Raw genomic sequence first — 55271 nt, forward strand, 5'->3', positions numbered from 1 at the left:
GTCGTTGGGGGCGTTGATGGTCAGCATGCTGGCCGGCAACGCAGCATTTGCCGTCAACGACAGCGTGGGCGGCCCGAAAGTCAATCAGCTCAATCTGCACGAGCCCGTCACCAGCATCGCGGCGCAGATCGAGTGGCTGCACTGGATGATGCTGGCCATCTGTTTGGTCATCTTCATCGCGGTGTTCGCGGTGATGTTCTATTCCATCTGGGCGCACCGGAAGTCGCGCGGCGCCAAGCCCGCGTCGTTCCACGAGAGCATAGGCGTCGAAGTCGCCTGGACCGTGATTCCGTTCCTGATCGTGATCGGCATGGCCCTGCCGGCCACCAAGACCGTGGTCGCGATGAAGGACACGTCCAATGCCGACCTGACGGTGAAGGCCACCGGCTACCAATGGAAATGGGGCTACGACTACCTGAACGGCGAAGGCGAGGGCATCTCCTTCCTGTCCAACCTGTCCACCCCGATGGAGCAGCGCAACGGTACCGAACCCAAGGGCGACAACTACCTGATCGAGGTCGACAATCCCCTGGTCGTGCCGGTCAACAAGAAGGTCCGCGTCATCACCACCGCCAACGACGTCATCCACGCGTGGATGGTGCCGGCCTTCGGCGTCAAGCAGGACGCGATCCCCGGATTCGTGCGCGACACCTGGTTCCGCGCCGAGAAAACCGGCGAATTCCGCGGCCAGTGCGCGGAACTGTGCGGCAAGGACCACGCCTTCATGCCCATCGTCGTGAAGGTCGTCTCCCAGGAGGACTATAGTAAGTGGGTCGAGGAGCAGAAGGCCAAGCTGGCCGCGCAAGCCGACGGTCCCAACAAGACCTGGACGGCCGACGAACTGAAGACCCGCGGCGAAAAGGTGTTCGCGTCCAATTGCGTGGCCTGTCACCAGGCCAACGGCAAGGGCGTGCCGGGCACCTTCCCCGCGCTGGATGCCGACCCGACCGTACTGGGCCCCAAGGACAAGCAGATCGAAACCGTGCTGAAGGGCCGTCCCGGCACCGCCATGGCCTCGTTCGCGCACCTGTCCGACGTCGAGATCGCCGCCGCCATCACCTATACCCGCAATGCCTGGAGCAACGCGGGCAAGGGCCAGGATCCCGTCGTGCAGCCCGCCGATGTGAAGTCGGCCCGCTAAGGACGAGCGGCCGCCCCGCGGGGGCGGCCTGCAGTACCGGTTCAGTTTTCACATATTGAGCGCCTTCGTCACGATAGCGAAGACAGCAGTACGGAGCAGCAAGGAGCCATCATGAGCAGCACCGCGATCGATCACGCCCACGGGCACGATCATGACGACCACGCCCACGGCCATCCGACTGGCTGGCGGCGCTGGCTGTTCGCCACGAACCACAAAGATATCGGTACGATGTACCTGATCTTTTCCTTCACGATGCTGATGGAAGGCGGACTGCTGGCGCTGCTGCTGCGCACCGAGCTGTTCGAGCCGGGCATCCAGTTCTTCCAGCCCGAGCTGTTCAACCAGTTCACCACCATGCACGGCCTGATCATGGTGTTCGGCGCGATCATGCCGGCCTTCGTGGGCTTCGCGAACTGGATGATCCCGCTGCAGATCGGCGCCTCGGACATGGCCTTTGCGCGGATGAACAACTTCAGCTTCTGGCTGCTGCCCGTCGCCGCCATCCTGCTGACGGTCTCGTTCTTCGTGCCGGGCGGCGCCACCGCCGCGGGCTGGACGCTGTACGCGCCGCTGTCGGTCCAGATGGGCCCCGGCATGGACTTCGCGATCTTCGCCGTGCACATCATGGGCGCCTCGTCCATCATGGGCGCGATCAACATCATCGTGACCATCCTGAACATGCGCGCGCCCGGCATGACGCTGATGAAGATGCCGCTGTTCTGCTGGACCTGGCTCATCACCGCCTACCTGCTGATCGCCGTGATGCCCGTGCTGGCCGGCGCCATCACCATGGTGCTGACCGACCGCCATTTCGGCACCTCGTTCTTCAACGCGGCCGGCGGCGGCGATCCGGTCATGTACCAGCACATCTTCTGGTTCTTCGGGCACCCCGAGGTCTACATCATGATCTTGCCGGCGTTCGGCATCGTGTCGGCCATCGTCCCGGTTTTCGCCCGCAAGCGCCTGTTCGGCTATGCCTCCATGGTGTACGCCACGGCCTCGATCGCCATCCTGTCGTTCATCGTGTGGGCCCACCACATGTTCACGACCGGCATGCCCGTCACCGGCCAGCTGTTCTTCATGTACGCGACCATGCTGATCGCGGTGCCCACCGGCGTGAAGATCTTCAACTGGCTGGCCACCATGTGGCGCGGCTCGATGACCTTCGAGACGCCGATGCTGTTCGCGATCGGCTTCATCTTCGTGTTCACGATGGGCGGCTTCACCGGCCTGATCCTGGCCGTCGCGCCCATCGACATCCAGGTGCAGGACACCTACTACGTGGTGGCGCACTTCCACTACGTGCTGGTGGCCGGTTCGCTGTTCGCGCTGTTCGGCGGCACCTACTACTGGCTGCCGAAGTGGACGGGCGTGATGTATGACGAGAAGCTCGGCAAGATCCACTTCTGGTCGTCGCTGATCTCGTTCAACGTCACCTTCTTCCCGATGCACTTCCTGGGCCTGGCCGGCATGCCCCGCCGCTATGCGGACTACGCCGCCCAGTTCACCGACTTCCACCAGATCGCCACCATCGGCGCCTTCTGGTTCGGCCTGTCGCAACTGCTGTTCCTGTACGTCGTGCTGAAGGCCTACCGGGGCCATGGCGAGCCCGCTCCCGCCAACCCCTGGGGCGCCGAGGACGGCGGCCTGGAGTGGACCCTTCCTTCGCCGGCGCCGTACCATTCGTTCGAAACGCCGCCTCAGGTCAAGTAGATGGTCACGTCCGAGCAGCGCCGCCGCAACCGGCGCACGGGCCTTGCACTCGCAGTTCTGGTCGCCGCGTTTTTCCTCGCGGTGATCCTGCGCAAGGTCTTCCTCGGCTGACCCGATACGTGTCGCAGGTGCCCGCATGACGCATCCCGACCCCAGGCAACCCGCCAAGCCCGCGTCCGACAACCGTCGGATGCTGGGCAAGCTGGCCGTCATCATCGCGATGATGTTCGGCTTCGGCTATGCGCTGGTTCCCATGTACCGCGCCATTTGCGAGGTGACGGGCATCAACGTGCTGACCAAGGTCGACGACGATGCCGCCGCCTTCGCGCGCAATACGCAGGTCGACACCAGCCGTACCGTCAAGATCGTGTTCGATGCGAACATCCACGGTCCATGGCGGTTCCGGCCGGTGCAGTCGTCCATGGACGTCAATCCGGGCGAGCTGGCGACCATCGTCTACGAGATCGCCAACCAGCAGGACCGCGAAATGGCGGGGCAGGCCATCCCCAGCTATGCGCCCATGGTGGCCGGCCAGTATTTCAAGAAGCTGGAGTGCTTCTGTTTTTCCCAGCAGGACCTGAAAGCGCGCGAGACGCGCCAGTTCCCGGTGGTGTTCGTGGTGGATCCCAAGCTGCCGAAGGATGTGCATACGATCACGCTGTCGTATACGTTCTTCGAGGTCGGCGGACGGTCGGCCGACGTGCGGCCCGCCGCCGGGTCCGGAGGCAAGAGTTGAGCGACGACCTGAAATCGGCCGCCGGCCGCAAGCTCAATTTCTTCCAGACCCTGGGCGCGGTGCTGTGGTCCTTCACGGGTTTGCGGCGCGGGGCGGACTACCGCAACGATGCCGCCAAGCTCAATCCGATCTACGTCATCATCGCCGGTGTCGTGATGGCGGTGGTGTTTGTGGTAGTGCTGCTGCTGATCGTCAGGACGGTCGTCGGCTAGAAGAACAAGGATGGCCGGGAAGGCCGTCTCCGAATCATGTGCGGTTTTGTGGAATTCGCGAAGGAGAGTTGAGATGAGTGCAAGTCACTCGGTTTCGGGCAAGGAGGCGCCGTACTATTTCGTGCCGGCTCCATCCATGCATCCCGCCACGGCCAGCCTGGCACTGCTGTTCTTCCTGCTGGGCATGGCCCTGTGGGTCAACAGCGTGAGCGTCGGCCCATGGTTCGTGCTGGCCGGCGTGCTCGGCTTCCTCTTCGTGCTCTACCGCTGGTTCGGCGATGCCATCGCCGAGTCCACCGGCGGGCTCTACAGCAAGCGTGTCGACGTTTCGTACCGCTGGAGCATGAGCTGGTTCATCTTCTCCGAGGTCATGTTCTTCGCCGCCTTCTTCGGCGCGCTGTTCTACGCCCGCGCGTTCACCACGCCCTGGCTGTCGGACCTCGACAACCGCATGGTGCTGTGGCCGGATTTCGCCGGCGCCTGGCCCAATACCGGCCCGGCCGGGACCATCGAGCCCTTCACCGCGATGGGGCCCTTCTGGATCCCCACCATCAACACCGCCCTGCTGCTGACCTCGGGCGTGACGCTGACGATCTCGCACCACGCGCTGCTGGCCAGCAACCGCGCGAAGGCCGCCTTCTGGCTGTTCGTCACCATCCTGCTGGGCGCGACCTTCATGGGCTTCCAGGCCTATGAGTATTTCCATGCGTACACCGAGCTGAACCTCAAGCTCACCTCGGGCGCCTTCGGCTCCACGTTCTACATGCTGACGGGCTTCCACGGCTTCCACGTCACCATGGGCGCCATCATGCTGGCGGTGATGCTGCGCCGCCTGATCCGGGGCGACTTCACGGCTACCCACCATTTCGGCTTCGAAGGCGCCGCCTGGTACTGGCACTTCGTCGACGTCGTGTGGCTGGGCTTGTACCTCTTCGTCTACTGGTTCTAGAAGGGAACCCCCCCCCCTACGCGCTGACGCGCGCCCCCCCAGGGGGGCGGCACTGGCGGACCGGCGGAGCCGGATCCGCTGTGCCCTGGTTCGGGGGGGGGGCGTGAGACGGAAGGGGGACATGTTCTCAGCGGCCTGCGACAGTTGGCCGCTTCCCGGGGTGTGTGGGGGCAGGCACACTAGCAGGCTGGGCCTTCCGGTGAGCCGGACAGGGGCCTGCCCTTCGGGGCCGCCGGGGCCGTCCAGATGCCGCGCCGCCTGGCGCGGGCCGGTCAACGCAGGCCGGTGCTCTGGATCCAGCCCATCCAATGGGCGAACAGCACGAACAGGAACAACAGCACCGACAGGCCGATCCGGGCCGTCAGCGCGTAGACCATACGCTTGCTATTGCCGGTGTCCCTCATCAGGTAGACCAGGGCGGAACCCAAGCTGTACAGAATGCCGACGAAGGCTATGCCTACTATGATGCGCATCGAATCTCTCCTCCAGCCCGCGATTATGGCAGTCCGCGCGGTGCCGTGCGCTTCTTCCGCTGCATGAAACGCTCGGCGCCCCATCCTGCCGGCATGCCGGCGCCGATCCCGCCGGCCGGCCGCAGGCATGCCGGCGGTGGGTCGGTCCCGCTGGCCCTGGTGCTGCTGGCCGCCACCGTGGCGGTCACGGTCGCGCTGGGCCGCTGGCAACTGGGGCGGGCTCACGAAAAAGCCGCCACCCTGGCCGCGCTGGAAGCGGGCCGCGGCTTGCCGCCCTTGGCCCTGGGGCCGGAGCGGACCGCCCAGGACCTGATCCCCTGGCGGTCGGCCCAGGCCTCCGGCCACTGGCTGGCCGACCGGACGGTGCTGCTGGACAACCGCATGGCGGACGGCCGGCCGGGTTTCTGGGTCGTGACGCCGCTGGCGTTCGACGACGAGGGCCGGCAGGCGGTGGCCGTACTGCGGGGCTGGCTGCCGCGTCCCGTGCCCGACGCCCCGGTCACCGTACGTACGCCGACCGGCCCGGTCACCGTGCGGGGCGAACTCGTCCCGCGCGTGCCGCGCCTGTTCGAACTGCCCGCGTTGAGCGGGCGCAAGCGCGACGAGTTGGCATCGAGCCTGCCCGGCTGGCCCGGCGCGCCGCCCCGGGTGCAGAACCTGGAGCTGGAGACCTACGCCAAGGCCGCGGGTGTGGCCCTGCTGCCCGCCGTGCTGGAGCAGACCGGCGAAGCGCCGGACGGGCTGGTCCGCGACTGGGCCGGTCCGCCTACCAATATAGACACGCACCGCGGTTATGCGTTGCAGTGGTTTTCGTTCGCGGCCATCGCCGCCATCGCCTTTGGAGTCATCCTTGTCCGAGTCCTCCGCCCGAAACGCTAGCGGCGCCGCCGTCCGGCCACGGCGCTCGCTGTTCGCCCTGTACGCGGTGCTGGCGATCTGCGCCGCGCCCGTGGTGGCGGCCGCGCTGGTCTATTTCCTGGAATGGCGTCCGGGCAGCGCCGGCACCAACTACGGCGACCTGGTCGAGCCGCAGCGCCCGGTTCCGCCGGCCGAGCAACTGCAATTGACGGACCTGGACGGCACGCCGTTCGACCTGCGCAGCCTGAACGGCAAGTGGGTCATGGTGGCCGCCCACGGCGGCGACTGCGGCGACGAGTGCGCCAAGAAGCTCTACATCATGCGCCAGACGCATGCCAGCACGGGCAAGAACGTGGGGCGCATCGAGCGCGTCTGGCTGATCCTGGACGACGAGCCCGTGCCGACCGTGGTCATCCGCGCCTACGAAGGCACCCACATGGTCCGCGCCCGGGCCGAGCAGGTGGGGCGCTTCCTCGCGCTGCCGCCCGGCGTCGACGCCACGCCCGCGGCGCTCGGCCAGCACATCTGGCTGGTCGACCCTCGCAACAACCTGATGCTGCGCTTCCCCGAGAATCCCGATCCCCTGCGCCTGCGCGAGGACATCGGCAAGCTGCTGCACGCGTCGCGCATCGGCTAGGGCGGGACCATGGACACGCAACGCCTCGAAGAGGGCACCACCCGGATCCGCGCCCGCTACGCCAGGCTGGTGGCGATCACGATGTTCCTGACCTTCGACCTGATCATGTTCGGCGCCTTCGTGCGGCTGACCGATTCCGGCCTGGGCTGCCCCGACTGGCCGGGTTGCTACGGCAATGCGTCCCCGATCGGGGCGCGGCATGACATCCACGCCGCCGCGACGGCCATGCCCGAAGGACCGGTTACACTATCCAAGGCCTGGATAGAGATGATCCACCGCTACGCGGGCACCCTGCTGGGCATGCTGATCATCGGCATCGTGTTCATGGCCTGGCGCCACCGCAAGGCGCTGGCACAGTCCCCCTGGCTGGCCACGGTGATCCTGCCGGCGGTCTGCCTGCAGGGGGCCTTCGGCGCCTGGACCGTCACCCATCAACTGATGCCGGCCGTGGTCACCGCCCACCTGCTGGGCGGGATCAGCCTGCTGGCGCTGCTGACCTGGCTGTCGGCCAGGCAGACCGTGCTGCCGGATATCGTGCCGGAAGCCGGACGTTGGCGGAAATACGTGGCGGTCGGCCTGGTGTTGCTGTATACGCAGCTGGCGCTGGGGGGCTGGGTCAGCACGAATTACGCGGCGCTGGCCTGCATGGATTTCCCGACCTGCCACGGCCAGTGGCTGCCGGACATGGACTTCGGCGGCGGCTATTCGATCGTGCGCGGGCTGGGCGAGCTGCCATCGGGCGAGATCATCTCGCAAAGCGCGCTGACCGCCATCCACTGGACGCATCGCAATTTCGCGTTCGTGGTCCTGATCTACCTGGGCGGATTGGCGCTCAGGTTGCGCCGATACGACGGCCTGCAGGGGCCGTCGCGGGCGCTGCTGGCCATGCTCGTGGTGCAACTGCTGACCGGGCTGACCAGCATTTTCCTGCAATGGCCTATAGTGATCGCCGTGCTGCATAACGGCGGGGCCGCCGTCCTGACCATCCTGTGCGTGACGCTGCTGGTCAGGCTGGGACGGGCCCGCCACGCGCCGGATGGCGGCGCGAGGGCCTACTGAAGTTCGGGAATCCTCATGGAAAGCATTACTGTGTCTACCGTCAGTCTGCGTCTTCGGCAATATTGGGTGCTGACCAAGCCTCGCGTCAGCCAGCTTGCCGTTTTCTGCGCGGTCATCGGCATGTTCCTCGCCACCCCCGCCGTGCCGCCGTGGCAGACCGTGATCGCGGCGACGATAGGCATCTGGCTGCTGGCGGCGGCCGCCTTCGCCATCAACTGCCTGATCGAGGAGCAGGTCGACGCGCGCATGGCCCGCACCGCGCACCGGCCCACCGCGCGGGGCGACATCGGCGCGCTGCAGATTATCGCCATGTCGGGCGTGGTCGGCGGCCTGGGCATGACCGTGCTCTACACCCTGGTCAATCCGCTGACCATGTGGCTGACCTTCGCGACCTTCGTCGGCTACGCCATCATCTATACCGTCATCCTGAAGCCCCGCACGCCGCAGAACATCGTGATCGGCGGCCTTTCCGGCGCCATGCCGCCGGCGCTGGGCTGGGCCGCCGTGGCCGACAGCGTCCCGGCCGAGGCGTGGCTGCTGGTACTGATCATCTTCATCTGGACGCCGCCGCATTTCTGGGCCCTGGCGCTGTACCGCACCAAGGACTACGAGAACGCCGGCCTGCCCATGCTGCCCGTCACGCACGGCCAGAAGCTCACGCGGCTGCACATCCTGCTGTATTCCGTGGCGCTGTTCGCCACCACGCTGCTGCCCTACGTGATCCGCATGAGCGGCCTGGTCTACCTGGCCAGCGCCGTGGCCCTGGGGCTGGTGTTCGTGGGCTATGCCTGGAAGCTCTACCGCAGCTACAGCGACGAGCTGGCGCGGCGCCTGTTTCGCTATTCGATCCTGTATCTGTCGCTGCTGTTCGCGGCCCTGCTGGTCGATCACTGGTTGTGAGGGACGTCCGCCCGTGTCCGGGCGGATTCTCCCTCCGTTTGTCGTCATTGAGGGTTAGTCATGGCCGAGTTTGCTGTTTCCCGCCGTTTCGTCCTGCGCGCCGGCGCTGCCGCCGTGGCGGCGGCGATGTTGGCGGCTTGCCAGAAGAAGCCTTCGTTCAACAGCACCGACGTGAGCGGATCGGATCTGGGAACGGATCTGTCCCTGACGGATTTCAACGGACAGCCGCGCACGCTGCAGGACTTCAAGGGCAAGGTCCTGGTGGTGTTCTTCGGCTTCGTGCAGTGTCCCGACGTGTGTCCGACCACGCTGGCCGAGTTCGTGCAGGTCAAGAGCAGCCTGGGCAAGGACGGCGACAAGGTCCAGGTCGCCTTCGTGACGGTGGATCCCGAGCGTGACACGCCCGAGATCCTGCGTGCGTACGTGACCCAGTTCGACCCCAGCTTCCTCGGGCTGCGCGGCGACGCCGATGCCACCGCCCGCGTGGCCAAGTCCTTCAAGGTGTTCTACGGCAAGGAGCCCGGTTCCTACACCATGGACCACACCGCCGGCGTCTACATCTACGACCCCGACGGCCACCTGCGCCTCTTCGCCCGCCACAATGCCGGCGTCGACGCCCTGGCCAGCGACATTCGCCAGCTGTTATAGCCCCCCTACGCGCTGACGCGCGCCCCCCAGGGGGCGAAACCGGCGGACTGGCAAAGCCAGATCCGCGGTTTCCTGGGTCTAGGGAAACTATCTTGGACTTAAGCACGGCTGCTACCGCTGGCAGCCAGCGACAGCACCGGTGCCGCACACTCCAAGAAACGGGTACTAGACCCAGGATGCGGTGGATCCGGCTCCGCCGGTCCACCCGCATCGCCCCCTTGAGGGGGCCCGCGTAAGCGGGTAGGGGGTGGGCTCCCCCTAAAAAAACGGGACACCGAAGGTGTCCCGTGGAATATCCGCCTCAAGTGGGGGGGAGGGAGGAGAAAAGCAGAGGCGGATGTATCGGCTGGTACCGGCAGACTGCGCCGGAAGAAACGTCGAGCGGGGGAAGCCCGACATTCCGACACGAGGGCGTTGCACCCAAAGCGTGTCCCACCTGATGGTTAGTCCACGCCCAGGCGGGGAAGTTCACCCGCCACCCGTGTTTCCACGTAAATTTCCGCCATTTCTGTAACTTCGTGTGACGGCTGTCGCGCCCAAATAAAAAGGGCGGATCCGGTGCTCCGGAATCCGCCCTCGGGCTCGTGTCGCCCTGGCCGCTGCCTGCGGGGTCAGGCGTACTCGGCCAGCGCTCCGCGCATCTTGGTCATGGCGCGGGCCTCGATCTGCCGGATGCGCTCGGCGGACACACCGAATTCGTCCGCGAGTTCCTGCAGGGTGGCGCCACCTTCGTCTTTCAGCCAGCGCGCCTCGATGATGCGGCGCGACCGCTCGTCCAGGCTATCCAGCGCTTGCAGCAGTCCGCTGCCGTGCAGTTCGTCGCGGCGGCGTTCCTCGAGGATGGCGCTGGGCTCGTGCTGGCCTTCGTCCGACAGGTAGGCGATAGGGGCGAAATCGTTTTCGCCGTCATCGGTGCCACGGCCTTCCAGGGCCATGTCCTGCCCGTACAGGCGCACTTCCATCTCGGTCACGTCCTGCGGCCGCACGTTCAGGCTGGCGGCGATTTCCTCGACCTGCTCCGGCGTCAGCGCATGCGAGTCCGGTTTCAGGCTGCGCAGGTTGAAGAACAGCTTGCGCTGGGCCTTGGTGGTCGCCACCTTGACCAGGCGCCAGTTCTTCAGGATGTACTCGTGGATCTCGGCCTTGACCCAATGGATGGCGAAGGAGACCAGCCGTACGCCGCGGTTGGGGTCGAAGCGCTTGACGGCCTTCATCAGGCCGACGTTGCCTTCCTGGATCAGGTCGGCGTGCGGCAATCCGTAGCCCAGGTATTGGCGGGCGATGGCCACCACCAGGCGCAGGTGCGACAGCACCAGTTCGCGGGCGGCGTTGAGGTCCTGCTTTTCCTGGTAGCGCAGGGCCAGGTCGTGTTCCTGCTCGGCCGTCAGCACCGGCAGGCGGTTGACGGCGCCGATATAGGCTTCGATCGTGCCAAGGGCGCCCGGGTTGGCGATGGCCAGGGCCAGCGCGCCCGGACCGCTTGTGGCGGGTGCGAGGACGTTGGACTGATTCGACGAACGTTTCATAAACGGCTTACCTCCATGTCTGAAGGTTAGCACTCTCGAACAAAGAGTGCTAATGGGTGTTTTTGATGGGTGCGATAAAGCGATTCGATCGCTGTGCAATGCAGCACGGCGAGCGGACCCGGTCGGGACGGCGCCGGAGGGGAGCCGATGGGGACCGGGCTTGGGCGGGCGATCAGGGTTTCATACTGCATAGACCATGAAATCGGCGTATCGTTCGCGGAAACCTGCATTTTCCGACCTTCTATATTGATGCGTCCCCAATAAACATGGCCCGCCTTCCCCGCCTGTACGCTCCGGATCTTCCCCATCTCGCCCAGGCCCGTTTCACGGTTCCCCTGTCGGCGGGGGGCGACGGCGGCGCCATGCTGGACCAGGTGGCCGCCTGGCTGGAGGCCGACGCCCGGCAGCACGGCGTGGCCGTTCATGGGTGGGCGCTTACTTTCGATCAACTGTTGCTGATGGCCACGCCCTCGGGCCCAGGCGGGATTTCGGCCGTGATCCAGTCCCTGGGACGCCGCCTGGCCGCCCGATTACATATAGGCAGGGTCTTTGCCGGCCGGTTCCGCTCCACGCTGGTCGAGCCGGGCGCCTGGGTGCTGCCCTGCCTGATCTGGCTCGAGACGGTCCCGCTGCGCCAGGGGCTGGCCGGCGATGCGGAACTGTGGCGCTGGTCCTCGGCCCCGGCGCACGTGGGGGCCGCGGCGGCGGGGCTGCTGCACGACCATGCCGACTATTGGGCCTGCGGCAATACGCCGTTCGACCGGCAGGCCAACTACCGCGCCAGAATGGCCGAGGGCGTGGCGCCCTCGGCGGCGCAGCGCATCGAACAGGCGCTATACGGCCAATGGGCCTTGGGTGGGCCGGCCTTCGTGCAGTCGCTCGAGGGCACCAGCAGCCGGCGCGCCGCGGCCAGCAAGCGGGGGAGGCCCCGGAAACAGCCGCGAGCAGAGGATGAAAACGCACGGTAATGGTGCGACCCCAATTTAATTTCCTCGATTTGTAGCCTGGATAATAATTGGGGACGTTCCCCTTTTTATTTTTCTTGCAGCCCCTGGTGCGCCGCAGTATCGTCGTTTTCCCCTGGCGCTGCTCCTGTGCGCGCCGGGTTCGGAATTCCCGATGTCCAGTACCCGGATTCGTGCCCGGCACGCGAGTCCTCCAGCGGAGCGCACCATGCCCCTATCCAGCCAGGATCACCTCTCGGCCCCGTTGTCCCGGACGGCCGTCATCGACGCTTCGCGCATCGGCCTGCCCGCGCCGCGCCAGCCGGACGCCCAGGGCCTGTACGACCCGTCCAACGAACACGACGCCTGTGGCGTGGGTTTCGTGGCCCACATCAAGGGCCAGAAAAGCCATTCCATCATCCAGCAGGGCCTGAAGATCCTCGAGAACATCGACCACCGCGGCGCGGTGGGCGCCGATCCCCTCATGGGCGATGGCGCCGGCATCCTGATCCAGATCCCCGATGCGCTGTACCGCGAGGAAATGGCCGCCCAGGGCGTGGTCCTGCCCGCTCCCGGGGAATACGGGGTGGCGATGGTGTTCCTGCCCCAGGAAATAGGGTCGCGGCTGGCCTGTGAGGCCGAGCTCGAGCGCGCCGTGCGCGCCGAGGGCCAGGTGGTGCTGGGCTGGCGCGACGTGCCCATCGACAAGGACATGCCGATGTCGCCCAACGTGAAGAGCATGGAACCGGTCATCCGGCAGCTCTTCATCGGCCGGGGCGGCGACGTCATGGTGCCCGACGCGCTCGAGCGCAAGCTGTATGTCATCCGCAAGATGGCCTCGCACGCCATCCAGAAGATGCACCTGAAGCACGGCAAGGAATACTTCGTGCCGTCCATCTCCAGCCGCACCGTGGTCTACAAGGGCCTGCTGCTGGCCGACCAGGTGGGCCGCTACTACCGCGACCTGGCCGACGCGCGCGCCGTCACGGCGCTGGCCCTGGTGCACCAGCGTTTCTCCACCAACACCTTCCCCGCCTGGCCGCTGGCCCACCCCTATCGCCTGATCGCCCACAACGGCGAGATCAACACGGTCAAGGGCAACTTCAACTGGCTGCGCGCCCGCGAAGGCGTGATGCAGTCGCCGGTGCTGGGCGAGGACCTGAAGAAGCTCTATCCCATCGTCTACGAAGGCCAGTCCGACACCGCCACGTTCGACAACTGCCTCGAACTGCTGGTCATGTCCGGCTATTCCATCTCGCACGCCATGATGATGATGATTCCCGAGGCCTGGGAACAGCATGCCGAGATGGACGAGGCGCGCCGTGCCTTCTATGAATACCATGCCGCGATGATGGAACCCTGGGACGGCCCGGCCGCCATCGCCTTCACCGACGGCCGCCAGATCGGCGCCACGCTGGACCGCAACGGCCTGCGCCCGGCGCGCTACATCGTCACCGACGACGACCTGGTCATCATGGCTTCGGAGTCGGGCGTGCTGCCGGTCCCGCAAAGCAAGATCGTCAAGAAGTGGCGCCTGCAGCCGGGCAAGATGTTCCTGATCGACCTGGAGCTCGGCCGCATCATCGACGACAAGGAACTGAAGGACCAGCTCGCCAACAGCAAGCCGTACCGCCAGTGGATCGAGCGCATCCGCATCAAGCTGGACACGCTGCCCGAACCCGTCCGCGAAGAGGTCGAGGAAGGCCGCTCGTCCGTGCCCATGCTCGACCGGCAGCAGGCCTTCGGCTGGACGCAGGAGGACTACAAGTTCATCCTGCGCCCCATGGCCGCGCTGGGCGAGGAAACCACGGGCTCGATGGGCAACGACGCGCCGCTGGCCGTGCTGTCCAACAAGAACAAGAGCCTCTACAACTACTTCCGCCAGCTGTTCGCGCAGGTCACCAACCCGCCCATCGACCCCATCCGCGAAAACATGGTGATGTCGCTGGTGTCGTTCATCGGGCCCAAGCCCAACGTGCTCGACATCAACAACGTGAACCCGCCGCTGCGCCTGGAAGTGGCGCAGCCGGTGCTGGACTTCGCCGACATGGCGCAGATCCGCCACATCGAGCGCGTCACGAACGGCAAGTTCAAGAGCTTCGAGCTGGACATCACCTATCCGGCCGCCTGGGGCAAGGAAGGCATCCAGGCCCGGGTCGCGGCGCTGTGCGCCCAGGCGGTGGATGCCGTCAAGAGCGGCTACAACATCCTGATCGTGTCCGACCGGCTGGTCGACGCGAACCGCGTGCCCATTCCCGCGCTGCTGGCCACCTCGGCCGTGCACCAGCATCTCATCCGCGCCGGCCTGCGCACCAGCACCGGCCTGGTGGTGGAAACCGGCTCGGCGCGCGAGGTGCATCATTTCGCGCTGCTGGGCGGCTACGGCGCCGAGGCGGTGCACCCCTACCTGGCGATGGAGGCGCTGGCCCACGAGCACGAGCACGACGCCAAGGTGCCCGTGGACAAGGCCATCTACAACTACGTCAAGGCCATCGGCAAGGGCCTGCAGAAGGTCATGTCCAAGATGGGCATCTCGACCTACATGTCGTACACCGGCGCCCAGATCTTCGAGGCCGTGGGCCTGAACCGTCCGCTGGTCGAGCAGTATTTCCCGGGCACCGCCAGCAACATCGAGGGCATCGGCATCTTCGAGGTGGCCGAGGAATCCCTGCGCATGCACAAGGCGGCCTTCGGCAATGACCCGCTGCTGGACGGCGCGCTGGACGAGGGTGGCGAATACGCCTTCCGGATCCGCGGCGAAGAGCACATGTGGACGCCGGACGCCATCGCCAAGCTGCAACATTCCACCCGTGCGGACAACTACCGCACCTACAAGGAATACGCGCAGATCATCAACGACCAGAGCAAGCGCCACATGACGCTGCGCGGCCTGTTCGAGTTCAAGTTCGACCCTGCCCACGCCATTCCGCTGGCCGAGGTCGAGCCGGCCAAGGAGATCGTCAAGCGCTTCGCGACCGGCGCGATGTCGCTGGGGTCGATCTCGACCGAGGCCCACTCGGTGCTGGCGATCGCGATGAACCGCATCGGCGGCAAGTCCAATACGGGCGAGGGCGGCGAGGACGAACTGCGCTATCGCGCCGAACTGCAGCACGGCAAGGCCGGCATCAAGGACGGCGACACCCTGGCGTCGGTGCTGGGCGCCGACCGCGTGGTGGCCGACGTGCCGCTGAAGGCCGGCGATTCGCTGCGTTCGCGCATCAAGCAGGTGGCCTCGGGACGCTTCGGCGTATCGGCCGAGTACCTGGCCAGCGCCGACCAGATCCAGATCAAGATGGCGCAGGGCGCCAAGCCCGGCGAGGGCGGCCAGCTGCCCGGCCACAAGGTGTCGGAATACATCGCCAAGCTGCGCTTCTCGGTGCCGGGCGTGGGCCTGATCTCGCCTCCGCCGCACCACGACATCTATTCCATCGAGGACCTGGCCCAGCTCATCCATGACCTGAAGAACGCCAATCCCCAGGCATCCATCTCGGTCAAGCTGGTGTCCGAGGTCGGTGTCGGCACGGTGGCCGCGGGCGTGGCCAAGGCCAAGTCCGACCACGTGGTGATCGCCGGCCACGACGGCGGCACCGGCGCTTCGCCCGTGTCGTCGATCAAGCATGCCGGCACGCCGTGGGAACTGGGCCTGGCCGAGACGCAGCAGACCCTGGTGCTGAACCACCTGCGCGGCCGTATCCGCGTGCAGGCCGACGGCCAGATGAAGACCGGCCGCGACGTCGTGATTGGCGCGTTGCTGGGCGCCGACGAATTCGGGTTCGCCACCGCGCCGCTGGTGGTCGAAGGCTGCATCATGATGCGCAAGTGCCACCTGAATACCTGCCCGGTGGGCGTGGCCACGCAGGATCCCGTCCTGCGCGCCAAGTTCCAGGGCAAGCCCGAGCACGTCGTCAACTTCTTCTTCTTCATCGCCGAGGAAGTGCGCGAAATCATGGCCCAGCTGGGCATACGCAAGTTCGACGACCTGATCGGCCGTTCCGACCTGCTCGACATGCGTGCCGGCATCGAACACTGGAAGGCGCGCGGCCTGGACTTCAGCCGCGTGTTCCACCAGCCGCGCGTGGCGGCCGACGTGGCCCGCCTGCACGTGGATGAACAGGACCACGGCCTGGCCAAGGCGCTGGACCACCAGTTGATCGAGCGTGCGCGTCCCGCCATCGAGCGTGGCGAGAAGGTCTCGTTCATCACGACGGTGCGCAACGTGAACCGCACCATCGGCGCCATGCTATCCGGCATGGTGGCGCGCAAGTACGGCTACGAGGGCCTGCCCGACGACACCATCCACATCCAGTGCAACGGCACCGCCGGCCAGAGCTTCGGTGCCTTCCTGGCCCATGGCGTGACGCTGGACCTGGTGGGCGACGGCAACGACTACGTCGGCAAGGGACTGTCCGGCGGCCGCATCATCGTGCGCTCGCCCAATGATTTCCGCGGCCATGGGCCCGAGCACATCATCGTCGGCAATACCGTGCTGTACGGCGCGCTGTCGGGCGAGGCCTACTTCAACGGCGTGGCGGGCGAGCGCTTCGCGGTGCGCAACTCGGGCGCCGCGGCGGTGGTGGAAGGCGTGGGCGACCACGGCTGCGAATACATGACCGGCGGCACCGTGGTGGTGCTGGGCGAGACCGGCCGCAACTTCGCCGCGGGCATGTCGGGCGGCGTGGCCTACGTCTACGACCCGGACGGCGCCTTCCGTCTGCGCGCCAACATGGCCATGGTCGAGCTCGAGGAAGTCGTTCCCGCGGCGGTCCAGGAGAAGGAAGGTTCGCAGCGCCTGTGGCACAGCATGGTGCGGGGCGGCGAGCGGGATACCGACGAGGCCATCCTGCGCCGCCTGGTCGAGAACCATTTCCGCTACACCGGCAGCTTCCGCGCCCGCGACATCATGGATGCCTGGGAGACCGCCCGCACCCGGTTCGTCAAGGTCATGCCGACGGAGTACCGGCGCGCGCTGGGCGAAATGTGGGATGCCCGGAATCCGCAGAAGCTGGCCGCCTAGGCACGCCCTGCCGCCGGGAGGCGGCGTGAACCGTAATGAAGAATCGGAGCCGGCGCGGCGCACGCGCCGGCTCCAAACAGGATAGTCAGGAAAGAGCCATGGGTAAGGTCACCGGATTTCTGGAATACCAGCGTCTGCAGGAAGCCGCGGAAGCGCCTGAGCAGCGCGTCAAGCACTGGAAGGAATTCGTCCTCCATCTGAACACCGAGCAGGCCAAGCAGCAGGGTGCCCGGTGCATGGACTGCGGCATTCCGTTCTGCACGAACGGCTGTCCGGTCAACAACATCATTCCCGACTGGAATGACCTGGTGTACAGGCAGAACTGGAAGCAGGCGCTGGCGGTGCTGCATTCCACCAACAATTTTCCCGAGTTCACCGGGCGCATCTGTCCGGCGCCCTGCGAGGCGGCGTGTACCCTCAATATCAACAGCGATGCCGTCGGCATCAAGTCGATCGAGCACGCCATCATCGACCACGGCTGGGAGCACGGCTGGGTGGTGCCGGCCTCGCCCAAGGCCAAGACGGGCAAGAAAGTCGCGGTGGTCGGCTCCGGCCCCGCGGGGCTGGCCTGCGCGCAGCAACTGGCGCGCGCCGGCCACGACGTGACCGTGTTCGAGAAAAGCGACCGCATCGGCGGGCTGCTGCGCTACGGCATCCCCGACTTCAAGCTGGAAAAGTGGCAGATCGACCGCCGCATGGCGCAGATGGAGCAGGAAGGCGTCGTGTTCCGTCCCTCGACGTTCGTGGGGCGGCCCGAGGACGCCAAGGCGCTGGGCATCTCCGCCACCGTGAAGACGCCGCAGGAACTGCAAGCCGAGTTCGACGCCATCGTCGTGTCGGGCGGGGCGGAAACCCCGCGCGACCTGCCGGTGCCGGGCCGCGAACTGCAGGGCGTGCATTTCGCGATGGATTTCCTGCGGCAGCAGAACAAGGTGGTGGCGGGCGACAAGCTCAAGGACCAGATCATGGCCACCGGCAAGCACGTCATCGTGATCGGCGGCGGCGACACGGGCTCGGACTGCGTGGGCACCAGCAACCGCCATGGCGCGGCGTCCGTCACCCAGTTCGAGGTCATGCCGCAGCCCCCGGTATCCGAGAACAAGGAACTGACCTGGCCGTACTGGCCGCTGAAGCTGCGCACCTCCTCGTCCCACGAAGAGGGCGTGGACCGCGACTGGGCGGTGTCGACCAAGGCCTTCAAGGGCAAGAACGGCAAGGTGACCTCGCTCGTGGCCTGCCGCGTCGAGTGGGTGCGCGGCGACAACGGTCAGATGAAGATGGTCGAGGTCGAGGGCTCCGAGTTCGAGTTGCCCGCCGACCTGGTGCTGTTCGCCATGGGGTTCGTGTCGCCCGTGCAGCAGGTGCTGGAAGCCTTCGGTGTCGAGCGCGATGCCCGGGGCAACGCGCGGGCCAATACCGACGACTACCGCACCAACGTCGACAAGGTCTTCGCGGCCGGCGACATGCGGCGCGGCCAGTCGCTGGTGGTCTGGGCCATCCGCGAAGGCCGCCAGTGCGCGGCCTCGGTCGATACCTTCCTGATGGGGGCGACCGAGCTGCCTCGCTGACATTAATCCGCGCTTAAAAGCGCGGTGGCATCATGCCCCGAGTCGTCCGGCCGGACCTCGGGGCGTTTTTCATGTGGATACACCGGCGAGCCGGGCGTTTGTTGTAAAAACGTAAACCGGCGCGGGGCGCCGTGGTTCATAATCTGCACTCTTCCATGGGCCATGCCGGGCTTCGGCGCGCCATGGACAGGACGAGCATGCGCCGCCGGCAAATCGCGGCGTATGCGCCGGGGGACAAAACCCGCTGCTGCCTAAGGGTTAGCACGGTGCCCAGGCGTGCTGCTGTTAGAATCCCCCGCTGGATTCCCCTCGAACCCACCGGTTTTTTGCAAGCAACGCCCATCTTTTCAACTCTTCTTGCCTCTACATGCCTGATTCGGCACGATCTACGCATTCCCCCACCGATGTGGCGCTAGCCTTCGACGGCCTGTCGGTGGGCTATGGCGACCGTGTCATCCTGCGGGACGTCGACATGCAGGTCCGTCGCGGGCAGGTGGTGGCCATCATGGGCGGCTCCGGGTCGGGCAAGACCACGCTGCTGCGCGCGGCCACGGGCCAGTTGCCGCCCCAGGCGGGCAGGGCGTTTGTGCTGGGCGAGGATATCGGGCAGTTGTCGGGCGACCGCCTGTTCGATCTGCGCAAGCGCATGGGCGTGCTGTTCCAGCAGGGGGCGCTGTTCACGGACCTGGACGTCTATGAGAACGTGGCGTTCCCGTTGCGCGAGCACACCTCCATGACCGAACAGCAAATCCTGGAACGGGTGTTGTCCAAGCTGGACGCCGTGGGCCTGAAGGCGGCCGCCTTCCTGCGGACCTCGGAAATCTCGGGCGGCATGGCGCGCCGGGTCGCGCTGGCGCGAGCCGTGGTGCTGGAACCCGAGCTGATCCTGTATGACGAACCGTTCGCCGGCCTGGACCCCATCTCCATGGGCGTGACCGCCCAGTTGATCCGGACCATGACCGACCGGCTGGGCTGCGCGTCGGTGCTGATCACGCACGACGTGCAGGAGTCCTTCCACATCACGGACCAGGTCTACCTGCTGGGGCGCGGGACCGTCGTCGCCGGCGGTACGCCGGCCGAACTGTCCGCGTCGCAGGATCCGTTCGTGCACCAGTTCCTCCACGGCGAGCCCGACGGCCCGGTGGCTTTCCAGTATCCCGAAACGCCTGCCTACCAGGCCTGGCTCGAGCGCCAGCGGAGGGTGCGCTGATGGCCCTGACCCGTTTCCTGATCTCGGTGGGCGCCGGCACGCGCGCATCGCTGGTCGGCCTGGGCACCTTTGCCCGGTTTTTCATCGAGTTGCTGTTCAAGAGCGGCACCGCGCTGCGCCGTCCGCGGCTGGTGGTGCAGCAGATCCACTTCATCGGCAACTATTCGCTGGTGATCATCGCCGTATCCGGCCTGTTCGTCGGCTTCGTGCTGGGGCTGCAGGGGTACTACACCCTGAACCGCTACGGTTCCGAGCAGGCGCTGGGCCTGCTGGTCGCGCTCAGCCTGGTGCGTGAGCTGGGCCCGGTCGTGACCGCGCTGCTGTTCGCCGGCCGAGCCGGCACCTCGCTGACCGCCGAAATCGGCCTGATGAAGGCGGGCGAGCAACTGTCGGCCATGGAGGTCATGGCCGTGGATCCCGTGCGCCGGGTGCTGGCGCCGCGCTTCTGGGGCGGCATCATCGCCATGCCGCTGCTGGCGGCGGTGTTTTCCGCGGTCGGTATCCTGGGCGGCTGGGGCGTGGGCGTGCTGCTCATCGGCGTGGATGACGGCGCCTTCTGGTCGCAAATGCAGAATGGCGTCGATGTCTGGAAGGACGTGGGCAACGGCGTGCTCAAGAGCATCGTCTTCGGGGTGGCGGTCACGCTGATCGCGCTCTACCAGGGCTATTACGCCAAGGCCACGCCCGAGGGCGTGTCGCGCGCGACCACGCGTACCGTCGTGGCCGGGTCGCTGGCGGTGCTGGGCCTGGACTTCCTGCTGACGGCCTGGATGTTCGGCAACTAAACAAGGCGCGGCGCCCGCCGGGCGGCCGTTGCAAGCAATTGGCTTAGGGACCCGCCGCGTGGGCGGGGTACCGGAGGAATACGAGATGTCGCGAGAAAAAGTCGATCTCTGGGTGGGAATATTCGTGCTGGTGGGCGCACTCGCCCTGGTCTTCCTGGCCTTGAAGGCAGGCAACCTGCTGAGCGTGCTGTCGGTGGGCAAGACCTATGCGGTGACGGCCAATTTCGACAACATCGGTGGGCTCAAGCCGCGCGCGGCGGTCAAGAGCGCCGGCGTGGTCGTGGGGCGGGTGTCCAGCATCGCGTTCGACGACAAGATGTTCCAGGGCGTGGTCACGCTGGACCTGGACGCGCGCTACCAGTTTCCCACCGATTCGTCCGCCAAGATCCTGACCTCGGGGCTGCTGGGCGAGCAGTACATCGGCATCGAACCGGGCGGCGACGACAAGAATTTCGCCCCCGGCGACAAGATCCGCTATACCCAGAGCGCGGTCGTGCTGGAGAACCTGATCAGCCAGTTCCTCTACAGCAAGGCTGCCGAGGGTGGTACCGGCAAGCCGGCGGAAGGCGGTTCCGCGGGCTCGGCAGAGCCCGCCGCGAAATGACGACGAGTGTATGAAGATGAATAAGAAAATCCTGGCATTGATGCTGGCGGCAGGGCTGGCGGGCTGTGCCACCGCCCCGGAAGGGCGGCCGGCCGACCCGCGGGATCCCCTGGAGGGATTCAACCGCAGCATGTACAAGTTCAACGACACGGTCGATCGCGCCGTGCTCAAGCCGGTGGCGCAGGGCTACGTGAACGTGGTGCCGTCGCCGGTGCGAAGCTGCGTGCGCAACATGTTCGCCAACGTGGGCGACGTGATGTCGGCCATCAACAGCTTCCTGCAGAACCGTGCGCCGGACGGCATCAACACCACCTTCCGCGTCCTGCTGAACACTACGATGGGCGTGTTCGGCTGCTTTGACCTCGCCACGCAGAACGGCCTGCCCCGCAACAAGGCCGATTTCGGGCAGACCCTGGGCGTCTGGGGCGTCGGCGCCGGCCCGTACCTGGTGCTGCCGCTGCTGGGGCCCAGCACCATCCGCGACGCGGGCGGCACGGCGGTCGATTTCCTGGCCGATCCGGTGGCCGTCGGCAATATCGACAACGTGCCCGTGCGCAACAGCGTCTACGGCCTGCGTGTCGTGAACGCGCGCGCCAACCTGCTCGAAGTGGGCAACCTGCTCGACCAGGTCGCCCTGGATCCCTACACCTTCACCCGCGATGCCTACCTGCAGCGGCGCGCCAGCCTGATCCGCGGCGCCAGCGGCGCGGAGGGGGCGTTGCCGGACTATTCTCTGCCCAACTACGACGACGATGACGATGCCGCGGCGCCCGCTCCGGCGTCGGGTGCACCGCAAAAGTAAGGATTTCCATGATTTCAAAAAACATGACGATGCCCGCGGCGGCCGCGCCCCGGATCCTGAACTGGCTGCTGGCGCTGGCCGCCGGCGTCATCCTGGCCATGGGCGCCATGCAGGCGGCCCGGGCGCAGGGCGCCGGTACGCCCGAGGCGCTGATCCAGCAGGTCACGGGCGAAGTGCTGGCCGCCATCAAGGCCGATCCGTCGGTGCAGTCCGGCAATCCGCAGCGCCTGCTGCAGCTGGTGGACCAGAAGATCCTGCCGTACGTCGACTTCGAAAAGACGACCCGGCTGGCCGCCGGCCGCTACTGGCGCCAGGCGACGCCCGAGCAGCAGAAGGCGCTGGTCAAGGAATTCCGCACTACCCTGGTGCGCACCTATAGCGGCGCGGTCTCGTCCGTGAAGCAGCAGACCGCGGTGGAACTGCGGCCCTCGCACTACCCGGCCGACGCCACCGACGTGGTGGTCAAGACCGTGATCAAGCAGCCGGCCGGCGATCCCATCCCCGTGGACTACCGCATGGAGAAGGCGGGCCAGGGCTGGAAGATCTACGACGTCAACGTGCTGGGCGTATGGCTGATCGAGAACTATCGCAACCAGTTCTCGCAGCAGATCGGCCAAAACGGCGTCGACGGCCTGATCAAGTCGCTGGCGGAGCGGAACGCTGCATTCAAATGACCCCCTACGCGCTGACGCGTGCCCCCAGGGGCGGCACTGGCGGACCGGCAAAGCCGGATCCGCGGTGCCCTGGGGTAGGCCGGGTAGTCAGCTCTTGCTGTTTCCGACCATCCTCTATAATGGGGAATTGCCCGGCGTTTGCCGGGATTTGCGCTTTTTAGGGGGCTGCGAGGCCCTCCCGGCGCGGTAGTGTTTTCTGATCAAGCCATGTCATCCGCCGTTCGCATCGAGCATGTTTCCAAGGTGTACCCCAGGCAGACCAGCCTGTGGCGGCGCGTGGGCGCTGGCCAGGCGGTGGATGGGTTCCAGGCGCTGAACGATGTCAGCCTGGACATCGCCCAGGGCGAATTCTTCGGGCTGCTGGGGCCGAACGGCGCGGGCAAGACCTCGCTGATCGCGATCCTGGCGGGCTTGTCGCGCGCGACCACGGGCCAGGTATCCATCTGCGGCTACGACGTCGTGTCCCAGTTCCGCGCCTCCCGCCGGGCACTGGGCGTGGTGCCGCAGGAGCTGGTGTTCGACCCGTTCTTCACGGTCCGCGAGACGCTGCGCATCCAGTCGGGCTATTTCGGGCTGCGCAACAATGACGACTGGATCGACGAGATCCTGGAAAACCTGGGCCTGACCTCCAAGGCCGACGACAACATGCGCGCGCTGTCGGGCGGCATGAAGCGGCGGGTGCTGGTGGCGCAGGCGCTGGTGCACCGGCCGCCCGTGATCGTGCTGGACGAGCCCACCGCCGGCGTGGACGTGGACCTGCGGCGTACGCTGTGGCAGTTCATCTCGCGCCTGAACCGCATGGGCCACACCATCCTGCTCACCACCCATTACCTGGAAGAGGCCGAGGAACTGTGCGGCCGCATCGCCATGCTCAAGGCCGGCCGCATCGTGGCATTGGATACCACGCGGGCGCTGCTGGCCAAGGTCGGCGGTTCGCGCCTGGTGCTGCACATGGGCGCATCGGGGTGGCCTGCGGGCAAGAGCCGCACCCTGGACGAGAAGCTGGTGCAGCGCCAGGACAACCGCGCGGTGCTGCGCCTGGACAACAGCACGGAACTGGAGTCCCTGCTGGCGCAGGTCCGCACGGCCGGCGGGATCATCGACGGCATCGAAGTGCTGCCCGCCGATCTCGAGGATGCTTTCCTGAACATCATGCACGGGGACTCCGCCTCGGCGTCGCTGGAGAAGGCGGCATGAGCGTCGTCGCACGGCCGCCCGAGAGCGGCGTTTCCACCACGGGTTCCGAGGCCGGCAAGCCGGCGGGCTTCGTCGGCCTGCAGCCCAACCTGAACGCGGGCTCCGGCTTCCTGACGTTGTTCTACAAGGAAATGCTGCGCTTCTGGAAGGTAGGATTCCAGACCGTGGGCGCGCCGGTGATGACGGCGGTGCTGTACCTGCTGATCTTCGCCCACGTGCTGGAAGGCCGCGTCACGGTGTATGGCACCGTGCCGTACACCGCCTTCCTGATCCCGGGGCTCATGATGATGAGCATGCTGCAGAACGCGTTCGCCAACTCCTCGTCGTCGCTGATGCAAAGCCGCGTCACGGGCAACCTGGTCTTCATGCTGCTGCCGCCGCTGACGCACTGGGAAGTGTTCTGGGCCTACGTGCTGGCCGCCATCGTGCGCGCCCTGTTCGTCGGGCTGGGAATCTACGCGGTGTCGCTGTTCTTCGCCGCGCCGCATTTCGCCGAACCGCTTTGGATGCTGGTGTTCGCGGTGCTGGGCAGCGGCATCATGGGCGTGCTGGGGCTGGTGGCCGGGATCTGGGCCGAGAAGTTCGACCAGATGGCGGCCTTCCAGAATTTCCTGATCATGCCGGCAACCTTCCTGTCCGGGGTATTCTATTCCGTGCACTCGCTGCCGCCGTTCTGGCAGGCGGTGTCGCACTGGAATCCGATCTTCTACACCATAGACGGCTTCCGCTACGGGTTTTTCGGGGTCTCCGACGTCACCCCCTGGCACAGCCTGGCGGTGGTCGCGGGGACGTTCCTGGTGGTGGCCGGGTTCGCGCTGCGCCTGTTGTCCACCGGCTACAAACTGCGTTACTGAAAGCATGACTCTTCCGACTCCGGAGCAGGTCCGGCAATACATCCTCGACGGACTGCCCTGTGAACATGTCGACGTGCAGGGCGATGGCCAGCACTTCGAGGCGGTCATCGTCAGCGCCGAATTCGCGGGCAAGCGCCCCATCGCGCGGCACCAACTGGTCTATGCCGCGCTGGGCGAACGCATGCGGGAAGAAATCCATGCCTTGTCGATGCGCACCCTCACTCCCCAGGAATTCAAGGCGGGCAATTAATGGATAAGCTGCAGATCACCGGCGGTCGCCCTCTGCGTGGCGAGGTCGAGGTGTCGGGGGCGAAGAACGCCGCGCTGCCTTGCCTGTGCGCGTCGCTGCTGACCGCCGATGCGGTCACGCTCGAGAACGTCCCCCAGCTCAACGACATCGGCACCACGCTGCGCCTGCTGCGCCAACTGGGCGTGAAGGCCGAGCGCGCCGGCCAGCCGGGCGACCGCGTCACGCTGGATGCCACCCGGGTCGAATCGCTGGAAGCGCCGTACGAGCTGGTCAAGACCATGCGCGCCTCGATCCTGGTGCTCGGGCCGCTGGTCGCGCGTTTCGGCGAGGCCCGGGTCAGCCTGCCCGGCGGCTGCGCCATCGGCCAGCGTCCCATCGACCAGCACATCAAGGGGCTGGCGGCGATGGGAGCCGAGATCAGCATCGAGCACGGCTTCGTCGTGGCCAGGGCCAAGCGCCTGAAGGGCGCCACCATCCGCACCGACATGATCACGGTGACCGGCACCGAAAACCTGATGATGGCGGCCGTGCTGGCCGAGGGGCTGACGGTGCTCGAGAACGCCGCGCGCGAGCCCGAGATCGTCGACCTGGCGGAACTGCTGATCAAGATGGGCGCCCGCATCAGCGGCCACGGCACGGACCGCATCGTCATCGAGGGCGTCTCGCGGTTGCACGGCACGACCCACCGGGTCATGCCGGACCGCATCGAAGCCGGCACCTTCCTGTGCGCGGTGGGCGCGGCGGGTGGCGAGATCGTGCTGCGCAACGCCGATCCGGCCAGCATGGGCGCCACGCTGGACAAGCTGGCCGAGGCCGGGCTGGCCATCGAGTGCGGTACCGACTGGGTGCAGGCGGGCATGAGTGGCCGGCCGCGCGCGGTGGGTTTCCGCACCCTGGAATATCCCGGCTTCGCGACCGACATGCAGGCCCAGCTGATGGCCCTGAATGCCATCGCAGAAGGAACCGCGGTCATCACCGAGACCATCTTCGAGAACCGCTACATGCACGTGCAGGAGTTGCGCCGGCTGGGAGCGGACATCGAGATCGACGGCCATACCGCCGTGGTCAAGGGCGTGGCCGGCCTGTCGGGCGCCACCGTCATGGCGACCGACCTGCGGGCCTCGGCCAGCCTGGTCATCGCGGGCCTGGTCGCCGACGGCCAGACCACGATAGACCGCATCTATCACCTGGACCGCGGCTACGAGCAGATGGAGCGCAAGCTGTTGCAGCTGGGCGCCGACATCCGCCGCGTGAGCGGATCCGGGGGGCAGGCACGATGAGCGCCTTCGCACCGGCCGATCCGAACACGCCCATCACCCTGGCGCTGTCCAAGGGCCGCATCTTCACCGAGACCATGCCCCTGCTGGCCGAGGCCGGCATCACGGTGGCCGAGGACCCGGAGAAGTCCCGCAAGCTGATCCTGCCGACCAGCGACCCCGGCGTGCGCATCATCATTGTGCGTGCCTCGGATGTCCCCACCTATGTCCAGTACGGCGCCGCCGACCTGGGGGTGGCCGGCAAGGACGTGCTGATCGAACATGCGGCCCAGCATCCGGGCGGCCTGTACCAGCCCGTGGACCTGCGCATCGGCAAGTGCCGGCTGTGCGTGGCCGTGCCCGAGGGTTTCGACTACGCCAGCGCGGTGCGCCAGGGCGCCCGCCTGCGCGTGGCGACCAAGTACGTGCAGGCCGCGCGCGAGCATTTCGCCGCGAAAGGAGTGCACGTCGACCTGATCAAGCTGTACGGGTCGATGGAGCTCGCGCCGCTGGTGGGGCTGGCCGACGTGATCGTCGACCTGGTATCCACCGGTGGGACATTGCGGGCCAACAACCTGGTCGCGGTCGAAGATATCATGGACATATCGTCTCGCCTGGTGGTCAACCAGGCGGCCCTGAAGACCCGGCGACACCGGTTGCAGCCTCTGATCGACGCCTTCGCGCGCGCCAGCCTGGCCATGCCGGCCTGATCTGGCGGCATCCGCGGGGCGCTCGCCGCGCGGCCGGCCCGCCGCGCCATGCAGAGGCTGCGTCGTCCATCGCTCCCGCGCCGCCGGCGCGGGGCAGGGCTGCCTTCCGGAAACCGATTTTGCAGAGCTAGCGTATGTCCCTCATCAACCGACTCGATACCCGTAGCGACGACTTCCGAGCCCGCCTGCACGCGCTGCTGGCCTTCGAAGCGTCCGAGGACGCGTCCATCGAACGCGCCGTGGCCGACATCCTGCTGGACGTCCGCACCCGTGGCGATGGCGCAGTGCTGGAATACACCCGCCGCTTCGACCGTGTACAGGCCGCGTCCATCCGCGAACTGGACATTCCCCGCGCCGACTGGATCGCGGCCCTGGAGGCGCTGCCGCGCGAGCAGCGCGCCGCCCTGGAGGCCGCCGCCGACCGCATCCGGGTCTACCACGAACGCCAGCGGGCCGAGACCTGGACCTACGCCGAGCCCGATGGCACCGTGCTGGGGCAGAAGGTCACCCCGCTCGACCGCGTGGGCCTGTACGTGCCCGGCGGCAAGGCGGCCTACCCGTCCTCGCTGCTGATGAACGCCATCCCGGCCAAGGTGGCCGGCGTGGGCGAGGTCGTCATGGTCACGCCCACGCCCGACGGCGTGCGCAATCCCATGGTGCTGGCCGCCGCCGCCATCGCCGGCGTCGACCGCGCGATCGCCATCGGCGGCGCCCAGGCGGTCGGCGCGCTGGCCTACGGCACGCCTTCCATCGTCCCGGTCGACAAGATCGTGGGCCCCGGCAATGCCTACGTCGCCGCCGCCAAGCGGCGCGTGTACGGCACGGTGGGCATAGACATGATCGCCGGCCCCAGCGAGATCCTGGTCATCTGCGACGGCGGGACGCCGGCCGACTGGATCGCCATGGATCTCTTCTCGCAGGCCGAGCACGACGAACTGGCCCAGGCCATCCTGCTGTGCCCCGACGCCGGCTACATCGCGCAGGTCGAGGCCGCCATCGCCCGGCTGCTGCCCACGATGCCGCGCGCGGACATCATCCGCACCAGCCTGGCCAACCGCGGCGCGCTGATCCTGGTGCGCGACCTGGAAGAAGCCTGCGCCATCGCCAACGACATCGCGCCCGAGCACCTGGAAATCTCCACCGCCGAGCCCGAGCGCTGGGCCGACCTGATCCGCCACGCCGGCGCGATCTTCATGGGCACCCACAGCTCGGAGTCGCTGGGCGACTACTGCGCCGGCCCCAACCACGTGCTGCCGACCTCGCGCACCGCGCGGTTCTCGTCGCCGCTGGGCGTGTACGATTTCCAGAAGCGATCCAGCCTGATCAAGGTCTCGGGCGCCGGCGCGCGGACCCTGGGGCGCGTCGCCGCCACCCTGGCCTATGGCGAAGGGCTGCAGGCGCACGCGCGCAGCGCCGAATACCGCCTGGACGACGGCAGCGCCTCGTGACGCCGCCGCCCATTCAACCCGACCATCCGGAAACGATCATGCGTACCGCCGAGATCACCCGCAACACCAACGAAACGCGCATCCGCGCGGTCGTCAACCTCGACGGCACCGGCAAGCAGAACCTGCAGACCGGCGTGCCGTTCCTGGACCACATGCTCGACCAGATCGTGCGCCATGGCCTGATCGACATCGACGTCGTGGCCGACGGCGACCTGCACATCGACGCGCACCACACGGTCGAGGACGTCGGCATCACGCTCGGCCAGGCCGTGGCCAAGGCGGTCGGCAACAAGGCCGGCATCCGCCGCTACGGCCATGCCTACGTGCCGCTGGACGAGGCGCTCTCGCGCGTGGTGGTGGATTTCTCGGGCCGCCCCGGCCTGGAGTTCCATGTTCCCTTCACGCGCGCGATGATCGGCCAGTTCGACGTCGACCTGACGCGCGAGTTCTTCCAGGGCTTCGTCAACCACGCCCTGGTGACGCTGCACATCGACAACCTGCGGGGTGTCAACGCCCACCATCAGTGCGAGACGGTGTTCAAGGCCTTCGGCCGGGCGCTGCGCATGGCGCTGGAAGTCGATCCGCGCGCCGGCGGCACCGTGCCCTCGACCAAGGGAGTCCTCTAGATGAGAACAGCCGCCACGCTCACTACGTTCGCTGCCCCCCGGGGCGGCGTGTCAGCCCCTTGGGGCGGCCCGGCGGAGCTGACATGACGCGCATAGCCATCGTCGACTACGGCATGGGCAACCTGCGCTCGGTCGCCCGGGCGCTGGAACACGTCGCGCCCGAGGCCGAGGTGCGCATCTGCAGCGATGCGGCTGGCGTGCGCGCGGCCGACCGGGTCGTGTTCCCGGGGCAGGGCGCCATGCCCGACTGCATGCGCTACCTCGAGGAAACCGGCCTGCGCGAGGCGGTGGTCGAGGCGTCCCGCAGCAAGCCCCTGCTGGGCGTGTGCGTGGGCGAGCAGATGCTGTTCCAGCGCAGCGAGGAAGGGCCGGCCGACGGCCTGGGCATCTTCGAAGGGCAGGTCGTGCGCTTCGCCGGCCCGGCCTTCCAGGGGCCCGAGCGGCTGAAGGTGCCCCACATGGGCTGGAACCGCGTGCGGCAGACCTTGTCCCATCCCCTGTGGGACGGCGTGGCCGACGACACCTATTTCTACTTCGTGCACAGCTACTATGTGGCCCCCGCCGATCTAGGGGTAATTGCCGGTCAATCCGATTACGGGGTCGCCTTTACCTGCGCGGTAGCCAGAGATAACATCTTCGCAACTCAGTTTCACCCTGAGAAAAGCGCAGGGGCGGGCCTGCGTATCTACCAGAATTTCGTGCGGTGGAACCCGTGAGTCCCGTTAGCCGACAAGGCCCCCTTTTTCCGTCCCGCAGCCCAGTTAGCGCCACTGATTCGAACGACATCCTGATTCGCCATGCTCCTCATTCCCGCGATTGATCTCAAAGACGGTCGTTGTGTCCGCCTGCGCCAGGGCGATCTCGACGATGCCACCGTGTTTTCCGAAGAGCCCGCCGCCATGGCCGCCCACTGGCTGGAGCAGGGCGCGCGCCGCCTCCACCTGGTGGACCTGAACGGCGCCGTGGCCGGAAAACCCAAGAACGAGGCCTCCATCAAGGCCATCCTCGACGCCGTGGGCGATGACATCCCGGTGCAGATCGGCGGCGGCATCCGCGACCTCGACACCATCGAGCGCTACCTGGACAACGGCATTTCCTACGTGATCATCGGCACCGCCGCGGTCAAGAACCCCGGGTTCCTGCATGACGCGTGCAGTGCCTTCCCCGGCCAGATCATCGTCGGCCTGGATGCCAAGGACGGCAAGGTGGCCACCGACGGCTGGAGCAAGCTGACCGGCCACGACGTGACCGACCTTGCCAAGAAGTTCGAGGACTACGGCTGCTCGTCCATCATCTACACCGACATCGGCCGCGACGGCATGCTGTCGGGCGTCAACGTCGAGGCCACGGTCAAGCTGGCCCAGCACGTGCGCATCCCGGTCATCGCCTCGGGCGGCATCGCCAACCTGACCGATATCGAGCAGCTCTGCGCCGTCGAGGACGAAGGCGTGGAAGGCGCCATCCTGGGCCGCAGCATCTACGAGGGCACGCTGGATTTCCAGGCGGCGCAGGCTCGTGCCGATGAACTAGGTACCCCCCCTACGCCCTGACGGGCGCCCCCCAGGGGGCGATGCGGGTGGACCGGCGGAGCCGGATCCACCGCATCCTGGAGGAACAACCGCGCTGATCCGCGGTGCCCAAGGTGGGCTGCGTTCTTGGGAATGGGCGTATCGTAGTGGTTGGGCGGAGGGATTCTGCGCCCGGCAACGTGTGTTTTTGGAATTCTGTGATGTTGACGCGTCGTATTATCCCTTGTCTGGACGTGACTGCTGGTCGCGTGGTCAAGGGAATCAATTTCGTGAATCTGGTCGATGCCGGGGATCCGGTGGAGATCGCGCGCCGGTATGACGACCAGGGCGCGGACGAGATCACGTTCCTGGACATCACGGCGTCGAGCGATCAGCGCGACATCATCCTGTCCGTGATCGAACAGGTCGCCTCGCAGGTGTTCATTCCGTTGACCGTGGGCGGCGGCGTGCGGCAGGTGGCGGATGTGCGCCGGCTGTTGAACGCGGGCGCCGACAAGGTGGGCATCAATACCTCGGCCGTGACCAACCCCGACCTGGTGCGCGAGGCCTCCAGCCGCTACGGCGCCCAGTGCATCGTGGTCGCCATCGACGCCAAGCGGGTGTCGGGCGAGGGCGAGGCGCCGCGCTGGGAAGTCTTCACGCATGGCGGGCGCAACGCCACCGGGCTGGATGCCGTGCAATGGGCGCGCAAGATGGCCGAGTACGGCGCGGGCGAAATCCTGCTGACCAGCATGGACCGCGACGGCACCCGGTCGGGCTTCGACCTCGCGCTGACGCGCGCGGTGTCCGACGCCGTGGCCATTCCCGTCATCGCCTCCGGCGGTGTCGGTTCGCTCAAGGACCTGGCGGACGGCATCACCGAGGGCCATGCCGATGCGGTGCTGGCCGCCAGTATCTTCCACTACGGGCAACACACGGTGCAGGAGGCCAAGCGCTTCATGGCCGACCGCGGCATACGCATGAGGCTGGACGACTGATGGATACCGCACCCCGGACTCTCTCCACCGACCAGGAAGCCTGGCTGGACGCCATCGTCTACGACGACAACGGCCTGGTGCCCGGCATCGCGCAGGACGCCACGACCGACAAGGTCATCATGTTCGCCTTCCTGAACCGCGAATCGCTGCGCGAGACGCTGCGCACCGGCAACGCCACCTACTGGTCGCGCTCGCGCAACCGTCTCTGGCGCAAGGGCGAGGAATCGGGCCACGTCCAGCGCGTGCGCGAGATCCGGCTCGACTGCGACGGCGACGTGGTGCTGCTGCGGGTCGAACAGGTGGGCGGGATCGCCTGCCATACCGGCCGCGAGCGCTGCTTCTACCGCCGCCTGGAAACCGAGGGCGGCGCGCACTGGGTCGAGACCGACCCGGTGCTGAAGGACCCGGAGAGCATCTACAAATGAACGATTTCCTGGTGCAACTGGCCGACACCATCGCCAGCCGCCGGCCAGACCGGGGCGGCTCGCCCGAGACCTCCTACGTGGCCCGCCTGCTCAGCAAGGGGCCCGACGGCATCCTCAAGAAGATCGGCGAGGAAGCCACCGAGACCGTGATGGCGGCCAAGGACGGCGTGCCGGAAAAGATCATTTACGAGACAGCCGATCTCTGGTTTCATTGCCTCGTCATGCTGGAGTATTACGGTTTGCGTCCCGAACAGGTCGTCGCCGAGCTCGCGCGGCGCGAAGGCCTGTCGGGTTTGGATGAAAAAGCCGCCCGAGCCGGCAATGCCCCGAAACAATGAGATGAGCGACAACTGTATTTTCTGCAAGATCGCGCGTGGGGAAATCCCCTCGCGCAAGGTCTACGAAGACGACGAGATCTTCGCCTTCCACGACATCAATCCCATCGCGCCGGTACACTTCCTGGTCATTCCCAAGCGGCACGTTCCATCGCTGCAGGACGTGGCCGCGAGCGACGTGCCGCTGTTGGGTAGAATGCAGGTTCTGATTCCCCGCCTGGCGCTCGAACAGGGCTGCCGCCCCGGCCCGGAAGGGGGATTCCGTCTGATGGCCAACAACGGCGCGGACGGTGGACAGGAAGTGCCGCACCTGCACTACCACGTGATAGGCGGTCCCCGCCCCTGGAAGCGCGACTGAGCCGGGCGATTTCCGCCTCTATTGACTGGACGATTTTCCGCCGCAAGGCGTGGAGCATGTAATGGGTAGCTTTAGCATTTGGCACTGGCTGGTTGTCCTGGTGATCGTGGTTCTGATCTTCGGCACCAAGAAACTGAAGAACCTCGGGCAAGACCTGGGCGGCGCCGTGAAGGGATTCAAGGAAGGGATGAAGGAAGGCGGCGACGCCGCGGCCTCCAACCCGGAAACCACGTCCGCCGACCCCAAGCGCGTCTCCGCCGACACCATCGACGTGGAAGCCAAAGAAAAAGAACGGACCTGACAGGGGTTTCCCCTCCAGATCCATCATCAACACGAAGGCGCCCCGCGCCAAGATAACCGACCCACTCCAGGGCACCGCGGATCCGGCTCTGCCGGTCCGCCAGTGCCGCCCCCTTGAGGGGGCGCCCGTCAGGGCGTAGGGGGTGTTCCCATAGGCGCTGAATGTTCGACGTCAGCTTTACCGAGCTTCTCACCATAGGCGTGGTGGCGCTCATCGTCATCGGGCCCGAGCGGCTGCCCAAGGTGGCGCGTACCATCGGCCACCTGCTGGGCCGGGCGCAGCGCTACGTCAACGACGTCAAGAGCGACATCCGCCGCGAGATGGAGCTCGAGGAATTGCGCAACCTGCGCAAGGAAATGGAAGACGCGGCCCGTTCGCTCGAGACCACGGTCAAGACCAACGTCGAGGAACTGCACAAGGGGCTCAACGAGGTCCAGCAGACCGTCGAGGGGGCCGCCCGCGACGTGAAGGATGCGGCGACGGGGACACAGGAGCCGGCCGCCCCCGCCGAGGCGTCCGCGCTCGACGCGCCGGCCGCCCAAGCTGCTCCGGCGGTCGAGGCGCCCTTCACGGGACCGGCCGCCGGGCCCGCCGCTCCGGCGGCCTCGTCCGCGCAGCCGGAGGGGGCCGAACCGGCCGCCGCCCAGGAAGCGCCGTCCGAGCAGGACCTCGCGCAGGGCTCGCTGTTTCCGCCGGACCTGTTGCCGTCGTCCGCCGATCAACCCGCCGCCGGCCAGCCGGCCGAGGCTTCGACGGTACGTGAAAGAACGTGACTGACAAAGACGTATCGCAGGAAGACAGCTTCATCTCCCACCTGGTGGAGCTGCGCGACCGCTTGCTGAAGGCCATCATCGCGGTCGTGGCCGTCTTCATCGTGCTGTTCCTTTATCCCGGCGCCTCGGCGATCTACGACGTGCTGGCCCAGCCCATGCTGGCGACCCTGCCGCCCGGCACGCGCATGATCGCCACCGGCGTCATCACGCCCTTCATGGTGCCGGTCAAGGTCACGCTGCTGGCGTCCTTCGTGCTCGCGCTGCCCTTCGTGCTGTACCAGGCCTGGGCCTTCGTCGCGCCGGGCCTCTACCAGCACGAGAAGAGGCTGGCCCTGCCGCTGATCGTGTCCAGCACCGTGCTGTTCCTGTCCGGCATGGCCTTCTGCTATTTCGTGGTCTTCAAGACCGTTTTCCACTTCATCGCCACCTTCGCGCCGCAGTCGATCACGCCGGCGCCTGACATCGAGGCCTACCTGAACTTCGTCATGACGATGTTCCTGGCCTTCGGCCTGACCTTCGAGGTGCCGGTGGCGGTGGTGCTGCTGGTCAAGACCGGGGTGACCACGGTGGCCAAGCTGTCCGCGGCGCGCGGCTACGTCGTCGTCGGCGCGTTCGTGCTGGCGGCCGTCGTCACGCCGCCGGATGTTGTCAGCCAGTTCTTGTTGGCGGTACCTTTATGCGTGCTCTACGAACTGGGCCTGGTGGCGGCCCGCTTCGTCAAGAGCCGGGAATCGGATTCGACCGCCATCGAGAAAGTCTGAACCCGCCGTGCCCCGGTGCCGCCCGCGCGGCCGGGGCGGGGGTTCGGTTCCAGAACAAGCACAATGGGGACCTTCATGTTTTCCTTGAACAAACTGGCCCTGGCCGTGGGCCTTGGCGTTTTCGCCGCCGCCGCGCAGGCCGACATCACCGTGGGCGTCAACGTCTCGGCCACGGGCCCGGCCGCCTCGCTCGGCATTCCCGAGAAGAACACCTTCGCCCTGATGCCCAAGACCATCGCGGGCCAGAAGGTCAACTACATCGTGCTGGACGACGCCAGCGACACCACGACGGCGGTCAAGAACGCCCGCCGTTTCGTGACCGAGGACAAGGTCGACGTGATGGTCGGTTCGACCATCACGCCGAACTCGCTGGCAATGGTCGACGTTGCCGCCGAAACCGGTACCCCGGTGGTGTCCATGGCCGCCTCGGCCGTCATCGTCGAACCCCAGGACGTCAAGAAGCGCTGGGCCTTCAAGACGCCCCAGAACGATGCCGAGATGGCCAAGGCCATCGTCGAGCACATGCAGGGCCAGAAGATCAAGTCGGTGGCCTTCATCGGCTTCGCGGACGCCTACGGCGAGGGCTGGTACCAGGAATTCTCGAAGGCGGCCCAGGCCGCCGGCATCAAGGTGCTGACCAACGAGCGCTATAACCGTACCGATACGTCGGTGACCGGCCAGGTGCTGAAGATGATCGCCGCCAAGCCCGACGCCGTGCTGATCGCCGGTGCCGGCACCCCTGCCGCGCTGCCCCAGAAGACGCTGAAGGAGCGCGGCTACCGCGGCACGTACTACCAGACCCACGGCGTGGCCAACAACGACTTCCTGCGCGTGGGCGGCAAGGACATCGAAGGCACCTTCCTGCCCGCGGGTCCGGTGCTGGTGTCGGCCCAGTTGCCGGCGGACAATCCGGTCAAGGCCTCGGCCACCGAGTACGTGCAGAAGTACGAGGCGACCTACGGCAAGGGCTCGGTGTCCACCTTCGGCGCCCACGCCTGGGATGCCGGCAAGCTGATCGAGGCGGCCGTCCCCGTCGCCCTGAAGAAGGCGCAGCCGGGCACGCCGGAGTTCCGCGCGGCCCTGCGCGACGCGCTGGAGAACGTCAAGAACGTGGCGGGCGCGCACGGGGTATTCAACATGAGCCCCACGGACCACGTCGGCCTGGACAACCGTTCCCGCGTCATGGTCGTGATCGAAAACGGTGGCTGGAAGCTGATCAAGTAATTTTCTGGTGGACCAGGGCGGATCTCCGGCCCTGCCGGAGCTGACATGGATTTACAGATCGCCCTTTTCCTGATCCAGGACGGTGTCGTCAACGGCGCCATCTATGCGTTGCTGGGGATGGCGCTGGTGCTGGCCTTCACGGTCACGCGCGTGATCTTCATTCCCCAGGGCGAGTTCGTCGCCTGGGGGGCCCTGACCCTGGCGGGCTTGCAGGCCGGCCAGTTGCCGGGAACGGTCTGGCTGCTGGCCATGGGCGGGTGCGCCGTCATGCTGGTGGAGCTGTGGACCGCGTGGCGGCGCCAGGACTGGCGTGCCGTTCCGCGGGCCGCCGGCTGGAACCTGCTCTATCCCGCATTGATCTTCGCCGCCGCGCGTTTCGTCGATTTCCAGCAAATGCCGCTGGCCGTGCAGATCCTGTTCGCGCTGCTGGTGGTGGTGCCGATGGGCCCCATGGTCTGGCGCCTGGCCTTCCAGCCGGTGGCCGAGAGCAGCGTCCTGGTGCTGCTGATCGTCTCGGTGGCGGTGCACGTGGCCATGGTGGGGCTGGGGCTGCTGTTCTTCGGCGCCGAAGGAGCGCGCACTTCGCCGTTCACCGATGGCGGCATCGAGCTGGGTGGCATTCCGGTCTCGGCCCAGACGCTGTGGGTGATCGGTTCGTCGATCGCCCTCATCCTGGCGCTGACCGTGCTGTTCGGCCGGACGCTGTATGGCAAGGCCCTGCGCGCCACGGCGGTGAACCGGGTCGGCGCCCGCCTGATGGGCATTCCGACCAGCCTGGCCGGCAAGCTCTGCTTCACGCTGTGCGCCTTGATCGGAGCGTTCTCGGGCATCCTCATCGCGCCCATCACGACCATCTACTACGACACCGGCTTTTTGATCGGCTTGAAGGGCTTCGTCGCCGCCATCATCGCCGGCCTCGCCAGCTATCCGCTGGCCGCCGCCGGCGCGGTGCTGGTGGGCCTGCTGGAGGCCTTTTCGTCGTTCGCGGCCAGCGCCTACAAGGAAGTCATCGTGTTCACGCTGATCATCCCGGTGCTGATCTGGCGCTCGCTCGCCTCGCGTCACGTGGAGGAAGAATGATGCGGCTGCGCCCCATCTGGTTCGTCGGCGCCGGCCTTGTCCTGCTCGTCGCCGCCGTGTTCGGGATGTCCGAGTTCACCGTCACGCTGCTGAACTACATCGGCTTGTACGCGCTGGTGGCGCTGGGGCTGGTGCTGCTGACCGGCGTGGGCGGGGTGACTTCTTTCGGCCAGGCGGCCTTCGTCGGCCTGGGCGCCTACACCAGTGCCTGGCTATCCATCGCCACGCTGCCGCCAGCCTTCGCGTGGCTGGGCGGCTCGCCCTGGTTGGGGTTGCTGGCCGGCCTGGTGGTCACCGCGGTGGCCGCGTGGGTGCTGGGCGCGATCGCGCTGCGCCTGTCCGGGCACTATCTGCCGCTGGGCACCATCGCCTGGGGGCTGAGCCTGTACTTCCTGTTCGGGACGCTGGATTTTCTGGGGGGCCATACCGGGCTGTCCGGCCTGCCGCCCATTTCGATCCTCGGGCTGGACCTGTCCAAGGGCCGGCACCTGTTCTGGCTGATCTGGGCGATCCTGCTGCTGGCCATGCTGCTGGTCAGCAACCTGCTCGATTCGCGCGAGGGACGGGCCATCCGGGCGTTGAAGGGCGGCATGGTGATGGCCGAGTCGATGGGGGTGAACACCGCCCGCTCGCGCATCGCGATCTTCATGATCGCGGCCCTGCTGGCATGCGTCTCGGGCTGGCTGTATGCGCACATGCAGCGCTTCGTGAATCCCACGCCTTTCGGCCTGCATATCGGCATCGAATACCTGTTCATGGCCGTCATCGGCGGAGCAGGGCAGGTGTGGGGCGCGCTGGTCGGCGCCGGCCTGGTCACCATGCTCAAGCAATGGCTGCAGGACCTGCTGCCCGGCCTCCTGGGCGCCTCGGGCAATTTCGAGAGCATCGTCTTCGGCATCCTGCTCGTGGTCGCCTTGCAGCGCGCGCCGGACGGGCTCTGGCCCGTGATCGTCCGCCTGGCCCGGCGTTGCCTGCCGCTGGCCGAGGCGCGCCGCGCCGTGGACGAGGGGGCGCCGCGGCTGGCCCGGCGCGCGCAGCCGGCGCACGGCGAGGTCGTGCTGGAAGCCCGGGGTCTGACCAAGCGGTTCGGCGGGCTGGTGGCCAACAACGACATCAGTTTCACCGTTCCGGCCGGCGGGGTGCTGGCCCTGATCGGCCCCAACGGCGCCGGCAAGAGCACCATGTTCAACCTGCTGTCCGGCGTGGACGACCCTTCCTCGGGGAAGGTGGTTTTCCGCGGACGGGACGTGACCGGCCGGCCCTCGCGCGAGATCGCCGCGCTGGGCATGGGCCGCACGTTCCAGCACGTGCGCCTGCTGCCGCAGATGACCGTGATCGAGAACATCGCGCTGGGCGCCCACTTGCGGGAGCGTCCGGGCCTGCTGTCGGGCCTGGTGCTGGGCGGCCTGCACCTGGAACGCCGCGAGGAGGCGCGCCTGTTGGCCGAGGCGGCGCGGCAGGCCCGGCGCGTGGGGCTGGGCGACGCCCTGCACGTGGCGGCCGGTTCGTTGCCGCTGGGCAAGCAGCGCATGCTGGAGATCGCCCGCGCGCTGTGCGCCGATCCCTGCCTGCTGTTGCTGGACGAGCCGGCGGCCGGCCTGCGCTACCTCGAGAAGCAGGCCCTGTCCGACACCCTGAAGGCGCTGCGCTCCGAAGGCATGGCCATCCTGCTGGTCGAGCACGACATGGATTTCGTCATGGGCCTGGCCGACCGCGTGGTGGTGATGGAGTTCGGAGAGAAGATCGCCGAGGGCTTGCCCGAGGACGTGCAGCGCGATCCGCGCGTGCTGGAAGCGTATCTGGGAGGTGTGGAATGACGGGGTCGGCGGCAATGGCCGCGCCGCTGCTCGAGGTCTCGGGCCTGTCGGTGTCCTACGGCAAGGTCGAGGCGCTGCATGGCATAGACCTGGCGGTGCCGGCGGGCACCATCGTGACGGTGATCGGCCCCAACGGCGCGGGCAAGACCACCTTGCTGTCGGCCATCATGGGACTGCTGCCGGCGCGTGGTGCCATCAGCCTGGAGGGCCGTCCACAGCGCCGCGTGGACATCGAGCAGATGGTCGCCGCCGGCCTGAACCTCGTGCCCGAGAAACGCGAACTGTTCGGCGAGATGAGCGTCGAGGACAATCTGCTGCTGGGCGCTTTCCAGCGCTATCGCTCGGGCCATCGCGACCAGGCCGCGTCGATGGAGGAAGTCTACGGGCTCTTCCCCCGGCTCAAGGAACGCCGCCGCCAGCTGGCTGCCACCCTGTCCGGCGGCGAGCGCCAGATGCTGGCCCTGGGGCGCGCCCTCATGGCCAAGCCCCGCCTGCTGCTGCTGGACGAGCCATCGCTGGGGCTCGCGCCGCGCATCGTCAAGGAAATCTTCCTCATCATCGCCGAACTGCGGCGCCGCGGCGTGGCCATCCTGCTGGTCGAGCAGAACGCGCGCGCGGCCTTGCAGACGGCCGACTACGCCTATGTGCTGGAGACCGGCCAGGTGGTGCTGGCCGGCCCGGCCCGCGAGCTGGCGGACGATCCGCGCGTGGTCGAGAGCTACCTGGGCCTGGGCCGCAAGTAGGTCCGGGCCGGCGTCAGGGTTGCTGGGCCTCGCGCCTGGGCTTGGGCCGCGTGCCGATGGTCACGCTGGCTTCCATTTCCTGTCCGCCACGGACGATCTTGATGGACACCTTCTCGCCCGGCGGCAACTGGGCGATGGCGTTCAGCATCGTGGTGGTGTCCAGGATGGCCTTGCCCGCGACCGATACCACGATGTCGCCCGTGCGTATGCCGGCCTTGGCCGCCGGCCCGCCGCGCACCACGCCGGCGATGATGACGCCTTCCTTGCGCGACAGCTTGAAGGCGTCGGCCAGCTCGGCCGTCAGGTCCTGCGGCTCGACGCCGATGTAGCCCCGCGTGACCGTGCCGGTCGTGATCAGTTGCTCCATCACCTGGCGCGCCGTGCTGACCGGGATCGCGAAGCCTATGCCCAGCGAGCCGCCCGAGCGGGAATAGATGGCGGTGTTGATGCCGACCAGGTTGCCCTGGGCGTCGATCAGCGCGCCCCCGGAATTGCCGGGGTTGATGGCGGCGTCGGTCTGGATGAAGTTCTCGAAGGTGTTGATGCCCAGGTGGGTGCGGCCCAGCGCCGAGACGATGCCCATGGTCGTGGTCTGGCCCACGCCGAACGGGTTGCCGATGGCCAGCACCACGTCGCCCACCTGGAGATCCTCGGCCCGGCCGAAGGTGACCGAGGGCAGGTTGGGCAGCGCCAGCTTCAGTACCGCCAGGTCGGTCTCGGGATCGGACCCGACCAGGGTGGCCTTGCCCTTGCGGCCATCGGCCAGCGCCACTTCGATCTCGTCCGCCGCCTCGATCACATGGTTGTTGGTCAGGATGTAGCCTTCCGGGCTGACGATGACGCCCGATCCCAGGCTGGAGACCGGTTCGGGGTTGGTGTCGGGTTCGCCGAAGAAACGCCGGAATACCGGATCGTCGGAGAACGGATAGGCAGGCTGCTGGGGCGTGTCCTTGCTGGTGAAGATGTTCACCACGGCCGGCGCCGCCTTGTGGGTGGCCGCCGCATAGGACGCGGTCGCGCCGCCTTCGCCGGTCGGCGAGGGCGAGGCCTCGAAGAACGGGACGACGATGGCGTTATTGCTGCCCGGGCCCCCGCGGCGTGGCAGCCATTCGGGGCGCAGGGTGGCGACGATGAATAAAATGGCCAGACAGACGGTGGTGGTCTGGGCAAAGATCAGCCATAGTCGGCGCATGTGCAAAATACTTTTCCCTAGCTTAGGAGATTGACAATGATCGCAGGCGAGCGGGCCTCAGCGCAAACCCATGCACCAGCGGGGGGCGCGGGCGGCGTCAGCGCCGAGGAACTCGCGTCCTGGCTGGCCGCCGAACTGCAGGTCGCCCGCTTCCGCGACTACTGTCCGAACGGATTGCAGGTCGAGGGACGGCCCGTGGTCCGGCATATTATCGCCGCCGTCACCGCATCCGAGGCCGCCATTCGGCATGCCATCGCCGCCGGGGCGGACGGCCTGCTGGTCCACCACGGCTGGTTCTGGAAGAACGAGGACCCCCGCGTGCGGGGCACCCGCCGCACCCGCCTGTCGCTGGTCCTGGGCCATGACCTGAACCTGTTCGCCTACCACCTGCCCCTGGATGCCCACCCCCGGTGGGGCAACAACGCACAACTGGCCGAGGTGCTGGGCCTGGCCCCCCACTTCGTGGAGGGCGTGCCCCAGACCGCCGGCCATGACGGCCTGATCTGGCTGGGCCAGGCCCCCGGCCTGGCCACGGTGGGCGACCTGGCGGCCCGCATCGCGCAGCGCCTGCAGCGCGAACCCATGCTGATCGGCGACCCCTCCCGTCCCGCGGGCCGCATCGCCTGGTGCACCGGCGCGGCCCAGGGCATGCTCCAGGACGCCATCGACGCCGGCGCCCAGACCTACATCACCGGCGAGATCTCCGAACCCACCGTCCACCTCGCCCGCGAAACCGGCACCGCCTTCCTGGCCGCCGGCCACCACGCCACCGAACGCTACGGCGTCCAGGCCCTGGGCCGCGCCATCGCCGACCGCTTCGGCATCCGGGTGGATTTCATCGACATCGACAACCCGGTCTGAGGGGAAGCCCACCCCCTACCCGCTGACGCGGGCCCCCTAAAGGGGGCGAAACTGGCGGACTGGCAAAGCCAGCTCCGCGGTTTCCTGGGTCTAGGGAAACGATCTTGGGCTGAATCACCGATGCTATCGCTGGCAGCCAGCGATAGCATCGGTGCCGCAACCCAAGAATTGGGTACTAGACCCAGGATGCGGTGGATCCGGCTCCGCCGGTCCACCCGCATCGCCCCCTGGGGGGCGCCCGCAGGGCGTAGGGGGGGGGCCTACCTCTTCAGCAGGTCGCGGATTTCGCGCAACAGTTCGACGTCTTCCGGGGTCGGCGCGGGCGCCGGCGGCGGGGCTTCCTTGGTGAAGCGGGCCTGGGCGCGGTTCATGGCCTTGACCATCCAGAAGATGACGAAGGCCAGCAGCACGAAGTTGATCAGAATAGTCAGGAAATTGCCCCACCCGAGCAGGGTGGCGCCGGCCTTGCTGAGGGCGTCGTAGGTCTGCGGGCCGGTGTAGTCGGCCGGCGCCCGGAGTACGATGAACTTGTTGCTGAAATCGACGTTGCCGCCCAGGATGACGTTGACGATCGGCATGACGATGTCTTTGACCAGGGAGTCGACGATCTTGCCGAACGCCGCGCCGATGATCACACCGACCGCGAGGTCGACGACGTTGCCGCGCATCGCGAAATCGCGGAACTCCTTCATGATGCTCATGGACCACCTCCCGTTTGTTGTTGCGCGAGAGTATCTCTCATTTTTCTGCGTGGCGGTGAGCTCGGCCGTAACAGTGCGATGGCGAATGTGCTACGAAGTCTGTCGGGCCCTGTAGGCATTGCGTTATACTCGAAGGTTACTATAAGGCGCCGGTCCGCCAAGAGCGCCAATCTGCTTTCAAGTGCTAAGAGAAGAAGTAATCTTGAGGGTCAATCAATGAGTCAGGACAAAGTGGTAGACGCCGACCGCCGTTTCTGGGTCGGCACCACCTGTGCTGTCGGGGGAGTCGCGGCCGTAGGAGTGGCCGTTCCTTTCGTCAGCACGTTCGCCCCGTCCGAACGGGCGAAGGCGGCGGGTGCTCCGGTGGAAGTCGAAATTGGAGACATGCAGCCCGGTGAAATGCGCACCGTCGAGTGGCGCGGCAAGCCGGTCTGGATCATCCGCCGGACGCCCGAGCAGCTTGCCACGCTGAAGGAAGTCGACGCCCAGCTCGCCGACCCCAACTCCGAGCGCAACCCGAACGAAATCACGCCCGAGTACGCGCGCAACGAGTACCGCTCGATCAAGCCCGAGTACCTCGTCGCCGTCGGCATCTGCCCGCACCTCGGGTGCTCGCCCACCGCCCGGTTCGCCACCGGGCCCCAGCCCAACCTGCCGGCCGATTGGCACGGCGGCTTCCTGTGCCCCTGCCATGGGTCGACCTTCGACATGGCCGGACGGGTGTACAAGAACAAGCCGTCGCCCGACAACCTGACGATTCCTCCCTACGAGTTCGTGTCCGATACCAAGATCGTGGTCGGTGTCGACAAGAACAACAAGGCCTGAGCGTCAGTCATTCGCAGCGGGGGAGGCGATAACCGCGTCCTCCTGTCAAACGTAGCCATAGAAACACGTCGGCGTTGCGGCACCAAGCAGCGCAGCGCCGAACCCGCCGAGCAAAAGGAGCAGCAGCCATGGCTGGCGAGAAGAATGTCGAGACCACTGGCCTTCTGGGCTGGATCGACGCCCGCTTTCCGCTCACCTCGACCTGGAAAGCGCACCTGTCCGAGTACTACGCACCGAAGAACTTCAATTTCTGGTATTTCTTCGGCTCGCTGGCGCTCCTGGTGCTGGTCATCCAGATCGTGACCGGGATTTTCCTGGTCATGCACTACAAGCCCGACGCCGAACGCGCGTTCCAGTCGGTCGAATACATCATGCGGGAAGTGCCGTGGGGCTGGCTCGTCCGGTACATGCACTCCACCGGCGCCTCGATGTTCTTCGTCGTGGTGTACCTGCACATGCTGCGCGGGCTGTTCTACGGCTCGTACCGCAAGCCGCGCGAGCTGGTCTGGATCTTCGGCGTGGCGATCTTCCTGTGCCTGATGGCCGAGGCCTTCATGGGCTACCTGCTGCCCTGGGGCCAGATGTCCTACTGGGGCGCCCAGGTGATCGTGAACCTGTTCTCGGCCATCCCGTTCGTCGGTCCTGACCTGGCGATCCTGATCCGCGGCGACTACGTCGTCTCCGACGCGACCCTGAACCGCTTCTTCTCGTTCCACGTCATCGCCGTGCCCCTGGTGCTGCTGGGCCTGGTCGTGGCGCACGTCATCGCGCTGCACGAAGTCGGCTCCAACAACCCCGACGGCGTCGAGATCAAGGCCAAGAAGGACGCCAACGGCGTTCCGCTCGACGGCATCCCGTTCCATCCCTACTACTCCGTGCACGACCTGTTCGGTGTGGCGATCTTCCTGATGATCTTCAGCGCGATCGTCTTCTTCGCGCCGGAGATGGGCGGCTACTTCCTCGAGTACAACAACTTCATCCCGGCCGATCCGCTCAAGACCCCGCCGCACATCGCGCCGGTCTGGTACTTCACGCCGTTCTACTCGATGCTGCGTGCCTGCACCGACGACTTCACCTGGGTGCTGGCGTTCGCCGCGGTCGCGGCGGCGGTGTGGTTCCTGCTCAAGAGCCGCGTCAGCGGCGTCGCCAAGATCGCCATCGTCGTGGTGCTGCTGGCCATCGCCGTCCTGCTGCGCGTCTGGGACGCCAAGTTCTGGGGCGTGCTGACGATGGGCGGCGCGGTGGTCATCCTGTTCTTCCTGCCCTGGCTCGATCATTCGCCCGTGAAGTCCATCCGCTACCGTCCCGGTTGGCACAAGTGGATCTACGGCATCTTCATCGTCAACTTCCTGGTGCTGGGCTACCTGGGCACGCAGCCGCCCAACGACGTCTTCAACCTCATCTCGCAGATCGGCACGGTCCTCTACCTCGGCTTCTTCCTGTTGATGCCGTTCTGGAGCCGGCTCGGCACGTTCAAGCCTGTGCCCGAACGTGTCACTTTCTCCGCCCACTGAGGATGTTCACCGGGCCGGCGGCGGTTGCGCCGGCCCGACAGACTAACGGATATCACGATGAAGAAGCTGCTCGGTCTACTGATTCTGATGCTTGCCTGCACTGGGGTGCAGGCAGCCGAAGGCGGGTATCACCTCGAGAAGGCGCCCTCGCGCCTGAACGACCTGCCGGCCCTGCAAAACGGGGCCAAACTGTTCGTCAACTATTGCCTGAACTGTCATGCCGCCTCGTCGATGCGGTACAATCGGCTCAAGGACATCGGCCTGACCGACGAACAGATCAAGGACAACCTCCTGTTCACGGACGGCAAAGTCGGCGACATGATGACCGTTGCCATGAGCGCCAAAGAGGCGAAGGAATGGTTCGGCGCCGCGCCTCCCGACCTGTCGGTCATTGCCCGGGCGAAATCCGTCAACGCGGGACCGTCGGGCGCCGATTACCTCTACACCTACCTGCGTACGTTCTACCGCGACGATACCCGGCCCACGGGCTGGAACAACCTGGTCTTTCCCAACGTGGGCATGCCTCATGTCCTGTGGGAACGCCAGGGTCCGCGCGAACTCACCACCGTCGCCATGCACCGGGGCGAAGGCGAGCACGGCTGGGAGCGTGTCACGACGACCTACGACGTGAATGGCGCTGCCACCGTCAAGCATGAGCCGGTTGCCGACTACCATGGCCACGAAACGATGGAAACGCGTTTCACGGCCAAGGATGCGGCCCGGGTGCAAGCGTACGACAACGACGTGGCCGATCTGGTCGCGTTCATGTCGTGGATGGCCGAGCCCGTGCAGCAGCATCGCGTGCGGCTGGGGGTGTGGGTGCTGATTTTCCTGGCTTTCTTCACGGTCATCACCTGGCGCCTGAACGCCGTGTACTGGAAGGACGTCAAGTAGTTCTCGAACTACCTGTCCGGGGCCAGCATCCTCTTGGATGACTGGCCCTTTAACGTTTTTACATCCCCTCTCGGAGGCCCCGCCATGATGGTGCTTTACTCCGGAACCACGTGTCCGTTTTCCCAACGCTGCCGTTTCGTGTTGTTCGAAAAGGGCATGGATTTCGAAATCCGCGACGTCGACCTCTACAACAAGCCCGAGGACATCGCCGTCATGAACCCGTACGGCCAGGTGCCCATCCTGGTCGAGCGCGATCTGGTGCTGTACGAGTCGAACATCATCAACGAGTACATCGACGAGCGCTTCCCGCATCCGCAGCTGATGCCCGCCGATCCGGTGATGCGCGCTCGCGCGCGGCTGTTCCTGTTCAACTTCGAGAAAGAACTGTTCGTGCACGTCGGCACGCTGGAAGCCCGGGAAAGCCGCGCCGACGAGAAGGCGCTCGAACAGGCGCGCCAGCAGATCCGCGACCGGCTTTCGCAGCTCGCGCCGATCTTCCTGAAAAACAAGTTTATGCTTGGCGAAGAGTTCTCGATGCTGGACGTGGCGATCGCGCCGCTGCTCTGGCGCCTGGACCACTATGGCATCGAGCTGCCGAAGAACGCCGCCCCCCTGCAGAAGTATGCCGAGCGCATCTTCTCGCGGCCGGCGTACATCGAGGCGCTGACGCCGTCCGAAAAGGTCATGCGCCGCTGATGCGCAGCGCACGGATCATCCGCCGGCCCCGCGCGGCGGCCCTTGCTGTCCGGGCCGTGCGCGAGCCGCGGCATGCCGCGCGAGGGATGCAACCATGAGCGAAATCTCCACCAAGCCTTACCTGATCCGCGCGCTGCACGAGTGGTGCACCGACAACGGCTACACGCCGCACCTGGCGGTGACCGTCGACGAGCGGGTAGTGGTGCCCCGCGAGCACGTCAAGAACGGCGAGATCGTCCTGAACGTCGGCAGGCTGGCCACCCACAAGCTGCAACTGGGCAACGAGTTCATCGAGTTCCAGGCGCGCTTTGGCGGCGTGGCGCGCCAGATTTCCGTCCCGGTGGATGCGGTCACGGCCATCTACGCCCGCGAGACCGGACATGGCATGGCCTTCGAGGCGGGACCGCCCGCAGGCACGGGCGCCGCGCCCGACAGTCCGGTCGTCGACGACGCCGCTGCCGCCGAGCCCCAGGAGAACGTGTCGGGCAGCCGTCCGCAACTGTCCGCCGTACCGGCGGGCGAGACGCCTCCGGCCCCGTCCGACGAAGGGCCGGACGATACGGATCCCGCGCCCTCGGGCGGCCCCGATCGTGGCCGGCCGAAGCTGACCGTCATCAAGTAAGTCCTCTCCGAGCCGGCGGGGCAACTGCCCCGCCCGCGCTTTCACGCGACGCATAACGAAACTCGGAAACATTCGTTAGCGGCCGCGGCGGCCGTCGTTATTCTGGCTCTCTTTCGCGAGACGAATGACGATGAACGCATTGCTCAAACCGCTGCATCGGCCCGCGGACACCGAGCTGCACCAACCCCGCATCCTCGCCCCCGAGCTGTATCGCTACGACGAGGCGCGCCTGGGCGAAATCCGCATCCAGCCGTATTCCCCCATCGTGGGGGGACTGGTCCAGGGGTTCCGCTTCCAGCCCGAGGTCCGGACACCGGACGAAGTCCAGGCCTTCCTTTACCGCGCCCTGCTGGAGTACGGCTTCCTGTCGTTCGAGCCGGGATCGGTCGCGGCCGGCGACTTCGAGCCGTTCGCCGCCTTGTTCGGCTCGCCCCGGTTCGCCGGCAACCCCCAGGCGCCGCGCGTGGGCGGCGAGGCCAACGCCATCGATTCGGCGCGCAAGAAGACGCGCACCAACTATATCTGGCACATCGACCAGGCCTATCGCGAGCGTCCGCAGAAGTTCACGGCCCTGTACGCCGTGCAGGCGCCCCGGCACGGCGGCGGGACGCTGTTCTCGAACGCCACGGCGGCCTACCAACTGCTCGATCCACGCTTCGCGGCCTATCTGGACACGTTGACCATCCTGCACAACGCCGACCAGATGGGGCTGGTGTCCATGTCCTACGGCGATCCGGAGCGGCTGGCCCAGGCGCGGCTCGACACGCCACCGCTGGAGGTGCCGCTGGTGCGGGTGCATCCGGAAACCGGCGCGCGCCAGCTTTTCGCCTGCGAACTCTATGCGCAGCGGGTGCTGGGCGTGCCTCGGCTGGTCAGCGACCATCTGCTGGGCATCGTGTTCGAGTTCATCAAGTCGCCCGAAGTCTGCACCGAGTACCGCTGGGAGACCGGCGCCGCGCTGATCTGGGATAACCGTATCGTCCAGCATCGGGGCATCTTCAACTACGCGGGACAAGACCGCGTGCTGCATCGCGCGGTGCTGGACTGATAGTCATGAAAAACCTGAAAGAGCTGTTCCGCAAGGTCGGCACCGCGCTGGCCGTGGGGCTGGCGGTGAACGCCACGGTATCCTTCGCCCAGGCGGCCGAGCCGCTGCCTAGGCTGGCGGTCACGGTGTTCTCGCCGCCTTCGCAAAGCATATGGATACCGGTGCTGATCCAGAAGCTGGGGCTGGACCGCAAGCACGGGTTCGAACTGACCGTCACGCCCAAGCCTTCCAACGTGGCCTATACCGATTTCGCCACGGGCCGGGATCCGGTCTGCTTCTGCGCCGCGATCGCCGCGGTCAGCCGCTTCAAGCAGCAGGGCGCCGATTTCACGTTGCTGTGGAACATCTTCAATTTCGAGTCGGACATCGTCATCCGCGATCCCGCGATCACGGACATCAAGCAGCTCCAGGGCAAGGTGGTGCAGACCGACACCATCACGGGAAGCTGGGCGCTGTCGAAGTGGTTCCTGCAGGCCCGGGGCGTGGACCTGGGCAAGGTCACGATCAAGTCCTCGAGCGCGCGCGGCGCCGCGGGACTGGCCGAGCTGCAACTGGGGCGCATCGACGCCCTGCTGGTCAATCCCACCGAGGGCGCCGCCGCGGTCGCGCAGGGCAAGGGGGCGTTGCATGCGCTGCCGGTGTTCGACAAGGCCGTCTGGCAAAAGGCCTCGGGCACGGATTTCGTGCCGTCCATCACGCTGGGCGTGGCGTCGCCATGGATCGCCCAGGCGCCCAACCAGGCGCTGATCCGCAAGTTCTACGCGGCCAACCGCGAAGCGGCGGCGTTCATCCGGCAAAAACCGGCCGAGGCCGCCCGTCTGGTGTCCAAGGACGCGCAGGTCGAGGTGGACGCATTGCAAGGCGTGCTGGAACGTTATCGCGACCTGACCCGCATCGAGCCCCTGCGCCGCCACATCAAGACCGTGGCACTGCTGACCCAGAAGCTGTTGCCCGAAGGGGGCCAGTTGCCGCGCCCGCTGACCGACGCGGAACTCGATTCGCTGGTGTCCGCCTTCGACGTGGAAGGAAGGAATGAGTAGCCTGGCGGACCCTCGCGTAGCGGCACGCAGGCGCGGCGCGCGGCCGGCCGCCTGGCCGGCCGTGCCGTGGGAAGGCGCGCTGGCCATTGCCTTGATGCTGGGGGCGTGGGAATGGGCGTCGCATCGTTCGACCCCCATGTTCTTCCCCTCGCTGGCACAGATAGCGGCCACCGGCGGCGATCTGCTGGCCTCGCCCGAAGGCTGGTCCGCCATCGCCATCACCTACGGACGTATCTGGGCGTACCTGCTGGCATCGTTCCTGGTGTCGTCCCTGCTGGGCGCGGCCGTGGCCGGCAACGTCCACGTCGAGCGCTTCCTGGTGCCGCTGGTCGAGCTCAAGCAGGGCATTCCGTCCCTGTGCTGGGTCATCTTCGCCATCCTCTGGTTCCGCGATGCCGAGGCGCGCATCGCCTTCGTGGTAGTCACCTCGGCGCTGCCCGCGTTCTTCTACCAGGCCCGCGACGCCCTGCGCGGCATCCCGCGCGACTGGGTGGACCTCGTGCAATCCATGCGGCCCACGCCCTGGCAGCGGGCGCGCATCCTGTGGTGGCCGGCGGTCCTGCCGTCGCTGCTGACGGTGTGGCGGATCAACATCGGCAATGCCACCCGCGTCACCATCATGGCCGAGCTGCTGGGCGGCATCACCGGCATCGGCCACCAGTTGCGCGTGTCGCAGGAGATGTTCCGCATGGACCAGACCATCGTCTGGACGGCCGTGCTGGTGGCCTTCGTCATCCTGAGCAATCAGGTGCTGAGCGGCCTCGAACGCCGCTTCCTGTCGTATCGCGGCCATGACGGAGTACGCAGCCATGCCTGACGCCATTGCATTCACCCAGGTCGAGAAGCGGTTCGGCAAGGGCCGCGCGCCGGCCATCGCCGACCTGAGTTTTTCCGTGTCCGCCGGCGAACACGTCTGCATCGTCGGCCGCACCGGCTGCGGCAAATCGACGGCGGTCAACCTGATCCTGGGCCTGGCGGAAGCTTCGGCCGGCCGGGTGCGAGTGCTGGGCGTCGATCCCCTGCGCGACTTCAACCGCCTGCGCGGCCGGATAGGCTGCGTCTTCCAGACCGATCGCCTGCTGCCTTGGCGCTCGGCGCTCGACAACGTGCTGGTGCCGCTGGAGATCCTGCGCGCCCGCTCGTCCGGCACCGAGGCGCAGGCCGTCGAACTGCTGCACAAGGTCGGCCTGGCCGGCCACGAACAGGCCTATCCCCAGCAACTGTCGGGCGGCATGCGCCAGCGGGTGGCGCTGGCGCGGGCGCTGATCACCCAGCCCGAGGTCATGATCGCCGACGAGGCCTTCGGCGCGCTGGACGAGGTGACCGCCGCCGCGTTGCGCGGCGACTTCCAGCGCATCGCGAAGGCGCGTGGCCAGACCGTCCTGCAGATCACGCATTCGCTGGACGAGGCGTTGTCCATGGCCGACCGCGTGCTGGTCTTCGACCGGCCCGGGCGGGTGGTGGGCGAGTTCCCGCGCGCGCAATGGGAAACGCCGGCCCAGCGGCAGGTGGTCCGGCAGGCGCTGCGGACACTGATCGCCGGCGAGGCGGAAATTGAAGCGGATGCCGGCACGGCCGGTGTGCGCCGGGCGGCCTGATGCCTCCAGCAGCCACCGCGGCGGCCGCGCCGCCCGAGCGCCTGTCGCCGCAGACCCGGCGCACCGCATGGATCGTCTCGTCCATTTTCTTCGTCGAACAGCTCGACGCGACCAGCGTGGCCTCGGCGCTGCCCGCGATGGCGGCGGACCTGAACTCGGACACGGTCACGCTCAGCGCCACCATTACCGCCTACCTGCTGGGGCTGACCATCCTGATTCCGCTGAGCGGCAGGCTGGCAGAACGTCACGGCGACAAGCGGGTGTTCGCCGGCGCGATCTGGCTGTTCCTGGCCAGCTCCATCGCCTGCGGCTTCGCGCCCAACGCCCTCGTCCTGATCGTGCTGCGCTTCGTGCAGGGCATGGCGGGCGCCCTGATGGCGCCGGTGGGCCGGCTGATCGTGCTGCGCACCGCCGCCAAGCACGAACTGGTCGAGGCGATGGCGCTGGTGATCCTGCTGGCCATGATCGCGCCGATGGTCGGCCCGTTCCTGGGCGGCCTCCTGACGACCTATGTGGGATGGCGCTGGATCTTCTGGATCAACGTGCCGCTGTGCCTGGGCGCGCTATGGCTGGTCCGGCGCTTCCTGCCCGCCACCGAAGGCCGGGGCCAGGGCGCTTTCGACCTGCGCGGCACGCTGCTGAGCGGCATCGGCTTCGCCTGCCTGATGTGGGGACTGATGGCGCTGGCTGAGGCCCGGGTCCGGACCGGGCCGGCCGTGGCGGCGCTGGCGGCCGGCGCACTGCTGGTGGCAGCCTATGTGCGGCATGCGCGGCGCACGGCCGAACCCGTGCTGGCCTTGGATCTGCTGACATTGCGCAGCTTTCGTGACGCGATGGCGGGCGGTTCGGTGTTTCGCATCGCCGTGGGTGGCGTGCCCTTCCTGCTGCCCGTGACCTTGCAGCAGCGCGACGGCTACAGCCCGCTCGAGGCGGGGCTGTTCGTGCTGGTCCCGGCCGTGGGAGGCTTCGCGATGAAGTTCTTCAGCGGCAAGATCCTGCGCCGGACCGGATACCGCAAGGGGTTGTTCCTGCATGGCGCGCTGGCGGCCGGCTGCCTGGCGGCGGCGGGATGGGTGCCGCCGCGCGAGGCCATGGTCGTGTACGCGGCCACGCTGTTCGGCTTTGGCTGGGCGCGCTCGTTGCAGATGAACGCCTACGGCACGCTGGCCTATGCCGACGTGGCGCGGCCCCGGCTGGCCGCCGCCACCAGCTTCTTCCTGGCCATCCAGAACCTGACCGTGGCCATGGGCGTGGCCGCGGCCGCGCTGCTGCTCCAGGGCGGGGCCGCGGCCGGCACGGGCGATGCCGCCTATTCCTGGGTCTACCTCGTCCTGGGCGCCGTCGCCCTGGCCAGTGCGGCCATGACGCTCGCGATGCCGCCGTCGGCCGGCCGGGACCTTCTGCAAGCCAAACGCTGATCCTTCACAAGGAATCCCCATGAGCACCGTTCTTCCCGCTTCCGATACGCTTTCCCCCTTCATCTCCGCTGAAACCCTGGCGGCGGCCCTGGCCTCGGGAAACGTGGCCGTGGTCTACGTCGCCCCCGATGCGGGCCCGCCGCCGGCCGAGCCGGTGCCGGGTTCCATCGAGACCGCGCTGCCGACGCACTACGCCGAGCCTGGCGATCCCGCCCGCGGCCGCCTGCCGCTGCCCGCGCCCGAAGCGGTCCGTCGCTGGACGGCCGAGGCCGGCCTGGACCCGGACGGCGACATCGTCGTCTATGACGCCGCCAATGGCTCGGCTGCCGCGCGCGCATGGTGGGTGCTGACCTGGGCCGGCCTGCCTCGCGTCCGCATCCTGGATGGCCGCCTGGGGGCATGGGCCGCCCGAGGCGCAGGCGCGGCGCCGCTTGCCGCGCCGGCTGCCGCGCCTGAACTGCCTTCCATCGATACGGACGTCATCGCCGCGGATCTCCCGGCATATCGCCTGTTCGATGCACGTACCGCGGCGGCCTATGCCGGCGACGGCAGGCAGCCGTCCCACTTGCCGGGCGCGGTCAGCAGTCCCGCCGGCATCTGGCAGGATGCGAACGGCCGCCTGCTGCCTTTCGCCCAGCGCGAGGCCCTGGCGCGCAAGCTCGGCCTGTTCGACGACGACGAGCGGCCGGTGGTGGCCTATTGCGGATCGGGCGTGGCGGCCGCGTACTGGATCGCCGCCGTGCAGGATCTGGGAGTGAAGGCGGCGCTGTACGCGGGCTCGTGGAGCGCCTGGTCCAGCGACCCGGCGCGTGTCGCGGCGGCCGCCCCGGCGTGACGGACATCGATTTCCATTACAATCCCGCCTTCTGCCGGTGTAGCTCAGTTGGTAGAGCAGCTCACTTGTAATGAGAAGGTCGAGGGTTCGATTCCTTTCACCGGCACCAGTGCCTTGTCATTTCCCCGGATAGGACAGCGTCCTGACAAGGCCGATTTGACATCTAGCGCTATCCGGTCCATAGTCCGCCAGCCACGACCTTCAAGAGTCGTAATCCAGTTCAGTCAAAGTCCACGATAGCGGTCTTCGTCGTTCCAATTTCTTCCTTGAGTGTCGTGAGTTGACGGGAAATCCGTTTTTTTTATCACCAAGGAAATGACATGGAACAAACAGGCATCGTCAAGTGGTTCAACTCCGAGAAGGGCTTCGGTTTCATCGTGCCGGACGCGGGAGGCAAGGATCTGTTCGCGCACTTTTCGGAAATCCAGGGCAGCGGCCACCGCTCCCTGGAAGAGAACCAGCGCGTGAGCTTCATCGCCGGCCAGGGCGCCAAGGGCCCGGCGGCGACCAAGATCAAGGTGCTTTGAGCTTGCGCAAGCAGGCTGGCTGAAAGCCGACAGCTCCCCAGGGAGCTGTTTTCATTTGGACGGCCGTGGCCGTCATTTTTTCCGGGGATTGGGGCCGGGGTTGGCAGGGCGGCCCGCGATATGGCGGAACGTGATGCGGCCCTTGGTCATGTCGTAGGGGGACATCTCGAGCGTGACGTCGTCGCCCGCAAGTACGCGGATGTTGAATTTACGCATCTTTCCGCCGGAATACGCGGTGATTTCGAAGCCGTTTTCCAGCGTGACCCGGAACCGTGAGTCAGGCAGGACCTCGTTGACCACGCCACGCATTTCGATCAAATCTTCCTTGGGCAAACTGCTCGCTCCTAAATGGGTCTGGCGAAAAAGCCCGTGACCCGGGTGGGCCATGTTGCACTGTTTGCCGCAATTGGGCAACCGCCGCGATCCGGGCAGACCGCCGGGATCCCTGGCGGTATCATGAAGGGCAAACCCCGGATCACCGGGCGGGACGCCGCATTTCCCCCTTGGCATCCCCGACAAGCGCGACGCAAGAGACTCGATGACACGCACCGCACCGGCCTGGCTGATGCCAGTAGTGGCCATTTGCATTCTACAGACCATTTCGTCGTTCCTGACCCGCCTCATTCCCATCATCGCGCCGGCCATGTCCGCGGAGTTCGGCTGGAGCGGCAGTTCCATCGGTTATCTGACCGCCAGCAACTCGATGGGCGGACTGGCCATCCTGCTCGCGGGCTCCGCGCTGCTCAAGCAGGTCGGCGGCATGCGCACCCTGCAACTGACGTTGTCGCTGGGGGCGGTTTGCCTGGCGTTCCTGCTGTATCCCAGCCTGGGCGTGGCGCTGGCCGCGTGCTTTGCCATGGGCCTGAGCAATGGCGCCGCCAACCCGGCCGGCAGCGAGGTCCTGCAAAGATTCTCCCCGCCGGGCAAGCGCAACTTGATGTTCTCGATCAAGCAGGCCGGCGTGCCGCTGGGCGGCGTGATGGCGGGGCTGCTCGTGCCTGCCGTGGTGGCGCTGGCGGGCTGGCGCATCGCCCTGTTGGCCTGTGCGGTGGTCGTGTTGCTGCCCATTGTGCTGACCTGGCGGCTGAGCGCGGGGCTGGACGAGGTCCCCGAGCGGACGGGGCGCGCCTTTCCGATGCCGACGTGGCGGTCGCTGCGTACCCTGGGCGTGCCCCTGGCATCGCTGATGCACAACCGCGGCCTGCTGAAGATCTCCGTCGTGGGCAGCCTGTTCGCCGTGTCCCAGAGCTGCTGGTTCACGTTCACCGTGGTCTATCTGGTCGATGGGCTGGGTTATTCCCTGGGGCGGGCCGGCATGGTGTTCGCGGTGATGCAGGCGGGGGGCGTGATCGGCCGTATCGCGCTGGGCTGGCTGTCCGACTATCTGCGGTCGGCCACCGCGGTGCTGTCGATCGCGGCCGTGCTGTCGGCGGTGACCACGGTGCTGCTGGGGCTCACCAGTCCGGCCTGGCCGCTGTGGGCGGCCATCGTGCTGGCCTTCGTCGCGGGATGCTCGGCCGCGAGCTGGAACGGCGTGCAGATCGCGGAAGTGGCGCGCCGCTCGCCGCCGCACATGATTTCGGAAACCGCCGCGGGGTCCAGCATCCTGGTCAACCTGACCAACATGGTGGCGCCCACGCTGTTCGCGATATTCGTCTCGGCCGGCGGGGGCTACGGCCTTGCCTTCATCTGCGCCGGGGCGTGTTCGCTGCTGGTGCTGGTCTGCCTGCCGCGCGAGCGGAGCGAGGTCGGCGCACAGGAACGCCCCGCACGCTAAGGGCCGTCCACGCGGCCACCGCGGTCAGCCCGCGGCATCCAGCCTGGCTCGCCGGGCTCGTGGCCGGGGCGCGACGCCCAGGCGCGGGTCGCGTTCCCGTGCGAGTTCCGCCAGCCTGGCCGCGACGGTTTCGAACTCCGCGTGGTCCTGCGGCAGGTACAGCCACTTGCCCAGCACCGCGTGGGGACGCAGCGCGGGCTCGTCGTCGATCAGCGCGGCGTGGCGGTCCTTGGACGTGCAGACCAGCAGGCCGCTCCAGGGATCGCCGCGGTCCGCCACCACGAGGCACAGCAGGTCGTCCAGGTAGGCGGCGATGCAGCCGAACATGCGCTTGCTGGAATAGCCCGCGTCCCGTTCCAGCGGCTCGAAGATCCACAGCAGCGAGTTGCGCGGCGCGGCGGCCTGGCGGCGGGGCGGCGCGAAAGGGAGGGGGCGGTCCTTGGGCATGAATGGGCTAGCTCGTCAGCAATGCCGGCAGCCTTCCCGCCGCCGTCTGTCCAGGATACAGGGTTTGCAGCGTGCGTCCCGGGCCCGCCATGTCGCGCGCCGGCATCAGTCCCGCTGCCGTTCGCACACCGCCTGCGCATCGGCATAGGGAACGACGGC

Annotated in this window: 60 protein-coding genes and 1 tRNA gene (2 of these 61 cut by a window edge); 54 read left to right on the forward strand and 7 right to left on the reverse strand. The window is 67.0% G+C overall.

Features of this window, described 5'->3' with window-relative positions:
- The 6 genes from coxB to N5K27_RS08830 form a co-directional block, all read left to right on the forward strand.
- Positions 1-1141 carry the 3' portion of a cytochrome c oxidase subunit II gene (gene coxB, locus N5K27_RS08805; protein WP_279815835.1) on the forward strand. It extends 20 nt beyond the left edge of the window, so the window shows 1141 of its 1161 coding nt (coding positions 21-1161); the start codon falls outside the window, past its left edge; its stop codon occupies positions 1139-1141.
- A 111-nt stretch (positions 1142-1252) separates the two neighbouring features.
- Positions 1253-2854: a cytochrome c oxidase subunit I gene (gene ctaD, locus N5K27_RS08810; RefSeq protein ID WP_087838633.1), complete on the forward strand. Its 1602-nt coding sequence runs from the start codon at positions 1253-1255 to the stop codon at positions 2852-2854.
- Positions 2855-2965, forward strand: a complete 111-nt coding sequence (locus N5K27_RS08815; RefSeq protein WP_217896306.1) for a cytochrome oxidase small assembly protein — start codon at positions 2855-2857, stop codon at positions 2963-2965.
- A gap of 25 nt (positions 2966-2990) precedes the next feature.
- Positions 2991-3590 carry a cytochrome c oxidase assembly protein gene (locus N5K27_RS08820; protein ID WP_132979595.1) on the forward strand — a complete coding sequence of 200 codons (600 nt, stop codon included), beginning with the start codon at positions 2991-2993 and terminating at the stop codon, positions 3588-3590.
- Positions 3587-3802: a DUF2970 domain-containing protein gene (locus N5K27_RS08825; protein WP_087838631.1), complete on the forward strand. Its 216-nt coding sequence runs from the start codon at positions 3587-3589 to the stop codon at positions 3800-3802. Before N5K27_RS08820 ends, N5K27_RS08825 begins: the two co-directional genes overlap by 4 nt.
- Positions 3803-3875: 73 nt before the next feature.
- The gene (locus N5K27_RS08830) at positions 3876-4751 is read left to right on the forward strand and encodes a cytochrome c oxidase subunit 3 (protein ID WP_087838630.1); all 876 of its coding nucleotides are present in this window, start codon (positions 3876-3878) and stop codon (positions 4749-4751) included.
- 272 nt (positions 4752-5023) lie between these two features.
- On the opposite strand, the gene N5K27_RS08835 is transcribed toward N5K27_RS08830, so the two are convergent.
- Positions 5024-5224, reverse strand: coding sequence for a twin transmembrane helix small protein (locus N5K27_RS08835; RefSeq protein WP_087838629.1), 201 nt, complete (start codon positions 5222-5224; stop codon positions 5024-5026).
- 93 nt (positions 5225-5317) lie between these two features.
- Here N5K27_RS08835 and N5K27_RS08840 point away from each other — a divergent pair, with 93 nt between their 5' ends.
- Genes N5K27_RS08840 through N5K27_RS08860 form a run of 5 tightly spaced genes read left to right on the forward strand, consistent with a single transcriptional unit; the run spans position 5318 to position 9326 of the window.
- Positions 5318-6103: an SURF1 family protein gene (locus N5K27_RS08840; protein ID WP_087838628.1), complete on the forward strand. Its 786-nt coding sequence runs from the start codon at positions 5318-5320 to the stop codon at positions 6101-6103.
- Positions 6075-6719, forward strand: a complete 645-nt coding sequence (locus N5K27_RS08845; RefSeq protein ID WP_243724492.1) for a hypothetical protein — start codon at positions 6075-6077, stop codon at positions 6717-6719. The genes N5K27_RS08840 and N5K27_RS08845 overlap by 29 nt, the downstream gene beginning before the upstream one ends.
- A 9-nt stretch (positions 6720-6728) precedes the next feature.
- Positions 6729-7778, forward strand: coding sequence for a COX15/CtaA family protein (locus N5K27_RS08850; RefSeq protein ID WP_087838627.1), 1050 nt, complete (start codon positions 6729-6731; stop codon positions 7776-7778).
- A 15-nt stretch (positions 7779-7793) separates the two neighbouring features.
- Positions 7794-8678: a heme o synthase gene (gene cyoE / locus N5K27_RS08855; RefSeq protein WP_087838626.1), complete on the forward strand. Its 885-nt coding sequence runs from the start codon at positions 7794-7796 to the stop codon at positions 8676-8678.
- A gap of 60 nt (positions 8679-8738) precedes the next feature.
- On the forward strand, positions 8739-9326 hold the full coding sequence (locus N5K27_RS08860; protein WP_279815843.1) for an SCO family protein: 588 nt from the start codon (positions 8739-8741) through the stop codon (positions 9324-9326).
- A 611-nt stretch (positions 9327-9937) separates the two neighbouring features.
- Here the strand turns inward: N5K27_RS08860 and rpoH are convergent.
- Positions 9938-10852: an RNA polymerase sigma factor RpoH gene (gene rpoH, locus N5K27_RS08865; RefSeq protein ID WP_087838624.1), complete on the reverse strand. Its 915-nt coding sequence runs from the start codon at positions 10850-10852 to the stop codon at positions 9938-9940.
- Between the two features lie 266 nt (positions 10853-11118).
- Here rpoH and N5K27_RS08870 point away from each other — a divergent pair, with 266 nt between their 5' ends.
- From N5K27_RS08870 to N5K27_RS09005, 28 genes are all read left to right on the forward strand, one after another.
- Complete coding sequence (locus N5K27_RS08870) at positions 11119-11820, forward strand: hypothetical protein (protein ID WP_087838623.1); 702 nt, start codon at positions 11119-11121, stop codon at positions 11818-11820.
- Positions 11821-12025: 205 nt separating this feature from the next.
- Complete coding sequence (locus N5K27_RS08875; RefSeq protein ID WP_087838622.1) at positions 12026-16810, forward strand: glutamate synthase-related protein; 4785 nt, start codon at positions 12026-12028, stop codon at positions 16808-16810.
- Between the two features lie 98 nt (positions 16811-16908).
- Positions 16909-18378, forward strand: coding sequence for a glutamate synthase subunit beta (locus N5K27_RS08880; protein ID WP_087838621.1), 1470 nt, complete (start codon positions 16909-16911; stop codon positions 18376-18378).
- 367 nt (positions 18379-18745) lie between these two features.
- Entirely contained in the window at positions 18746-19588 is an 843-nt protein-coding gene (locus N5K27_RS08885; protein ID WP_087838620.1) for an ABC transporter ATP-binding protein, read from the forward strand.
- The gene (gene mlaE, locus N5K27_RS08890; protein WP_087838619.1) at positions 19588-20373 is read left to right on the forward strand and encodes a lipid asymmetry maintenance ABC transporter permease subunit MlaE; all 786 of its coding nucleotides are present in this window, start codon (positions 19588-19590) and stop codon (positions 20371-20373) included. The genes N5K27_RS08885 and mlaE overlap by 1 nt, the downstream gene beginning before the upstream one ends.
- Before the next feature lie 85 nt (positions 20374-20458).
- The gene (mlaD, locus tag N5K27_RS08895) at positions 20459-20977 is read left to right on the forward strand and encodes an outer membrane lipid asymmetry maintenance protein MlaD (RefSeq protein WP_087838618.1); all 519 of its coding nucleotides are present in this window, start codon (positions 20459-20461) and stop codon (positions 20975-20977) included.
- A gap of 16 nt (positions 20978-20993) precedes the next feature.
- Positions 20994-21779, forward strand: coding sequence for a VacJ family lipoprotein (locus N5K27_RS08900; protein ID WP_087838745.1), 786 nt, complete (start codon positions 20994-20996; stop codon positions 21777-21779).
- Between the two features lie 23 nt (positions 21780-21802).
- Positions 21803-22453 carry an ABC transporter substrate-binding protein gene (locus N5K27_RS08905; RefSeq protein ID WP_254914584.1) on the forward strand — a complete coding sequence of 217 codons (651 nt, stop codon included), beginning with the start codon at positions 21803-21805 and terminating at the stop codon, positions 22451-22453.
- A 207-nt stretch (positions 22454-22660) separates the two neighbouring features.
- On the forward strand, positions 22661-23650 hold the full coding sequence (locus N5K27_RS08910) for an ABC transporter ATP-binding protein (RefSeq protein WP_087838617.1): 990 nt from the start codon (positions 22661-22663) through the stop codon (positions 23648-23650).
- Positions 23647-24504: an ABC transporter permease gene (locus N5K27_RS08915; RefSeq protein WP_087838616.1), complete on the forward strand. Its 858-nt coding sequence runs from the start codon at positions 23647-23649 to the stop codon at positions 24502-24504. The genes N5K27_RS08910 and N5K27_RS08915 overlap by 4 nt, the downstream gene beginning before the upstream one ends.
- A 4-nt stretch (positions 24505-24508) precedes the next feature.
- Complete coding sequence (locus tag N5K27_RS08920; RefSeq protein ID WP_087838615.1) at positions 24509-24754, forward strand: BolA family protein; 246 nt, start codon at positions 24509-24511, stop codon at positions 24752-24754.
- Complete coding sequence (gene murA / locus N5K27_RS08925; RefSeq protein ID WP_087838614.1) at positions 24754-26034, forward strand: UDP-N-acetylglucosamine 1-carboxyvinyltransferase; 1281 nt, start codon at positions 24754-24756, stop codon at positions 26032-26034. Before N5K27_RS08920 ends, murA begins: the two co-directional genes overlap by 1 nt.
- Entirely contained in the window at positions 26031-26720 is a 690-nt protein-coding gene (gene hisG / locus N5K27_RS08930) for an ATP phosphoribosyltransferase (protein WP_087838613.1), read from the forward strand. Before murA ends, hisG begins: the two co-directional genes overlap by 4 nt.
- A 134-nt stretch (positions 26721-26854) precedes the next feature.
- The gene (gene hisD, locus N5K27_RS08935; protein ID WP_279815850.1) at positions 26855-28168 is read left to right on the forward strand and encodes a histidinol dehydrogenase; all 1314 of its coding nucleotides are present in this window, start codon (positions 26855-26857) and stop codon (positions 28166-28168) included.
- A 38-nt stretch (positions 28169-28206) separates the two neighbouring features.
- On the forward strand, positions 28207-28794 hold the full coding sequence (gene hisB, locus N5K27_RS08940) for an imidazoleglycerol-phosphate dehydratase HisB (RefSeq protein WP_087838611.1): 588 nt from the start codon (positions 28207-28209) through the stop codon (positions 28792-28794).
- An 83-nt stretch (positions 28795-28877) separates the two neighbouring features.
- Positions 28878-29510, forward strand: a complete 633-nt coding sequence (gene hisH, locus N5K27_RS08945) for an imidazole glycerol phosphate synthase subunit HisH (RefSeq protein WP_087838610.1) — start codon at positions 28878-28880, stop codon at positions 29508-29510.
- Positions 29511-29591: 81 nt separating this feature from the next.
- Positions 29592-30344, forward strand: coding sequence for a 1-(5-phosphoribosyl)-5-[(5-phosphoribosylamino)methylideneamino]imidazole-4-carboxamide isomerase (gene hisA / locus N5K27_RS08950; protein ID WP_087838609.1), 753 nt, complete (start codon positions 29592-29594; stop codon positions 30342-30344).
- A 176-nt stretch (positions 30345-30520) separates the two neighbouring features.
- Entirely contained in the window at positions 30521-31300 is a 780-nt protein-coding gene (hisF, locus tag N5K27_RS08955) for an imidazole glycerol phosphate synthase subunit HisF (protein WP_087838608.1), read from the forward strand.
- Positions 31300-31725: a phosphoribosyl-AMP cyclohydrolase gene (hisI, locus tag N5K27_RS08960; protein WP_087838607.1), complete on the forward strand. Its 426-nt coding sequence runs from the start codon at positions 31300-31302 to the stop codon at positions 31723-31725. Before hisF ends, hisI begins: the two co-directional genes overlap by 1 nt.
- Complete coding sequence (locus tag N5K27_RS08965) at positions 31722-32063, forward strand: phosphoribosyl-ATP diphosphatase (RefSeq protein WP_087838606.1); 342 nt, start codon at positions 31722-31724, stop codon at positions 32061-32063. The genes hisI and N5K27_RS08965 overlap by 4 nt, the downstream gene beginning before the upstream one ends.
- Before the next feature lies 1 nt (position 32064).
- Complete coding sequence (locus tag N5K27_RS08970; RefSeq protein WP_087838605.1) at positions 32065-32418, forward strand: histidine triad nucleotide-binding protein; 354 nt, start codon at positions 32065-32067, stop codon at positions 32416-32418.
- 61 nt (positions 32419-32479) lie between these two features.
- Entirely contained in the window at positions 32480-32719 is a 240-nt protein-coding gene (tatA, locus tag N5K27_RS08975; protein ID WP_087838604.1) for a Sec-independent protein translocase subunit TatA, read from the forward strand.
- 161 nt (positions 32720-32880) lie between these two features.
- A complete protein-coding gene (gene tatB, locus N5K27_RS08980) occupies positions 32881-33492 on the forward strand; it encodes a Sec-independent protein translocase protein TatB (RefSeq protein WP_087838603.1) in 612 nt (203 codons plus the stop codon).
- Complete coding sequence (gene tatC, locus N5K27_RS08985) at positions 33489-34253, forward strand: twin-arginine translocase subunit TatC (RefSeq protein WP_087838602.1); 765 nt, start codon at positions 33489-33491, stop codon at positions 34251-34253. The genes tatB and tatC overlap by 4 nt, the downstream gene beginning before the upstream one ends.
- A 75-nt stretch (positions 34254-34328) precedes the next feature.
- On the forward strand, positions 34329-35477 hold the full coding sequence (locus N5K27_RS08990) for an ABC transporter substrate-binding protein (RefSeq protein WP_087838743.1): 1149 nt from the start codon (positions 34329-34331) through the stop codon (positions 35475-35477).
- A gap of 45 nt (positions 35478-35522) precedes the next feature.
- Positions 35523-36557 (forward strand): branched-chain amino acid ABC transporter permease, encoded by a 1035-nt coding sequence (locus N5K27_RS08995; RefSeq protein WP_087838601.1) that lies wholly within the window; start codon positions 35523-35525, stop codon positions 36555-36557.
- Between the two features lie 65 nt (positions 36558-36622).
- Entirely contained in the window at positions 36623-38374 is a 1752-nt protein-coding gene (locus N5K27_RS09000; RefSeq protein ID WP_279815937.1) for a branched-chain amino acid ABC transporter ATP-binding protein/permease, read from the forward strand.
- A 14-nt stretch (positions 38375-38388) separates the two neighbouring features.
- Positions 38389-39117, forward strand: a complete 729-nt coding sequence (locus tag N5K27_RS09005; protein WP_087838599.1) for an ABC transporter ATP-binding protein — start codon at positions 38389-38391, stop codon at positions 39115-39117.
- A 13-nt stretch (positions 39118-39130) separates the two neighbouring features.
- Here N5K27_RS09005 and N5K27_RS09010 read toward each other — a convergent pair whose 3' ends face one another.
- Positions 39131-40309: a Do family serine endopeptidase gene (locus N5K27_RS09010; protein ID WP_087838598.1), complete on the reverse strand. Its 1179-nt coding sequence runs from the start codon at positions 40307-40309 to the stop codon at positions 39131-39133.
- 36 nt (positions 40310-40345) lie between these two features.
- On the opposite strand from N5K27_RS09010, the gene N5K27_RS09015 reads away from it, so the two are divergent.
- Entirely contained in the window at positions 40346-41170 is an 825-nt protein-coding gene (locus tag N5K27_RS09015; RefSeq protein ID WP_087838597.1) for a Nif3-like dinuclear metal center hexameric protein, read from the forward strand.
- Positions 41171-41430: 260 nt separating this feature from the next.
- Here the strand turns inward: N5K27_RS09015 and mscL are convergent, their stop codons facing one another.
- A complete protein-coding gene (mscL, locus tag N5K27_RS09020) occupies positions 41431-41871 on the reverse strand; it encodes a large conductance mechanosensitive channel protein MscL (protein WP_087838596.1) in 441 nt (146 codons plus the stop codon).
- A gap of 216 nt (positions 41872-42087) precedes the next feature.
- Here mscL and petA point away from each other — a divergent pair, with 216 nt between their 5' ends.
- From petA to N5K27_RS09085, 13 genes are all read left to right on the forward strand, one after another.
- On the forward strand, positions 42088-42696 hold the full coding sequence (gene petA, locus N5K27_RS09025) for a ubiquinol-cytochrome c reductase iron-sulfur subunit (RefSeq protein ID WP_087838595.1): 609 nt from the start codon (positions 42088-42090) through the stop codon (positions 42694-42696).
- Positions 42697-42824: 128 nt separating this feature from the next.
- The gene (locus N5K27_RS09030) at positions 42825-44210 is read left to right on the forward strand and encodes a cytochrome bc complex cytochrome b subunit (RefSeq protein ID WP_087838594.1); all 1386 of its coding nucleotides are present in this window, start codon (positions 42825-42827) and stop codon (positions 44208-44210) included.
- A 51-nt stretch (positions 44211-44261) separates the two neighbouring features.
- Positions 44262-45104, forward strand: coding sequence for a cytochrome c1 (locus tag N5K27_RS09035; protein WP_176400721.1), 843 nt, complete (start codon positions 44262-44264; stop codon positions 45102-45104).
- Between the two features lie 84 nt (positions 45105-45188).
- Entirely contained in the window at positions 45189-45800 is a 612-nt protein-coding gene (locus N5K27_RS09040; RefSeq protein WP_087838592.1) for a glutathione S-transferase N-terminal domain-containing protein, read from the forward strand.
- Positions 45801-45894: 94 nt separating this feature from the next.
- A complete protein-coding gene (locus N5K27_RS09045; protein ID WP_087838591.1) occupies positions 45895-46422 on the forward strand; it encodes a ClpXP protease specificity-enhancing factor in 528 nt (175 codons plus the stop codon).
- A 130-nt stretch (positions 46423-46552) separates the two neighbouring features.
- Positions 46553-47470, forward strand: a complete 918-nt coding sequence (locus N5K27_RS09050) for a TauD/TfdA family dioxygenase (protein WP_165963339.1) — start codon at positions 46553-46555, stop codon at positions 47468-47470.
- 5 nt (positions 47471-47475) lie between these two features.
- On the forward strand, positions 47476-48510 hold the full coding sequence (locus tag N5K27_RS09055; RefSeq protein ID WP_087838589.1) for an ABC transporter substrate-binding protein: 1035 nt from the start codon (positions 47476-47478) through the stop codon (positions 48508-48510).
- Positions 48503-49327 carry an ABC transporter permease subunit gene (locus N5K27_RS09060; RefSeq protein WP_087838588.1) on the forward strand — a complete coding sequence of 275 codons (825 nt, stop codon included), beginning with the start codon at positions 48503-48505 and terminating at the stop codon, positions 49325-49327. Before N5K27_RS09055 ends, N5K27_RS09060 begins: the two co-directional genes overlap by 8 nt.
- Positions 49320-50108: an ATP-binding cassette domain-containing protein gene (locus N5K27_RS09065; protein WP_165963340.1), complete on the forward strand. Its 789-nt coding sequence runs from the start codon at positions 49320-49322 to the stop codon at positions 50106-50108. Before N5K27_RS09060 ends, N5K27_RS09065 begins: the two co-directional genes overlap by 8 nt.
- Positions 50108-51526, forward strand: coding sequence for an MFS transporter (locus tag N5K27_RS09070; protein WP_087838586.1), 1419 nt, complete (start codon positions 50108-50110; stop codon positions 51524-51526). Before N5K27_RS09065 ends, N5K27_RS09070 begins: the two co-directional genes overlap by 1 nt.
- A gap of 19 nt (positions 51527-51545) precedes the next feature.
- Positions 51546-52361: a rhodanese-like domain-containing protein gene (locus N5K27_RS09075; RefSeq protein ID WP_279815862.1), complete on the forward strand. Its 816-nt coding sequence runs from the start codon at positions 51546-51548 to the stop codon at positions 52359-52361.
- 33 nt (positions 52362-52394) lie between these two features.
- Positions 52395-52470, forward strand: a tRNA-Thr gene (locus tag N5K27_RS09080).
- Positions 52471-52681: 211 nt separating this feature from the next.
- On the forward strand, positions 52682-52888 hold the full coding sequence (locus tag N5K27_RS09085) for a cold-shock protein (protein WP_087838584.1): 207 nt from the start codon (positions 52682-52684) through the stop codon (positions 52886-52888).
- 72 nt (positions 52889-52960) lie between these two features.
- On the opposite strand, the gene infA is transcribed toward N5K27_RS09085, so the two are convergent.
- Positions 52961-53221, reverse strand: a complete 261-nt coding sequence (gene infA / locus N5K27_RS09090) for a translation initiation factor IF-1 (RefSeq protein WP_087838583.1) — start codon at positions 53219-53221, stop codon at positions 52961-52963.
- A gap of 205 nt (positions 53222-53426) precedes the next feature.
- On the opposite strand from infA, the gene N5K27_RS09095 reads away from it, so the two are divergent.
- Positions 53427-54665, forward strand: coding sequence for an MFS transporter (locus N5K27_RS09095; protein WP_087838582.1), 1239 nt, complete (start codon positions 53427-53429; stop codon positions 54663-54665).
- Positions 54666-54689: 24 nt separating this feature from the next.
- On the opposite strand, the gene N5K27_RS09100 is transcribed toward N5K27_RS09095, so the two are convergent.
- Both N5K27_RS09100 and N5K27_RS09105 read right to left on the reverse strand, forming a co-directional pair.
- Positions 54690-55112, reverse strand: a complete 423-nt coding sequence (locus tag N5K27_RS09100; protein WP_279815866.1) for a hypothetical protein — start codon at positions 55110-55112, stop codon at positions 54690-54692.
- 105 nt (positions 55113-55217) lie between these two features.
- Positions 55218-55271, reverse strand: the end of a protein-coding gene (locus N5K27_RS09105; protein ID WP_087838580.1) for a hypothetical protein. The gene runs 285 nt beyond the window's last position; the window shows 54 of its 339 coding nt (coding positions 286-339); the start codon falls outside the window, past its right edge — the gene reads right to left on this strand; the stop codon is at positions 55218-55220.

Source organism: Pigmentiphaga sp. GD03639, assembly GCF_029845405.1.
GTDB lineage: Bacteria > Pseudomonadota > Gammaproteobacteria > Burkholderiales > Burkholderiaceae_B > Pigmentiphaga > Pigmentiphaga daeguensis.

Coding starts and splice junctions, on each gene's coding strand:
- ctaD (WP_087838633.1), top strand. CDS start 1,253: ATGAGCAGCACCGCGATCGATCACGCCCACGGGCACGATCATGACGAC.
- N5K27_RS08815 (WP_217896306.1), top strand. CDS start 2,855: ATGGTCACGTCCGAGCAGCGCCGCCGCAACCGGCGCACGGGCCTTGCA.
- N5K27_RS08820 (WP_132979595.1), top strand. CDS start 2,991: ATGACGCATCCCGACCCCAGGCAACCCGCCAAGCCCGCGTCCGACAAC.
- N5K27_RS08830 (WP_087838630.1), top strand. CDS start 3,876: ATGAGTGCAAGTCACTCGGTTTCGGGCAAGGAGGCGCCGTACTATTTC.
- N5K27_RS08835 (WP_087838629.1), bottom strand. CDS start 5,224: ATGCGCATCATAGTAGGCATAGCCTTCGTCGGCATTCTGTACAGCTTG.
- N5K27_RS08840 (WP_087838628.1), top strand. CDS start 5,318: ATGCCGGCGCCGATCCCGCCGGCCGGCCGCAGGCATGCCGGCGGTGGG.
- N5K27_RS08850 (WP_087838627.1), top strand. CDS start 6,729: ATGGACACGCAACGCCTCGAAGAGGGCACCACCCGGATCCGCGCCCGC.
- cyoE (WP_087838626.1), top strand. CDS start 7,794: ATGGAAAGCATTACTGTGTCTACCGTCAGTCTGCGTCTTCGGCAATAT.
- N5K27_RS08860 (WP_279815843.1), top strand. CDS start 8,739: ATGGCCGAGTTTGCTGTTTCCCGCCGTTTCGTCCTGCGCGCCGGCGCT.
- rpoH (WP_087838624.1), bottom strand. CDS start 10,852: ATGAAACGTTCGTCGAATCAGTCCAACGTCCTCGCACCCGCCACAAGC.
- N5K27_RS08870 (WP_087838623.1), top strand. CDS start 11,119: ATGGCCCGCCTTCCCCGCCTGTACGCTCCGGATCTTCCCCATCTCGCC.
- N5K27_RS08875 (WP_087838622.1), top strand. CDS start 12,026: ATGCCCCTATCCAGCCAGGATCACCTCTCGGCCCCGTTGTCCCGGACG.
- N5K27_RS08880 (WP_087838621.1), top strand. CDS start 16,909: ATGGGTAAGGTCACCGGATTTCTGGAATACCAGCGTCTGCAGGAAGCC.
- N5K27_RS08885 (WP_087838620.1), top strand. CDS start 18,746: ATGCCTGATTCGGCACGATCTACGCATTCCCCCACCGATGTGGCGCTA.
- mlaE (WP_087838619.1), top strand. CDS start 19,588: ATGGCCCTGACCCGTTTCCTGATCTCGGTGGGCGCCGGCACGCGCGCA.
- mlaD (WP_087838618.1), top strand. CDS start 20,459: ATGTCGCGAGAAAAAGTCGATCTCTGGGTGGGAATATTCGTGCTGGTG.
- N5K27_RS08900 (WP_087838745.1), top strand. CDS start 20,994: ATGAATAAGAAAATCCTGGCATTGATGCTGGCGGCAGGGCTGGCGGGC.
- N5K27_RS08905 (WP_254914584.1), top strand. CDS start 21,803: ATGACGATGCCCGCGGCGGCCGCGCCCCGGATCCTGAACTGGCTGCTG.
- N5K27_RS08910 (WP_087838617.1), top strand. CDS start 22,661: ATGTCATCCGCCGTTCGCATCGAGCATGTTTCCAAGGTGTACCCCAGG.
- N5K27_RS08915 (WP_087838616.1), top strand. CDS start 23,647: ATGAGCGTCGTCGCACGGCCGCCCGAGAGCGGCGTTTCCACCACGGGT.
- N5K27_RS08920 (WP_087838615.1), top strand. CDS start 24,509: ATGACTCTTCCGACTCCGGAGCAGGTCCGGCAATACATCCTCGACGGA.
- murA (WP_087838614.1), top strand. CDS start 24,754: ATGGATAAGCTGCAGATCACCGGCGGTCGCCCTCTGCGTGGCGAGGTC.
- hisG (WP_087838613.1), top strand. CDS start 26,031: ATGAGCGCCTTCGCACCGGCCGATCCGAACACGCCCATCACCCTGGCG.
- hisD (WP_279815850.1), top strand. CDS start 26,855: ATGTCCCTCATCAACCGACTCGATACCCGTAGCGACGACTTCCGAGCC.
- hisB (WP_087838611.1), top strand. CDS start 28,207: ATGCGTACCGCCGAGATCACCCGCAACACCAACGAAACGCGCATCCGC.
- hisH (WP_087838610.1), top strand. CDS start 28,878: ATGACGCGCATAGCCATCGTCGACTACGGCATGGGCAACCTGCGCTCG.
- hisA (WP_087838609.1), top strand. CDS start 29,592: ATGCTCCTCATTCCCGCGATTGATCTCAAAGACGGTCGTTGTGTCCGC.
- hisI (WP_087838607.1), top strand. CDS start 31,300: ATGGATACCGCACCCCGGACTCTCTCCACCGACCAGGAAGCCTGGCTG.
- N5K27_RS08965 (WP_087838606.1), top strand. CDS start 31,722: ATGAACGATTTCCTGGTGCAACTGGCCGACACCATCGCCAGCCGCCGG.
- N5K27_RS08970 (WP_087838605.1), top strand. CDS start 32,065: ATGAGCGACAACTGTATTTTCTGCAAGATCGCGCGTGGGGAAATCCCC.
- tatA (WP_087838604.1), top strand. CDS start 32,480: ATGGGTAGCTTTAGCATTTGGCACTGGCTGGTTGTCCTGGTGATCGTG.
- tatB (WP_087838603.1), top strand. CDS start 32,881: ATGTTCGACGTCAGCTTTACCGAGCTTCTCACCATAGGCGTGGTGGCG.
- N5K27_RS08990 (WP_087838743.1), top strand. CDS start 34,329: ATGTTTTCCTTGAACAAACTGGCCCTGGCCGTGGGCCTTGGCGTTTTC.
- N5K27_RS08995 (WP_087838601.1), top strand. CDS start 35,523: ATGGATTTACAGATCGCCCTTTTCCTGATCCAGGACGGTGTCGTCAAC.
- N5K27_RS09000 (WP_279815937.1), top strand. CDS start 36,623: ATGTCCGAGTTCACCGTCACGCTGCTGAACTACATCGGCTTGTACGCG.
- N5K27_RS09005 (WP_087838599.1), top strand. CDS start 38,389: ATGGCCGCGCCGCTGCTCGAGGTCTCGGGCCTGTCGGTGTCCTACGGC.
- N5K27_RS09010 (WP_087838598.1), bottom strand. CDS start 40,309: ATGCGCCGACTATGGCTGATCTTTGCCCAGACCACCACCGTCTGTCTG.
- N5K27_RS09015 (WP_087838597.1), top strand. CDS start 40,346: ATGATCGCAGGCGAGCGGGCCTCAGCGCAAACCCATGCACCAGCGGGG.
- mscL (WP_087838596.1), bottom strand. CDS start 41,871: ATGAGCATCATGAAGGAGTTCCGCGATTTCGCGATGCGCGGCAACGTC.
- petA (WP_087838595.1), top strand. CDS start 42,088: ATGAGTCAGGACAAAGTGGTAGACGCCGACCGCCGTTTCTGGGTCGGC.
- N5K27_RS09030 (WP_087838594.1), top strand. CDS start 42,825: ATGGCTGGCGAGAAGAATGTCGAGACCACTGGCCTTCTGGGCTGGATC.
- N5K27_RS09040 (WP_087838592.1), top strand. CDS start 45,189: ATGATGGTGCTTTACTCCGGAACCACGTGTCCGTTTTCCCAACGCTGC.
- N5K27_RS09045 (WP_087838591.1), top strand. CDS start 45,895: ATGAGCGAAATCTCCACCAAGCCTTACCTGATCCGCGCGCTGCACGAG.
- N5K27_RS09050 (WP_165963339.1), top strand. CDS start 46,553: ATGAACGCATTGCTCAAACCGCTGCATCGGCCCGCGGACACCGAGCTG.
- N5K27_RS09055 (WP_087838589.1), top strand. CDS start 47,476: ATGAAAAACCTGAAAGAGCTGTTCCGCAAGGTCGGCACCGCGCTGGCC.
- N5K27_RS09060 (WP_087838588.1), top strand. CDS start 48,503: ATGAGTAGCCTGGCGGACCCTCGCGTAGCGGCACGCAGGCGCGGCGCG.
- N5K27_RS09065 (WP_165963340.1), top strand. CDS start 49,320: ATGCCTGACGCCATTGCATTCACCCAGGTCGAGAAGCGGTTCGGCAAG.
- N5K27_RS09070 (WP_087838586.1), top strand. CDS start 50,108: ATGCCTCCAGCAGCCACCGCGGCGGCCGCGCCGCCCGAGCGCCTGTCG.
- N5K27_RS09075 (WP_279815862.1), top strand. CDS start 51,546: ATGAGCACCGTTCTTCCCGCTTCCGATACGCTTTCCCCCTTCATCTCC.
- N5K27_RS09085 (WP_087838584.1), top strand. CDS start 52,682: ATGGAACAAACAGGCATCGTCAAGTGGTTCAACTCCGAGAAGGGCTTC.
- N5K27_RS09095 (WP_087838582.1), top strand. CDS start 53,427: ATGACACGCACCGCACCGGCCTGGCTGATGCCAGTAGTGGCCATTTGC.
- N5K27_RS09100 (WP_279815866.1), bottom strand. CDS start 55,112: ATGCCCAAGGACCGCCCCCTCCCTTTCGCGCCGCCCCGCCGCCAGGCC.